Source organism: Microcoleus sp. S13_C5 (genome assembly GCF_036700845.1).
Taxonomy (GTDB): Bacteria; Cyanobacteriota; Cyanobacteriia; order Cyanobacteriales; family Microcoleaceae; genus Microcoleus.
The window spans coordinates 1-49,937 of record NZ_JAUBPR010000041.1; the positions used below are offsets into that span (position 1 = coordinate 1).

At 46.5% G+C, this 49,937-nt stretch carries 38 protein-coding genes and 1 other RNA gene; 25 read left to right on the forward strand and 14 right to left on the reverse strand.

Annotated features, from left to right (window positions below):
* From QUA04_RS13310 to QUA04_RS13325, 4 genes are all read right to left on the reverse strand, one after another.
* Window positions 1-3,413, reverse strand: a 3,413-nt coding sequence (locus tag QUA04_RS13310; RefSeq protein ID WP_333257787.1) for a DUF4347 domain-containing protein, incomplete at its 3' end; no start/stop codon positions are given.
* Between the two features lie 775 nt (window positions 3,414-4,188).
* Complete coding sequence (locus QUA04_RS13315; protein ID WP_333257789.1) at window positions 4,189-6,300, reverse strand: prolyl oligopeptidase family serine peptidase; 2,112 nt, start codon at window positions 6,298-6,300, stop codon at window positions 4,189-4,191.
* A 374-nt stretch (window positions 6,301-6,674) separates the two neighbouring features.
* Window positions 6,675-7,268: a recombination mediator RecR gene (gene recR, locus QUA04_RS13320; protein ID WP_006634457.1), complete on the reverse strand. Its 594-nt coding sequence runs from the start codon at window positions 7,266-7,268 to the stop codon at window positions 6,675-6,677.
* A 152-nt stretch (window positions 7,269-7,420) separates the two neighbouring features.
* Window positions 7,421-7,789 (reverse strand): translation initiation factor, encoded by a 369-nt coding sequence (locus QUA04_RS13325; protein WP_333257792.1) that lies wholly within the window; start codon window positions 7,787-7,789, stop codon window positions 7,421-7,423.
* Window positions 7,790-8,029: 240 nt separating this feature from the next.
* Between QUA04_RS13325 and trpB the strand changes: the two genes are divergently transcribed.
* From trpB to QUA04_RS13340, 3 genes are all read left to right on the forward strand, one after another.
* On the forward strand, window positions 8,030-9,268 hold the full coding sequence (gene trpB / locus QUA04_RS13330; RefSeq protein WP_333257793.1) for a tryptophan synthase subunit beta: 1,239 nt from the start codon (window positions 8,030-8,032) through the stop codon (window positions 9,266-9,268).
* 300 nt (window positions 9,269-9,568) lie between these two features.
* Window positions 9,569-9,979 (forward strand): CAP domain-containing protein, encoded by a 411-nt coding sequence (locus tag QUA04_RS13335; RefSeq protein WP_333257794.1) that lies wholly within the window; start codon window positions 9,569-9,571, stop codon window positions 9,977-9,979.
* 90 nt (window positions 9,980-10,069) lie between these two features.
* Window positions 10,070-10,702 (forward strand): ribonuclease D, encoded by a 633-nt coding sequence (locus QUA04_RS13340; RefSeq protein ID WP_333257796.1) that lies wholly within the window; start codon window positions 10,070-10,072, stop codon window positions 10,700-10,702.
* 262 nt (window positions 10,703-10,964) lie between these two features.
* On the opposite strand, the gene QUA04_RS13345 is transcribed toward QUA04_RS13340, so the two are convergent.
* A complete protein-coding gene (locus QUA04_RS13345) occupies window positions 10,965-12,053 on the reverse strand; it encodes a hypothetical protein (protein ID WP_333257797.1) in 1,089 nt (362 codons plus the stop codon).
* Window positions 12,054-12,657: 604 nt separating this feature from the next.
* Window positions 12,658-13,785, reverse strand: a complete 1,128-nt coding sequence (locus tag QUA04_RS13350; RefSeq protein WP_333257799.1) for a HetZ-related protein 2 — start codon at window positions 13,783-13,785, stop codon at window positions 12,658-12,660.
* 136 nt (window positions 13,786-13,921) lie between these two features.
* On the opposite strand from QUA04_RS13350, the gene glyS reads away from it, so the two are divergent.
* Both glyS and murD read left to right on the forward strand, forming a co-directional pair.
* A complete protein-coding gene (glyS, locus tag QUA04_RS13355; protein ID WP_333257801.1) occupies window positions 13,922-16,138 on the forward strand; it encodes a glycine--tRNA ligase subunit beta in 2,217 nt (738 codons plus the stop codon).
* 517 nt (window positions 16,139-16,655) lie between these two features.
* Entirely contained in the window at window positions 16,656-18,008 is a 1,353-nt protein-coding gene (murD, locus tag QUA04_RS13360) for a UDP-N-acetylmuramoyl-L-alanine--D-glutamate ligase (RefSeq protein ID WP_333257803.1), read from the forward strand.
* Window positions 18,009-18,081: 73 nt separating this feature from the next.
* Here murD and QUA04_RS13365 read toward each other — a convergent pair whose 3' ends face one another.
* From QUA04_RS13365 to QUA04_RS13380, 4 genes are all read right to left on the reverse strand, one after another.
* Window positions 18,082-18,255, reverse strand: coding sequence for a hypothetical protein (locus QUA04_RS13365; RefSeq protein WP_333257804.1), 174 nt, complete (start codon window positions 18,253-18,255; stop codon window positions 18,082-18,084).
* Window positions 18,256-18,301: 46 nt separating this feature from the next.
* Window positions 18,302-18,670, reverse strand: a complete 369-nt coding sequence (locus QUA04_RS13370; RefSeq protein WP_333257806.1) for a hypothetical protein — start codon at window positions 18,668-18,670, stop codon at window positions 18,302-18,304.
* Window positions 18,639-18,821, reverse strand: a complete 183-nt coding sequence (locus QUA04_RS13375; RefSeq protein ID WP_333257808.1) for a hypothetical protein — start codon at window positions 18,819-18,821, stop codon at window positions 18,639-18,641. Before QUA04_RS13375 ends, QUA04_RS13370 begins: the two co-directional genes overlap by 32 nt.
* A 90-nt stretch (window positions 18,822-18,911) precedes the next feature.
* Window positions 18,912-19,322, reverse strand: a complete 411-nt coding sequence (locus tag QUA04_RS13380; protein WP_333257810.1) for an MAPEG family protein — start codon at window positions 19,320-19,322, stop codon at window positions 18,912-18,914.
* Between the two features lie 31 nt (window positions 19,323-19,353).
* Between QUA04_RS13380 and QUA04_RS13385 the strand changes: the two genes are divergently transcribed.
* The 5 genes from QUA04_RS13385 (at window position 19,354) to QUA04_RS13405 (ending at window position 23,807) form a co-directional block, all read left to right on the forward strand.
* Window positions 19,354-19,527, forward strand: coding sequence for a hypothetical protein (locus QUA04_RS13385; RefSeq protein ID WP_333257812.1), 174 nt, complete (start codon window positions 19,354-19,356; stop codon window positions 19,525-19,527).
* Window positions 19,528-19,814: 287 nt separating this feature from the next.
* Window positions 19,815-20,753 carry a DUF389 domain-containing protein gene (locus tag QUA04_RS13390; RefSeq protein WP_333257814.1) on the forward strand — a complete coding sequence of 313 codons (939 nt, stop codon included), beginning with the start codon at window positions 19,815-19,817 and terminating at the stop codon, window positions 20,751-20,753.
* 19 nt (window positions 20,754-20,772) lie between these two features.
* Window positions 20,773-22,350, forward strand: a complete 1,578-nt coding sequence (locus tag QUA04_RS13395; protein ID WP_333257815.1) for a Na+/H+ antiporter — start codon at window positions 20,773-20,775, stop codon at window positions 22,348-22,350.
* 242 nt (window positions 22,351-22,592) lie between these two features.
* Window positions 22,593-23,372 (forward strand): class I SAM-dependent methyltransferase, encoded by a 780-nt coding sequence (locus QUA04_RS13400; protein ID WP_333257817.1) that lies wholly within the window; start codon window positions 22,593-22,595, stop codon window positions 23,370-23,372.
* A 99-nt stretch (window positions 23,373-23,471) separates the two neighbouring features.
* Window positions 23,472-23,807 carry a cupin domain-containing protein gene (locus QUA04_RS13405; protein ID WP_333257819.1) on the forward strand — a complete coding sequence of 112 codons (336 nt, stop codon included), beginning with the start codon at window positions 23,472-23,474 and terminating at the stop codon, window positions 23,805-23,807.
* A 170-nt stretch (window positions 23,808-23,977) separates the two neighbouring features.
* On the opposite strand, the gene QUA04_RS13410 is transcribed toward QUA04_RS13405, so the two are convergent.
* Complete coding sequence (locus tag QUA04_RS13410) at window positions 23,978-24,679, reverse strand: Crp/Fnr family transcriptional regulator (protein WP_333257821.1); 702 nt, start codon at window positions 24,677-24,679, stop codon at window positions 23,978-23,980.
* Window positions 24,680-24,724: 45 nt separating this feature from the next.
* On the opposite strand from QUA04_RS13410, the gene QUA04_RS13415 reads away from it, so the two are divergent.
* The 5 genes from QUA04_RS13415 to QUA04_RS13435 all read left to right on the forward strand — a co-directional run bounded on the left by QUA04_RS13415 (window position 24,725) and on the right by QUA04_RS13435 (window position 30,009).
* Complete coding sequence (locus QUA04_RS13415) at window positions 24,725-25,243, forward strand: CdiA C-terminal domain-containing protein (protein ID WP_333257822.1); 519 nt, start codon at window positions 24,725-24,727, stop codon at window positions 25,241-25,243.
* Window positions 25,218-26,249, forward strand: coding sequence for a thiazole synthase (locus tag QUA04_RS13420; protein WP_333257824.1), 1,032 nt, complete (start codon window positions 25,218-25,220; stop codon window positions 26,247-26,249). Before QUA04_RS13415 ends, QUA04_RS13420 begins: the two co-directional genes overlap by 26 nt.
* 69 nt (window positions 26,250-26,318) lie before the next feature.
* Entirely contained in the window at window positions 26,319-26,486 is a 168-nt protein-coding gene (psb34, locus tag QUA04_RS13425; RefSeq protein ID WP_106333461.1) for a photosystem II assembly protein Psb34, read from the forward strand.
* A 430-nt stretch (window positions 26,487-26,916) separates the two neighbouring features.
* Complete coding sequence (locus QUA04_RS13430; protein ID WP_333257826.1) at window positions 26,917-29,211, forward strand: tetratricopeptide repeat protein; 2,295 nt, start codon at window positions 26,917-26,919, stop codon at window positions 29,209-29,211.
* 105 nt (window positions 29,212-29,316) lie between these two features.
* On the forward strand, window positions 29,317-30,009 hold the full coding sequence (locus QUA04_RS13435) for a response regulator transcription factor (protein WP_333036365.1): 693 nt from the start codon (window positions 29,317-29,319) through the stop codon (window positions 30,007-30,009).
* Window positions 30,010-30,119: 110 nt separating this feature from the next.
* Here QUA04_RS13435 and hemG read toward each other — a convergent pair whose 3' ends face one another.
* Complete coding sequence (gene hemG / locus QUA04_RS13440; RefSeq protein WP_333257828.1) at window positions 30,120-31,580, reverse strand: protoporphyrinogen oxidase; 1,461 nt, start codon at window positions 31,578-31,580, stop codon at window positions 30,120-30,122.
* Between the two features lie 35 nt (window positions 31,581-31,615).
* Here hemG and QUA04_RS13445 point away from each other — a divergent pair, with 35 nt between their 5' ends.
* From QUA04_RS13445 to QUA04_RS13470, 6 genes are all read left to right on the forward strand, one after another.
* Window positions 31,616-31,753, forward strand: coding sequence for a hypothetical protein (locus QUA04_RS13445; RefSeq protein ID WP_333257830.1), 138 nt, complete (start codon window positions 31,616-31,618; stop codon window positions 31,751-31,753).
* 577 nt (window positions 31,754-32,330) lie between these two features.
* On the forward strand, window positions 32,331-36,566 hold the full coding sequence (locus QUA04_RS13450) for a PAS domain-containing protein (protein WP_333257831.1): 4,236 nt from the start codon (window positions 32,331-32,333) through the stop codon (window positions 36,564-36,566).
* Between the two features lie 76 nt (window positions 36,567-36,642).
* The gene (corA, locus tag QUA04_RS13455; protein ID WP_333257833.1) at window positions 36,643-37,821 is read left to right on the forward strand and encodes a magnesium/cobalt transporter CorA; all 1,179 of its coding nucleotides are present in this window, start codon (window positions 36,643-36,645) and stop codon (window positions 37,819-37,821) included.
* 316 nt (window positions 37,822-38,137) lie between these two features.
* Window positions 38,138-38,559: RNase P RNA component class A (gene rnpB, locus QUA04_RS13460), an RNA gene on the forward strand.
* Between the two features lie 241 nt (window positions 38,560-38,800).
* Window positions 38,801-39,505 (forward strand): ribonuclease III, encoded by a 705-nt coding sequence (gene rnc / locus QUA04_RS13465; protein WP_333257835.1) that lies wholly within the window; start codon window positions 38,801-38,803, stop codon window positions 39,503-39,505.
* Window positions 39,506-39,786: 281 nt separating this feature from the next.
* Entirely contained in the window at window positions 39,787-41,004 is a 1,218-nt protein-coding gene (locus QUA04_RS13470; protein WP_333257837.1) for a Gfo/Idh/MocA family oxidoreductase, read from the forward strand.
* A 37-nt stretch (window positions 41,005-41,041) separates the two neighbouring features.
* Here the strand turns inward: QUA04_RS13470 and QUA04_RS13475 are convergent, their stop codons facing one another.
* Window positions 41,042-43,081 (reverse strand): sensor histidine kinase, encoded by a 2,040-nt coding sequence (locus QUA04_RS13475; protein WP_333257838.1) that lies wholly within the window; start codon window positions 43,079-43,081, stop codon window positions 41,042-41,044.
* Window positions 43,082-43,745: 664 nt separating this feature from the next.
* Here QUA04_RS13475 and QUA04_RS13480 point away from each other — a divergent pair.
* The 3 genes from QUA04_RS13480 (at window position 43,746) to QUA04_RS13490 (ending at window position 45,521) form a co-directional block, all read left to right on the forward strand.
* A complete protein-coding gene (locus QUA04_RS13480) occupies window positions 43,746-44,405 on the forward strand; it encodes a class I SAM-dependent methyltransferase (protein WP_333257840.1) in 660 nt (219 codons plus the stop codon).
* A 104-nt stretch (window positions 44,406-44,509) separates the two neighbouring features.
* Complete coding sequence (locus QUA04_RS13485; protein WP_333257842.1) at window positions 44,510-44,785, forward strand: hypothetical protein; 276 nt, start codon at window positions 44,510-44,512, stop codon at window positions 44,783-44,785.
* Window positions 44,786-45,263: 478 nt separating this feature from the next.
* Complete coding sequence (locus tag QUA04_RS13490; RefSeq protein ID WP_050813024.1) at window positions 45,264-45,521, forward strand: DUF2811 domain-containing protein; 258 nt, start codon at window positions 45,264-45,266, stop codon at window positions 45,519-45,521.
* A 331-nt stretch (window positions 45,522-45,852) separates the two neighbouring features.
* On the opposite strand, the gene groL is transcribed toward QUA04_RS13490, so the two are convergent.
* On the reverse strand, window positions 45,853-47,547 hold the full coding sequence (groL, locus tag QUA04_RS13495; RefSeq protein ID WP_333257844.1) for a chaperonin GroEL: 1,695 nt from the start codon (window positions 47,545-47,547) through the stop codon (window positions 45,853-45,855).
* Between the two features lie 533 nt (window positions 47,548-48,080).
* Here groL and QUA04_RS13500 point away from each other — a divergent pair.
* Window positions 48,081-49,829: an ABC transporter ATP-binding protein gene (locus QUA04_RS13500; RefSeq protein ID WP_333257845.1), complete on the forward strand. Its 1,749-nt coding sequence runs from the start codon at window positions 48,081-48,083 to the stop codon at window positions 49,827-49,829.
* The last annotated feature ends 108 nt before the right edge of the window (window positions 49,830-49,937 follow it).

Consider the following 49,937-nt stretch of genomic DNA (forward strand, 5'->3'; position numbering starts at 1 on the left):
GAGGGCAGGGTGTTGATGGTGTAAGAGGCGATCGACCCGTCGGGGTCGCTTCCTCCCAATCCTGTGACTAACTGGCTACTGTTGGGCCCGAGGCGGGAGTTGGCATTCTTGGCTAATGGCGGTAGGTTGCCAGTTGGAGTTGTGGGAGTTGGTGTGGGAGTTGGTGTGGGAGTTGGAGTTGTGGGAGTTGGTGTGGGAGTTGGAGTTGTGGGAGTTGGTGTGGGAGTTGGAGTTGTGGGAGTTGGTGTGGGAGTCGGTGTTGTGGGAGTCGGTGTTGTGGGAGTCGGTGTTGTGGGAGTCGGTGTTGTGGGAGTTGGTGTTGTGGGAGTCGGTGTTGTGGGAGTTGGTGTTGTGGGAGTCGGTGTTGTGGGAGTTGGTGTTGTGGGAGTTGGTGTTGTGGGAGTTGGTGTTGTGGGAGTTGGTGTTGTGGGAGTTGGTGCTATCAGTCCATCCACAGTAGCGGTAGCAGGAAGACTGATAGCACCGCTGTTGTCTGTGGCGCTGTAGGTGAAATTGCTTCCTGTAAAGGTGCCCGTCGTTTGGAAAAATAGTTGCTGCAACTCTGCTGGAGTCAGGACTTGGCCTGGTCTGACTGGTACGCCGCCGTTGGCTGGATCTCCTAAAAACAGGACTGCTTGGTCTGGTGATGGCAGGCTGTTGATGGTGTAAGAGACGATCGGTCCTTCGAGATCGCTTCCTCCCAATCCTGTGACTAACTGGCTGCTGTTGGGCCCGAGGCGGGAGTTGGCATTGTTGGCAAATGGCGGTTGGTTGGGAGTCGGAGTTGGTGCGGGTGTCAGAGTGGTTGTGACTTTAGCAGCACTACCGTCATTGTTCTCAAGAATTGGGTCATAGGTACTGGAGGTACTTCTGGCGGTGTTGCTGACGCTGACCTCTGGGGGTGCGATGAAACTAACTGTGTTGGTAATCGCAGCAGGAGGACCGCTGGCTAAGCTGGGAACAGATGAGAAGGTGACAATGCCAGTAATTGGATCGTAAGTACCGCTGGATTGACTAACTATTGTTAAACCGGGAACAATGCTATCAGTAATTATGACGTTTTCGGCTGTGCTCGGGCCGTTGTTGACTGTGGAAATTGTGTAACTGACTGTCCTACCCACAGTTTCGGTAGTAGTCCCGGTTTTGGTGGTAACGACATCGGCACTAGGTGTCAGAGTTGTGGTGACTTTAGCCAGCGGATCAGTACCGTTGTTGTTTTCAGGAAAAGGATCTGGGGTAGGTGAGGTACTTCTGGCGGTGTTGCTGACGCTGCCGGATGCAGATGCAGGTGCGATGAAGCGGACTGTGTTAATGGCAGGAACACCGGAAGGCAAGCTGGGAATCGCTGGGAAGGTGACAATCCCAGTATCTGCATTGTAAACACCCTCGTTGGATAGACTAACTATATTTAAACCGGGAACAATGCTGTCGGTAACGGTGACGTTTGCGGCTGTGCTTGGGCCGTTGTTGACTGTCGAAATTGTGTAACTGACTGTCCTACCCACTGTTTCGGTAATAGGCCCGATTTTGGTGGTAACAACATCGGCAAGAGCAGCAACAATTGTAGTTGAGACTTGAGAGATGGGTTGGGAACTATTGTTGTTAGCTAGATTTGGGTCGAAAGTGCTGGATGTGCTATAGGCAGTGTTAGTTAAGGGAGCGGTGACTGTTGGGGAAACTGTGGCGGTGATGGTGCGGGTTTGGCTAGCACCGTTAGCCAGAGTCGGAATCGCCGGCCAGATGACCGTCCTCGTTACGGTATTGTATCTGGCGAGGTCGGAGGCGCTGACGAAACTTAAGCCCTCTGGGAGCGGATCTTGAATCAGGACGCTTTCGGCGCTGTCTGGCCCGTTATTTGTGGAGGTAATCGTATAGGTAATGGTGCTATTGGGTATGGCATATATCGGGCCTTTTTTAACAATGGAAACGTCGGCTACGAGTGTAGGCGGATCTATACTTTGGACGATGACGTTGTTAACTTCGTGAATGTTTGTGTTGCCTCCTGTCGAAGCAGCAAAGCCAAATTTAAAAGTACGTGGCACTTCTCCGTTTACGATTGCCAAATTTGGTATATCGAGCAGTGTTTCGCCCGCATCAAATGTGCCGTTGCTGTTCAAGTCGAAGGCAACTGTAAGACGGTTAGGAAATGTTGGTGAATTCGCGGGAAATAATGTAACTTGAACGGTTCTTTTAGCCTCAGCGCGAATGCTTGTATCTTTATTATCTATCCCACCGGGAACGACTCTGCTAGTTAAAAAATTATAAGATGTGCTTTCGCTGCCTCTAAGTCCTACTGCATCCTCTAGCTTCCCTCCCAGCGCAGCCGGATTTGTATTTACACGCCCTCCCACTCCTGTTTGACTAGCAGAATAATTGCCAAACTCGTCTAATCCGACACCTAAATAACCTCCTGAAATACCAAGTGAAGCGGGGCTATTATTATTCTGAGCATAGCCGAGAGAGCCACCATAGCCTCCCGCTTCTGTTGGCGTAGCTCTTCCGTCAATGAGGAAAAAACTAATGCCATCGGCACCAAGGGGGGTATTATCCCCTGGTGGTCGTTGTGGAAAAAGGACAGTACCTCTGTTATAGGCAAAGTAATCAAAGGTAACTCTCAGACCCTCAGTGGCCGAGATGGGGTTGTTGTAGATTACAAAAGCTGCTTGTTGAAAGGCGTTTGATGTTAATCTCAAAGTACCTTGTCCCTCTAGATCGCCAGTCCCTAAAGCAGGAATAACACCGCTGGTGTTGGCTGTACTACCTGCGGTTAAGCCTGGGTTAGCTGAAAGGGTGTTGCCAACTCCATATATCCAAGGCCCGATTACTGTTGAATTTTTAAATTCTTCAGCAGCTAAGGTAGCCAGGACTGATGTGTAGCTTTCTAGGACTTTTTTTTCAAAGGCTAATTCGGTATTTATTTGTCTTGTGGTAATTTCTAATTCCCAGTTGCCACCTAATGCTGCACTCCCTGTTAAATTATTGGAAGCGGCAATATTTGCCCCGGTTAATTCGCTGAGTTTTTGTATGAATTTAATGCCGGATTCGCCGGCTGCTATGTTACAGCCGTAAAGCAGAATGCTGCCAGATTCGCTAAGGGCTTTTCCCCACTGCTGCAATTGGTGGCTGTAGGTTTCTAGATTATTAATATTAAGTTCTGTTGAGCCGATTTCTACTGCTGCTTCTCGACCGTGAGAAACTATGTGCAGGCTGGTGATGCTGCTGCGTTGACCCAGAATTTCCGTGATTTGCTCGATTCCATCCCGGGTTCTATCGAGCAAGATTACTTCTGTACCGCATTTCACTCCTCTGAGCAACTCTTGGTAGTTTTCTACTTTTGAATCCACAATCGCTAGATTTTTTCGGCTAGCTGTCTCTGCTTTATAGCTGGCTTGTCTCAAGATTTTAGTTTCCATATTGGTAGATTTGCGTGTTTGTGCCGCTGACAAATTTGACAGATTTGGGATGGTTTTCATTTTGGGTTAATTGGGTTGCTAAATCTAAGCTACCCCTTTTCATAGATGACGATAAACTTTCAACTATAAAGTTTTAAAATTTATTGTTTTATTAAACCTAATAGTTACCTCTATTTGTTATTTGTGATGTTAGTCAATCATTAGACAGAATTTACTGCGATCGCCCTTGGATGTCCTGATGCGGCCGATAGCTGCAACTCCTAACATGAATAAGGGGTAACAGCCTTTGTATTAGTCAAGATGCTTTATTTTTGGGATAAATGATATCAGGTCTAACGTTACTTATATGGTAAATGACTTACGGATTTATCAGCATAAGGGGTCACACCCCTCAGGATAGTTTTCTGAGTCTGGTGACATCGAGGCTGGCTCAGACAGCTTGAACCGTAAATATACTGAAAATATTAATTTCCTACTAAAAACTGGCAGAGTTTGACTTTGAGGTGCGATCGCTATTGAAAGTTGAGAGTACCCTATTTCTAGAGATTTATACTTATACTAATTTGGTGTGCAGTAAGATCACAGCCATGTAATAATAGCAACTTAACGCTACAAAAGTTAACAAATAAAGTTGACAAATTATATATGTTAATATCAGGATTGCGGTGACAAAAAAGAACGATCGCACTTAAATTCAAAAAGAACGATCGCCCTTTACACCCTCTTTTTATTTAAATCATGAAACTGCGTTGATCGCACGCCCTAACGCGGCTTGCTAAGCGTCAATATCGAGTTCGCGCACTAAAAAAGCCCATTCATCAGCCAATTCTTCAATCACTTTAGCGGTCGGTTTGCCACCCCCGTGTCCCGCTTTAGTTTCAATGCGAATTAACACTGGTTTTTCTCCGGCGTGGGTTTCTTGCAAAGCAGAAGCAAATTTGAAACTGTGGGCCGGAACCACGCGATCGTCGTGATCGGCAGTTGTAATCATTGTCGCCGGATAAGCCGTTCCCGGTTTGAGGTTGTGCAAGGGAGAATAGCCGTAAATTGTCGGAAATTCCTCGGCATTATCGGGAGAACCGTATTCCGAAGTCCAGGCCCAACCAATGGTAAACTTGTGGAAGCGCAGCATATCCATAACCCCGACTGCCGGCAGCGCTGCGCCGAACAATTCCGGCCGCTGAGTCATGCAAGCCCCTACTAATAAACCGCCGTTGCTACCGCCTGCGATCGCCAATTTTGCCGGTTTGGTGTATTTGTTTTCGATCAACCATTCAGCGCCAGCTATAAAGTCGTCAAACACGTTTTGCTTGTTCAACTTTGTCCCTGCTTGGTGCCATGCTTCGCCGTACTCGCCGCCGCCCCGCAAACAGGCGATCGCATAAACTCCACCCATTTCCAGCCACACGACATTGCTAACAGAAAAACTTGGGGTTAGCGACACGCCAAAACCACCGTAGCCGTAAAGGTAGGTGGGGTTATTGCCATCCAACTGCAAGCCTTTTTTGTGGGTAATAAACATGGGTACTTGCGTACCGTCTTTGCTCGGGTAAAATACTTGTTTTGTCTCGTAATCGTCGGGATTAAAATCGACCTTTGGCTGCCGATAAATTGTACTTTCACCTGTCACCATATTGTAGCGGTAAATAGTGTTTGGTGTAGTGAAACTCGTGTAAGCATAAAAAGTTTCGGTGTCGTGTCGCTTGCCGCCGAATCCTCCGGCTGAACCGATTCCGGGCAAGGCAACTTCTCGCACGAAAGAGCCGTCTAAGTTGAAAATTTTAATCTGGGTGTAGGCGTCTTTCAAGTAGGAAGCGACAAATTGATTGTTCAGGAGGCCTATGCCTTCGAGAGTTTCTGCTGCTTCGGGGATAATTTCTGTAAGCCCCCCCTCCCTGGGCGACGGGGGGGTTTCGTCACAAGCGAGGGATGAGGGAGGTGGGTTGTTTGTGTCGATCGCAATTACGCGGCCCAACGGTGCATTCAAGTCGGTTTGAAACCAGAAAATAGAGCCCTCATTGTCGATAAAACTGTACTCAGCCTCGAATTCGTTAATTAGTTCTACAACGGTTGATTCCGGTGCAGTTAAATCCTTGTAAAAAATCAAGTTTTTGGTTTCAGTTCCCTGCCAAACTGAGATAATCAAGTATTTGCCATCTTCGGTGACGCCGCCACTAAATCCCCACTCTTTTTGGTCTGGTCGCTCGTAGATTAATACGTCTTCAGATTGCGGCGTGCCGATTTGGTGGTAAAACAGTTTTTGGTAATAGTTAACGTCTTCGTGCTTGCTTTTTTCGTTGGGTTCGTCGTAGCGGCTGTAAAAAAAGCCTTTACCGTCATGAGTCCAGGATGCTCCTGAAAATTTAATCCACTTTAAATGGTCTGATAAATCTTCGCCGGTTGCCACATCGCGGACTTTCCATTCTTGCCAGTCGGAACCGGAATGAGACAAACCGTAGGCCATGTGTTTGCCGTCTTCGCTGATAGCTATGCCACCCAAAGCAACGGTTCCGTCTTCTGAGAGAGTGTTGGGGTCAATTAATACTTTGGGTTCGCCGTCGAGGGATGTCAAAGTGTAGAGTACGGATTGATTTTGCAGGCCGTCATTCTTGTAGTAGAAATAGCGAGATCCTTCTTTGAAAGGTATGCCGTATTTCTCGTAATCCCAAAGTTGAGTCAGGCGCTGTTTGATTTTTTCCCGCGCCGGAATTTCGTAGAGGTAGCCGAAAGTGACTGCGTTTTGGGCTTCCACCCAAGCTTGGGTTTCCTCTGAGTCGGGATTTTCCAGCCATCTGTAGGGGTCGGGTACTTTGACACCGTGGTAGTCGTCTGTTTGGTCGATTTTGCGGGTTGTGGGGTAGGTGAAAGGTCGATCGAATTGGGTCATGATTTTTTACTCTCGGTAACTTTGTCCAGTTTACCCTTTCGCGGCAGTGACGACAGGGAACAACGACACCAAACACCAAATATCAAATACCAAATACCCGACAGGTTTCAACCTGTTGCTACACAGACAAAACCCGCCGACGCGGGTTTCATATCTTACAAATTACTCATTGCCAGCCTCCACGAAGCAATCGTAGAAGCTTAGGATATAATAACTATCCTCGCATCAATTGTGAACTCTTCCTCCTCTCTATCTCTTCCTACCCTACCCTTCGGGAACCCCTGCGGGGAACGGGAACGGCTTCGCCGAACGTGTCCTTCGCGTCTTCACGGTTCGTTTCTCTTATTTTTAAATCAGCCATCACCCGTTTTCAACTAATCCAACTCTCTCCTTCCTTCCAAAGCACGAGCCAATGTAACTTCATCGGCATATTCCAAATCTCCCCCCATCGGCAAACCAAAAGCTATGCGCGTCACTAGGGTAAAAGGTTTTAATAAGTGACCGATATAAAGAGTAGTAGTTTCGCCTTCAACGCTCGGACTAATAGCAATAATTACTTCCTTAATCTTTTGCTGACTGACGCGCCGCACTAACGGTTGAATGTTCAATTGTTCCGGGCCAATTCCATCCATCGGTGAGATAACGCCACCAACAACGTGATATTTACCCATATATTCCCGCGTTTTTTCTAAAGCGATTACATCGCGGGATTCTGACACTACACAAAGGGTATGACTGTCGCGGTTTGTATTGCGGCAAATTTCGCAAACAGGGTCAGCAGATAAGTGAAAGCATACTTGACAGAAACCTACTTGCTGTTTGGCATCAATCAAAGATTTAGCTAGGGCTTGCACTTCTTCTTCCGGTCGTTTCAAAATATGTAAAGCTAAACGCTGGGCTGTTTTTGGGCCGACTCCGGGCAAGCGCTGCAATTGTTCGATTAAACGAGCTAAAGGTCGAGTGTACATTAAAAATTGGCGGTAATTGGTAATATCATTTCTGGTTGATTCGCGACAATATAATTTGCGCGATGTAGGGGCGGGTTTTACCAACCATCTATGTTTTAAACTAAGTATATCATAAACTCGTCCCGCCCATACACTGATGACTATTGACTAATTTACCCTCCACTAATTTTAGCTTTGTAGCCTAAATTTGTGATAATTTCTAGCAGCTTTTGCTTGTGTTCGCCTTGAATTTCGATTTCATTATCTTTGACTGTGCCGCCAGTACCGCATTGGGCTTTTAGCTGCTTGGCTAAAGTTGCTAATGTTTCGGGTTTTTCCTGAAAGCCGCTGATGACTGTAACTGTTTTGCCGCCGCGTCCTTTTCGGGATGCTTCGATTTTGAGATTTTGTTGATTGGGGGGAACTTCGGCAACTCCCCGTTGGAGGGCGGCCGAGTTGTCAACGTTGCCAAATTCGGAGTAAACTATTCGTTTGCCCTCGGTTGTTTTGCTGTCAGAATCTTTGCGTTTGGATGCTGCCATAGGTTAAGATGCTTGAACTTTTTTTACTGGTATTTCTAGTTTTAGCGGATTGGGGTATGGTTGCGATCGCTCGGAATGCGCTCTATCTTCTACTTATTGTATTAGCCCGTCAAGCGTTCAAGGAATTATAATGAAATTTGTTCGATCGCCTCAAGTCCACAACCGATTTGGTACGATCGACACCAAGCCTCTAGCTTACCCGCGAATCTAAAAAATCTAAAATCTAAAATCTAAAATCAAATGACTGTCACCCCCCTGCATCTCACTTCCGAAACCAGCGCCCAACGCCCCGACTCCCTCGGCAGATTCGGCAAATTCGGCGGCAAATACGTCCCCGAAACCCTGATGCCGGCTTTATTTGAACTAGAAGCGGCTTTCCACAAATACCGCAGCGAACCGGAATTTCAACAGCAACTCCAACAATTGCTCAAAGATTATGTCGGCCGCCCCAGCCCTTTGTATTTTGCCGAACGCCTCACCGAACACTACGCTAAAGCAGACGGAACTGGCCCGCAAATTTACCTCAAACGCGAAGATTTAAACCACACTGGTGCTCACAAAATTAACAACGCTTTAGCTCAAGCATTGCTGGCAAAACGTATGGGCAAAAAGCGCGTAATTGCTGAAACTGGTGCCGGTCAACACGGCGTTGCTACTGCCACAGTTTGCGCTCGTTTCGGTATAGAATGCGTTGTCTACATGGGCGTTCATGACATGGAAAGACAGGCTTTAAATGTGTTTAGAATGCGCTTGATGGGAGCCGAAGTGCGGCCGGTGGCTGCGGGTACGGGAACGCTCAAAGATGCGACTTCCGAAGCGATTCGCGACTGGGTGACAAATGTCGAAACAACTCATTACATTCTCGGTTCCGTAGCGGGCCCGCATCCTTACCCGATGATGGTACGCGATTTCCATGCGGTAATCGGTGAAGAAACGCGGGCTCAGTGTCAGGAAAAGTGGGGTGGTTTGCCGGATATTTTATTAGCTTGCGTCGGCGGCGGTTCTAATGCAATGGGTCTTTTCCACGAGTTTGTCGGGGAAGAAACTGTCAGATTGATTGGTATTGAAGCGGCGGGCGAAGGTGTGGAAACTGATAAGCACGCTGCTACTTTGACTAAGGGAAGTGTGGGAGTTCTGCACGGGGCGATGAGTTATTTGCTGCAAGATAATGAAGGTCAAGTAATCGAGCCACATTCGATTAGTGCGGGTTTGGATTATCCGGGCGTAGGGCCGGAACACAGTTATTTGAAGGATGCGGGCAGGGCTGAATATTATAGCGTAACTGATGCAGAAGCGCTGGGAGCATTTCAGCGGCTTTCGCAGTTGGAGGGGATTATTCCGGCTTTGGAAACTGCTCACGCGATCGCCTATTTAGAGACTCTCTGCCCGCAGCTAACAGGCAATCCCCGCATTGTGCTTAACTGTTCCGGACGGGGCGACAAAGACGTGAACACTGTAGCAAAGGTTCTGAATATCTAGGTTAGCGGAATGTGGGGCGATCGCTCTGTAGGAATTAGTAACAACTGAGATATTGCACCATTCTCAATAACCCTTCTATGGGCGGGCTCTCCTGTCCCTCCTACAAGAAAATGCACTTTTTGTGAAAGAGGTCGTTGGGCATTTTAAGCGAGAATGGTGCAACATAGGAGTAACAATTAACTTTATTTCTCATTTGATTTCATGTCCAAAGGTTTGATTTTGATGTGCTTGGGATTGTTGACCATCATGCTGCCAAAGTGTGGCACGTTCATTATTTCGCGAGCGCAGCCGGAAACTTCCATGAATACTAATGTTGCTTCGAGCTCTATTACTAACTTAGAAAAAGCGGTTAACCAACAGATCAATCAATACCGAGCATCTAAAAAGTTGCCACCGCTGAGTATCGATCCGCGAATCAGTCAGATAGCAAGAATTCACAGCGAAAATATGGCTAGCGGTAAAGTACGTTTCAGCCACGATGGATTTGAAGGGCGGGCGAAGGCAATTACTCTTCCTTATCAAAGTGTAGCTGAAAACGTTGCTTACAATTTCGGCTTCAGCGACCCGGTACGCAATGCTGTTGAAGGTTGGATTAAAAGTGAGGGCCACCGCAAGAATATAGAAGGTCAGTTTAATGTGACCGGTATTGGGGTTGCGAAAAATGCCAAAGGCGAGTATTATCTTACTCAGCTTTTTGTTCGCAGCCGGTAATTTGAAGCAAGAAAGAAGAAGCAAGAGGGAAGAAGGAAGAGGGCAGTCAACAGTTAACAGTCAACAGTCAACAGTCAAAAATTACTAATAATGGAATTTGCAGATTTTCAAGTGTGCGATGGTGATATTCCCGATTCTCTCTTATCTTATTATTTGACTGCTTCGGCGATCGCGGTTGATACGGAAACAATGGGCTTGCTACCGTGGCGCGATCGCTTGTGTTTGGTTCAGTTGTGCGATCCGCAAGGTAAAGTTGCAGTGGTGCGGATTGCCAAAGGCCAGACAGCAGCACCGAATTTAAAGAAGTTAATGGAAGCCGAAAATATTGAGAAGGTATTTCACTTTGCGCGCTTCGATCTGGCAACCATGCGTTACAATTTAAGTATTGACATTGCACCTGTTTTCTGCACCAAAATAGCGAGCAAACTTGCGAGAACTTACACCAACAAACACGGACTTAAAGATTTAATCCAAGAATTGGAAAACGTAGAACTCAACAAAACTTCTCAAAGTTCTGACTGGGGAAATTCCGAGCATCTTTCAGACGACCAACTCAGCTACGCTGCTAACGATGTCCGTTATTTGCTGAGCGCTAAACAAAAGTTGACTGCTATGTTGCAGCGAGAAGAACGCTGGGAAATTGCACAGCAATGTTTTCAGTGTTTGCCCGTTTTTGTGAGTTTGGATTTATTGCAGTACAAGGATGTTTTCGAGCACGGCTAATACCATTTTAGATTTTAAATTTTAGATTGGGAATGACTGATGACTACCAGGGTTTAGAACACGGGCCTACAATTGCATTTTTTTTTGGAACTGGTATAATATTCTGTCACCTCGCAGAACAGCCATCAAATTGGTTTGTAGTGAAGACTTGAGTTATCATAAAACTCGCTTGGACTAAAGTCCTCACTACAAACATAATTATTATTATTTGACCGGACTTGATGTGAGTTAAAAAAAATTCAAAACAGTCATCTATGGCTGATTAAGGCTGATCGGGATTGTGTCCGTGCAGCAAAGCTTCAATTTGGTCGTCAACATTTCTAATTACCTGTTCCAAAGCGGGCAACCCCTCTAAATGCCCAGGAGAAAGCCGAGTTCGATCGCGAATTTGATTCACTTTCCGCTGCAATTCTTCGGCCAGCCGCAGTGCGTCCCGACTCAAAGTAGACAACTGCTGCTGCTGGTAAAACCTCAAAGCTGCCCCCCGCAAAACTTGCAGGGTGGCTTCTTCCTTGCCACCCACCGTCATTACCCGCAAGCGCAACAGCAAATGAGTGTTTTGATATATGCGCTCAACTTCGACTTGTTTGGGCTGTTCCACCGGGCAAACAGGCATATCTGTCAGCCGCTTCAACTCGTCGATGACCTCTTGGAAAAGGACGATATCGATACCTTCAAGCATCGATTTCAAAACGCCATCTTGACTCCAAAGAATGCGACCTTGGGACTGGTGCCGCTCAAAAAACAGGCGGCCGATACCCTCTCGCAGCACTCTACCGAGCAATTCTTGCAGCAGTTGGGGCGCGGGCAAAGTTGCCAAAACTTCCACTTGGCTTGACAAGTGCAAGGCCTCGACATTCAAAACCGATAGCTGTGTCGGTGTCGGGGGAACCTCAGCGCCAGCAGGTTTAAACTGCTCAGGATCGGGCATCGAGGGTTCTGGCACAGACAGCAGCGTTTCTGCATTGGGGCCTGGAGTTGCTGATGCGGGATTTTTGGGTGTTGGGGCTGCTTCGGCGGTTGTTGGGGCTGCTTCGGCGGTTGTCTGGCTGGGTTCTCGAAGCTGGCTCCCGTGCAGCAAGTAAGCTGAGAGCATCGAGCGCTGAGTTTCCGAGGCAATTGCCTCTGTTGTGACTGAGCAATTCATGTAAGCTAAAATCCGCTGCACGTAGTCCAAGGCGGAGTCATCTTTGGCATCGACTACGCCCAATTTAAACAGATTACCTTCTAGAGATAAAGGCAAAACTTGATAGTAAAGGCAAGCTTCAAAGGGGACAACTGTATCGATTAGGTGAAATATTCGATCGGAGTCCATTGTAGCTGCCGAGTCTGTTGAAGATGTATGTACCATTAGCTGCTTTGTAGTTGGAAGCGCGATCGAGCGCGACGCACCAACCTGATGCGATAAAATTAAACGCTGCAACTTCCCTGACGGAGGAATTGGCCTAATAACCGGAAGCTTTTATTAAAGAAAAATCCTTAGTCCCAGAATTTTCTTCCTTCTGTATTGCAGCCTTAAATTCTACCAAAAGATTGAGATCTAGATGATGACTAGCGCAGTCTAGACCCACTATCATCGATCGCCCAAGACAGATTCCCGTGGCTAGCAACAATAGAATTATGTCAGGAATACGCTAGTATTACAGATGCACCACAACCGATGATTTACGGGCAACCGCTGAATTTAGGATTGGTTAAAAAATCCTGAAAAGTCGATCGTGCTGCTAGTATCTTAACTCAGAGAGTTGACTGTGATCGTTTTGGAGCGCGATCGTCACGGCAGCGCTACAACCTCCCGATTAATCTAACCTGATTTGATACAAGGGGCATCGCGCGGTTTTCCACGGAGAAACTCGCAGTAATCTGTGGCTGTTCGGGAATTGATTTGTAGCGCGGATTCTGAAAAATGCTACCGCCCATTAACAATTAGCAATTGCCCGCCACCCATTACCAATCTACTCGTTGCGGAGCGATTGAGCTGCTAAATAGAGTTTGCTCCACTCGCCGATGACTTGATTGGTTTTCAGCTTTAATTCAGAGGCGATCGTCTCTACACTTTTCCCTGCTTTCAACGATTCTACCAACTGCCGCTGCACCGGCGTGAGGTTTTGTAAATATTGCTGCCACTGAGCCGGAGTCAAGCCCAAACTGTGTTCTTTGAGCGAAGTTTCCAGCCAGTTGGCGACTAATTCCGGTGCTTGTTTGACCGCAAAAACCCGAATCGCGTGGTAACTGACTTTTTCTCGCAAGCGGTAAATTTGCTTGATAGGAACCTTCAAATCCTCGGCAATTGCCTCTTGGGAACGACCTTGCAGGTAAAGCTGCAGCCACCGGGAAGCTAGCGGATCGACTTCAGCGGCCAAGTAATTCTCAAATTCTTGTTGGACAATCTGCCGCTGAGTTTGCTGCTCTTCCCAAGCTTGATTTTCTCGATACTCGGACATCGCCTGTTCGTCTAGCAGGCTGAGCGGTTCGTCTGTATCGTCGGGTAGAACCTGTTCCGACACCAGCCGCACCCAGTCTCCCGCAGGCACTTGCGTCAACCCGCCCCGCTGGGCACGCCGCAGGTAGTTGACAAAACGGTACACCAGCAGCGGCTGGTTGCGGATCGGCCGCAAGCAGTATTCTTCTGTGCTCGCTAGCAGCAAAGCATTTCGCAGGCGTCTGTCTGAGGTGCATTCGGCAATCCAGGCGACTTGCTGCTGCAGGTAGCGATCAGAATTGAGCATTTCCTGAATCACTTCTTGTAGTACCTCCACCGCACTCCGCTGTCTGTCGCGACTCAGGGAAACCCACGCTTGGATTTTTTGCCGGAGCACAACTAAACCGCCGAGTCGCCCGATCAAGTTGCGGTAAGCTTTTTCTGGCGGTACTCCCAGATACCGAGAAATCAAAATTCGATATAAAAAGTCGATCGCCCCAGAGGCGACAGACAATTGAGTTGGGCTAAGAGTGTCAAATCTTTCGGGCTTGTCTCCCAACAGCCACCGGACAACACTCTCGCGGGTGCTAGAATTTTCGTCCGGGCAATCTTGTTCAAGTCGTGACTTCCAATCTTGTGCCAGTCTTTCCGCCAAGGTCATGAGCTGTTGAGCTATTTGTCTTTCACCCCCGATTTTACGTGGTATCCTGGATTTTTGAGTATTTTTCAGATATACGATCACGCGATCGGATAAATTACCTTAAATTACCCTAAACAAAATTCCATTACGGTGCGATATGCCTAACTTTTTATTAGAACTCGGTACAGAAGAATTGCCCGCATCTTTTGTCTCAGGCAGCGCCCAGCAGTGGCAACGACTTGTACCTGCAACGCTGGCAGAAGAATCCTTGACAAATGACTCTATTAATGTATACGCTACTCCGAGGCGTTTGGCCGTTCTCGTGAAAGGACTGCCAGTTCAGCAATTAGATAGAGAAGAAGAGGTAAAAGGGCCGCCGGCGAGTTCGGCTTTTAAAGATGGCAAACCGACGAAAGCAGCCGAAGGTTTTGCGAAAAAGCAGGGCGTAGAAATTGATGCTTTGGAAGTTCGCGCTACCGATAAAGGCGATTTTGTGTTTGTGCTCAAAAAGATTCCGGGGCGGATGACAGCGGATATTTTGACAGAACTTGTGCCGCAGTGGATTAATAAGTTAGAAGGCAAAAGATTTATGCGGTGGGCCGACGGAGATTTGAAGTTTCCGCGCCCAATTCGATCGCTCGTGGCACTGTTGGATGATACTGTACTGCCAATTACATTGGTGAGCGGTTCGGATACGGTCAAGAGCGATCGAATTTCCCAAGGGCACCGGGTGTTATACACCCCCCCTACACCCCCCCTTGGCAAAGGGGAGACATCGCTTTCTACACCCCCCCTTGGCAAGGGGGGGGCGGGGGGGGTCTCGATTCCGCAAGCCGAGGATTATGTCGAGTGTCTGCGGGCTGCTTGCGTGGAGGTCGATCGAACCCAGCGCAAAAATCAAATTAAAGCACAAGTAGAAGCCGCAGCGACACAACAAGGCGGTTACGCCGACATTACCGAAGATTTGTTAGAAGAAGTCACTGACTTAGTAGAATGGCCGAACGCAGTTGTCGGCAAATTTGACGAGGACTTTTTGATATTGCCGCCGGAAGTAATCACCACAATTATTGTGACAAACCAGCGGTATTTCCCCATCCTCAAAAGCCCCGGTTATCCCGAACTTCGGCCCTATTTCATTACAATTTCCAACGGAGATCCGGCTAAAGCAGCGATTATTGCCGCAGGTAACGAGCGAGTAGTGCGGGCGAGATTGGCAGACGGTCAGTTTTTCTACAAAGCAGACTTGGTAAAGCCTCTAGAAGATTATTTGCCAAAGTTGGAAAAAGTTACTTTCCAGGAAGATTTGGGGACAGTGCGCGCCAAGGTCGATCGTCTGTGCAAGATTGCCAGCCTCATCGCCAATCAACTGCAAATCACAGGCGAAGAACAAACTTACATAGCAAGAGCAGCCTTACTTTGCAAAGCAGACCTCGTAACCCAAATGGTTTACGAACTTCCCGAAATGCAAGGAATCATGGGGCAGAAATACGCCTTAGCAAGTGGCGAATCGGAAGAAGTAGCCACAGCGATTTTTGAACATTATTTGCCCAAAGGCGCGGGCGACAATTTGCCGCAAACTCTCACAGGTCAAGTTGTCGCAATAGCAGACAAATTAGATACATTAGTCAGCATCTTTGGTTTGGGAATGTTGCCGACTGGTTCATCCGATCCCTTCGCTTTGCGCCGCGCAGCCAATGCAATAATTAACATTATTTGGGCGGCTCAGTTGCCAGTCAACTTGCACAAGTTGCTCGCAGAAGTTGTTGCCGAATTTACCGCAGCACGCCCAGAAACACCGGCGGAGTTGCTATCGCAGTTATACGAGTTTTTCTTACAAAGAATTAGGACTTTGTTGGAAGAAGAAAAAAATGTAGATTACGATTTGGTAAATGCAGTTTTGGGAGAAAACGACCCAGAATATACTGAACGAGCATTGAGAGATTTGTTGGACGCACTGGAAAGAGCGCTTTTTTTGCAAGAAATCCGCAATAACCAGACTTTGGATCTAATTTACGAAACAGTCAATCGTTCAACTCGTTTGGCGGCTCAAGGATCTTTGGATAAAATAGAATTGGAACCAAAAGCGGCGGTGAAACCGGAGTTATTTCAAAAGTCGTCTGAACAAGCTTTTTACGATGCAGTAGTGCAGTTAGTGCCGCAAACGCTGCTATCCAAACAAACTCGGAATTACCAGCAGTTAGTAGATAGTTTGACGGAAATTGCTCCAACTGTCAGCAGTTTTTTCGACGGGCCAGAAAGCGTTTTGGTGATGGATTCTGACCCGGAAATTAAGCGAAATCGGTTGAATTTACTGGGGCTGTTGCGGAATCACGCGCGGGTGTTGGCTGACTTTGGGGCGATCGTCAAAAGTTAAAATTGACAAGATTTGAGTCCGCCGGGGATGGAAAACCTCCGCTTCAGTCCGCCGGGGGTTGAAACCCCCGTCTCAAAGCGAAAGTCCTCGCTATGAGGACTGAAACCCACACATACCAAACTTTTCAGTCCGCCGGAGGTTGAAACCCCCGTCTCAAAGCGAAAGTCCTCGCTATGAGGACTGAAACCCACACATACCAAACTTTGCAGTCAGTTTTAACTGGCTTTAGTTCTTAGACAGGGGTTTTCAACCCCTGGCGCGCTTGGGGAAAACGAGCGGGCCTGCAGGCAAAACAACTTGAGAAACGTACTTCTTAAAAATCTGGATCGGCATAACATTAAAGTTTACGAATAAAACGAGTAAATCTATTAGGATTGTTGCCGAAGTGGGCGATTATCAGCAGAGCTCGATCGCTCTCTTAAAAAATAAGCAAAATGGCCAATAGTCAACAACCAATTCAAGGTTAAGATATAAACTTATAAAACCAGGGAAGTTCGCTCCATCACACACACAAATTATGCCGATAGCTCATATCATTGGACTAGGAAAATCAGGAATTGCCGCCGCAAGACTGCTAAAACGCGAAGGATGGGAAGTAACGCTGAGCGATCGCTCATCTTCCCCAAATTTGCTCGAACAGCAACAGGAATTCGCTAACGAAGGAATTCATGTGGAGTTAGGTAAATCTTTTGAACCAGTCGAATCTATAGAATTAATAGTAGTAAGTCCGGGCGTTCCCTGGGACAGTCCAGCATTAGTGCGCGCCAGAGAGTTAGGCATTGAAACAATCGGAGAAATGGCTCTCGCGTGGCGTTACCTCAAATCTCCTTGGGTGGGAATTACCGGGACTAACGGCAAAACTACTACTACTGCTTTAATTGCTGCTATTTTTGAAGAGGCCGGGCTTTACGCTCCCGCTTGCGGCAATATTGGGTATGCTGCGTGCGAATTAGCTTTAGCAGAAAAACAGCCGGATTGGGTAATCGCAGAAATCAGCAGCTATCAGATAGAATCCTCGCCGTTTGTAGCGCCGCGCATCGGAGTTTTGACGACTTTGACACCGGATCACCTCAGCCGACACAAAACTTTAGAAAATTACTACAACATTAAAGCGCATTTGCTGAAAAAGTCTGAATTGCAAGTAATTAACGGCGACGATCCTTGTTTGTGGCAACAAGGAGTTGACGTTTGGCCGGATGCGTGTTGGACGAGTGTCAAAGGTGAAAAAGAACTGTTGGGCGATCGCACTTTTGGAGCATACATCGAAAACGGTTGGGTAATAGCTCAAAGTGAGAAAATTCTGCCTGCTAATTCTTTGCGGATGGTGGGAGAACACAATTTGCAGAATTTGTTAATGGCGGTGGCTGCGGCTAATTTGGCGGGGATAGATAAAAGTGCGATCGCCCGGGCGATCGCTAAATTCCCCGGAGTTTCGCACCGCCTCGAACACATCTGCACTTGGGAAGGCATAGATTTCATCAACGACAGCAAAGCTACTAATTATGACGCCGCCCAAGTCGGGTTGGCTTCTGTAAGCGCACCGGCGATTTTAATTGCGGGCGGCGACGCCAAAGAAGGGGACGATCGCGCATGGATTGATACAATCAAGGCGAAAGCTGCTGGGGTGTTGCTAATTGGGGATGCGGCAGGTATTTTTGCCGATCGGCTCGAACAAGCAAATTACAACGCTTGGGAAATTGTCGAAACAATGGAACGAGCCATCCCGCGAGCAGCAGAATTAGGCAAACAGAACAACGCTAAAGTAGTGCTGCTTTCCCCAGCCTGTGCTAGCTTCGATCAATACCAAAACTTCGAGCAACGGGGCGATCATTTCCGCCAATTATGCCTCGAATCGCTGGCTAAAAAGTAGGGCTAGAGATAGATTGTACGCGATATCGGAGCCGGACACGGCATTGCCGTGTCCGGCTCCGGGATCTGCGACTTTATAGATGTGCAAGCCCTCCAACTGTCTTCCAAATATCCTTAATTCTAGCCTGCTGTTTCCATTCTAGCTCATCAAAAACTAGCATCATTTCCTCATGAGTGTAATCAATAATAATCGCCGCCAATTGAGCGGCAGTTTCCGCTTCCAGCATGGCTAGTTTCAATTGGGTCATTGCTTGTTTATCCATCAACGCTAAAACTTTGATTTCAACCTCACTTTTATTTTAATTTTTGCCTGCAAATCTCTTTTAATTTTGCCTTAAAACTGGCAAGCTGAGCAGCATTTACTCTGTCTAAATTGCGCGAGGATATTCTAACTTCTTGACTGCAAAGCTGAGAGCGCAATTTTTCATCAATCTCCAAAATCTTGCCTTCGGAAGCGACATTTTTTTGCAACAAAGTTGCGATTTCCCTTTCCAGTTGGCGATTTCCTTGCTGAAAGAAATCTTGAGAGTTAGAACGAAACAAACCGCTATTGACTTGCTGAATTTGGTTAGGTGTCAGCAATTGAGCCGATACAGCAGCCGGAAATCCCAAAGATGCTGCTAGCCACCAGCTAGAAATTATCTGTTTGAGAATGCTGTTCATCACTGTCTCGAGGAGTTATTACCTCAGTTGGTTTCTCGTTTTCTGACTCGCTTGCTAATTCATCTTCTCGTTCAAGTTTTTCTTGCCACTCGACAAGCTGCTGAAAAAGTTGCGGGTTAATTTCAAATACGGGTTTGTTGGTTTCTGACATATTTACTCCTAACATTTATTACATTTAACTGGTTCCCAGGCAGAGCCTGGAAACCAGTAGAAAAACAATTATGTCGATCCGAAGCTACGATCAAACCTTCAGCAGCGACATAATTATGCCTGTTAAGGAACCACCAAGTAAAGCTAAAGTAGCTAATGTACTAATGCCAAATCCTGCAGCTCTTTTTTCGGCAGCTTGATAGTAACCCCAAGCAAACAAAATGCGTCCAATTATCCAAACTACGCCGATACCCGCCCCCCAAATTGGGCTGATAAATTGCGAGAACAGCCACAACGATGGCAAAAATATAATCATTTGCTCTAAGGTATTTTGCTGAACTCGCAACACTCGCTCAAAGTCTGGGTTTCCTGTCACCTGCGGGGGAGAAATTTTGTATTTGAATCTAGCTCTGCCGACGTTGATGGTAACAACGAAGTAGAGAATTAATGCTGAAACAGTAATTAGACTAGGCCAAAGTGTCGCGTTTGCTTCTGCGAGCATAATTCGGTATTATTGGGGTGGAGTAGATATCTTGATTATAAATCAATTATTGCCGATCGCGTTATTCACTGCCATCCCGTCATTCAAGGCAGGGGATTTGATTCAACTGGTGGGTATTAGTGGCGAGGCAATTGCTTTAGAACTCCGGGACATCCTCGAAAACTTGCTGGCTGGGATTTTGATTCTTTTGCCTGCACCTGCATAGGGATACAAGCCCCCGACTTGCCGTGAGCCACCGCAAATTTTAGACTATTGTTCAAGCTCCCCGATTCATCAGTGGAGTAAATCTAAAATCTAAAATCTAAAATCTAAAATTTGTGGAGTAAATCTAAAATCTAAAATCTAAAATCTAAAATCGACTGACTGCACCTGCACAGGGATACAATCCCTCGACTTAAGGAGATTATTTTGCTCAACAATATTCGAGACCGTCTTAAATATTTCACCAGGAGCAGGATTCCTCGAGAGCATTTAAAGAAAATACGAGTTGACTTGTTGGAAGAATCAACCCTAGATATTGACTATCTAGTCTTAATTCTCGGCTCCTGTATAATCGCTACCTTTGGACTGCTTGCCAACAGTGCGGCCGTCATCATCGGTGCTATGATCATCGCGCCTCTGATGTTGCCAATCCGAGGGTTAGCATTTGGAGCGGTAGAAGGTAACGTTCTCCTCTTCCGCAAAGGTTTAATTGCATTAGCAGTCGGGACGCTGCTAGCAATTTTTCTAGCTTATTTTTTGGGCGCTTTGGTACAACTTCCCGACTTTGGGAGCGAAGTTCTAGCTCGTTCTAAACCTACATTACTAGACTTAGGAATTGCGATCGCCGCTGGGGGAATCAGCGGCTATGCGAAAGTTCAGCCCAAAGTTTCTGCTACTCTGGCGGGAACTGCGATCGCCGTGGCTCTCATGCCGCCAATTTGTGTTATAGGTTTAGGCTTGTCTCAAGCTAATTGGTCCCTCAGTTTGGGAGCCAGCCTCCTGTATCTTACTAATTTGCTGGGAATTACTCTTTCCTGTATGCTGACCTCTTTAATGGCCGGCTACACCCCCCTGCATCGCGCCGGTAAAGCCCTCTTGTGGGCGCTAGCATTGACGGCTATACTTGTGATTCCTCTGGGCGTGAGTTTTGCGGAATTGATCGAGCAAGCGCAACTCGAAGCCAGTCTGAAGCGGGCGTTGCTAAACCGAACTATCACTTTTCAACGGGTGGAACTGATTAAAACTGATACTAACTGGTTGACTAAACCGCCGGAAGTGCGTCTGAATGTTCGCAGCAGCGAAGCTTTGACACCCAAACAGGTGCAGCTTTTAGAAGCATTTGTCGAAAAAGAAATGGGTCAACCATTTACCCTAATTTTTCAAGTCAGTCAAGTGGAAGAAGTGCGGCGCTCGACGCTGAATAAGTCTCGCTCGAAACCGAAGCCTTAACTATTTTATTCCTAATTATATGACCCCAGAAACTCTAATTAACGAAGCGACTATCGAGGGCAATCTGAAGAAATTTCTTTTAGTGCTATTAGTTTCCTTAAGTGTGGCGATTCTGCCGCAACTATGGGGCTGGTTGCGCCAAATTCCCTACACGCTGCTTTTAGTAATTGTCGGGTTGGGTTTGGCTTTTATAGATGTGCGATTGGTGTCGCTCTCGCCCGAACTGATTCTGTTGATTTTTTTGCCGCCTCTTTTGTTTGAAGCTGCTTGGAATCTCGAATGGTCTAAACTCAAGCGGGATTTAGTGCCGATCGCTCTTTATGCGGTTTTGGGTGTTGTTATTTCCGTTGCTGGCGTGGCTTTTGCTCTCAACCAAATAGCTGGAGTTTCTTTAGGAATCGCCCTTTTGGTAGGAGCTAGTATATCTGCTACAGATCCTGTTTCAGTTATTGCATTGTTCCGGGAACTGGGAGTTGAAAAACGCCTAGCTTTGCTGGTGGAGGGAGAGAGTTTATTTAATGATGGCATTGCTGTTGTTGCCTTTAGTTTTTTGGTGGGATTTTCTTTAGGGACGGATGAAGTTGGCATCCCATTTCTGGTGGGGCGTTTCTTAGCTTTTGTGGGAATTGGGATTACTGTCGGGAGTGCGATCGGTTTTGGGATATCCTATCTCACCCAACGGTTTGATTTACCTTTGGTGGAGCAATCGTTAACCTTAGTTTCCGCCTACGGCACTTATATAATTGTGGAGGATTTAGGCGGTTCTGGGGTGATTGGTGTGGTGGTGATGGGCTTGATATTTGGAAATTTCGGCTCTCGTATCGGTATGCAACCCAGTACCAGACTGGCGGTAACACAATTTTGGGATTTTGTGGCGTTTTTTGTAAATTCGATCATGTTTCTGCTGATTGGCGATCGGATTAGTTTTGCTGGTTTGCAAGCGAATTTAGGAGTGATTGGCATAACTGTGGCGGCGATGTTTGTGACACGAGCGATCGCTATTTTTGGTTTAGGATGGTTGAGCAATAGGTTGGCAAAATCTGAAATTTCATTAGCCGATAGAACTGTGATTTGGTGGGGAGGATTGCGGGGTTCTGTATCGATTGCTTTAGCTTTGAGCGTGCCGGAGGTTTTCCCAGAGCGGGACAAAATTATTGGGATCGTGTTTGGCGTAGTTTTATTTACGCTGCTAGTACAAGGTTTAACCACCAAGGCGCTGCTGGAAAAATTGGGGTTGTTGAGCAACCAGGAGTTGCGCCAGCAGTATCAGGAGGCGATCGCCCAACGTGTTGCTCTCAACCGGGTTGTCAAGTATCTATCTGAAGTATCGGGCGATCGTAAAATCGAGCCTAAGTTTTCCAATCATCTCGTGAGTCAGCTTCAAGAAAAATTAAACTTGCTGCAAGCAGAAATCAATCGAATGTACGATCGATCTCCTGAACTGCAGGAGATGACTATCGACAAACTCCAAGGGGATTTGCAGGCAATAGAGGCTGATACTTATGCTGAATTTGTGCGAGCGGGTCAATTGAAGGAGGTGCCTGTTTCTGTGTTGCGGCAATGTTTTAAAGAGCGCAATGAGAAAATTGTTTCTTAAAGCGAATTCGGTTGCAGGATTAACAGAAATAAGTTCTACTACAACGAGTACGGGTTTTGTGCTTTCGACTGAAAGCATTGTTGGCAATCAAAAACAGTCCGAATTGTTGAGGGGCGGACATGGTATAATTCCTGATATTGTAGGGTGCGTCAGCTTAGGATAATTTGAATATGAGCTAGATCATAGAAAGATTTGGGAGAATTTGGCAAACTGAGAGTAAGGTTAAATAGGAGGTCAATTTAATGACCAATACTGCTCTCAATTTGAAGACTGCACCCGGACATGAAGTTCTGGCCGCGGCGGGTAAGAAAATGTTGAGGCCGGGGGGGAAACTTGCTACGGAACAGTTATTTGAATGGGCCGATTTTCAGCCTGGGGAGACTGTTTTGGAGTTGGCTGCTAGTTTTGGATATAGTTCGATCGCCCTTGCTAAACGTTTTGGCGTAAAAGTAGTGGGAGTTGAGAAAAATCCCGAGAGTGTGGCCCGCGCTCGTGCTAATGTTGCAGCAGCCGGTTTGAGCGAGCGAGTGGAAATTGTGGAAGGAGATATTTTTCACTTGGATCGGATTTCGCAACAGTTTGATTGGGTGTTGGCTGAAGCTATCCTGACAATGCAGTCGCCGTCAGGGAAAGCTAAAATTGTATCGGGAATTTGCGATCGTTTAAAACCAGGCGGCAAGTTTCTCTCTCACGAACTTTTAGCTAGAAACCGAGAATCTGAAATTCACAAAGCTTTATCAGAAGTGATTCGGGTTAATTCAACGCCTTTGTCTGAGTCTGGCTGGATTGCTGTTTGCCAAAACGCTGGTTTGCAAGTAGAAAAGTGTCAAACCGGGGCGATGGGGCTCCTCAACTTGTCGCGAATGCTGCAAGATGAAGGGTTTGTGGGTACTGTGCGGATTTTGTGGAATATATTAAGTCGATCGCAAATTCGCGATCGTATCTTAGCAATGCGTCGAGTTTTCCAGCATTACCAACAGGATTTAGGCTACATCGTTATCTCTGCAAAAAAGCCATCTTAACCGAGTCAATCAATTTTCGATTTTCGATTTTCGATTGAAGAAAGTGAAGCCTCTGATAAATTCAAGGCTTGTGACCAAAATAATTAATTGTCAAAAACTATGACTACTACTCTTTTACCGCTACAATCCTCAGCTATCCAACTCCGAGACACAATTGAATATCCCGCCGCCGGAGTGTCGAGCAAAGTTTTAATCAAAGACAATAATTGTCAGTACAATTTACTTTGTCTGGCTGCAGGTAGCGAAGTTGCAGAACACTTTTCGCCGCGCAATGCTACAGTTAATGTCATCGAAGGAAAGGGGATTTTGACTCTAGAAGGCAAAGATATTGTCTTGGAACCGGGGGTGTTTGTTTTTCTGCCCGCCCGCGCTCTCCACGCTTTGAAAGCTGAACAAAATTTGGCATTTATATTGACACTTTCTGAGCCTCATTAATGCCATCATTATTCTGTAGGAGCGAATTTTACCAACCATAATTGCCGCAAATCAATAATCTGATAAACTCGCCCCGATTCACGGGTTGTGGGGGCGGGTTTATATAATAGTGAGTGGCAGTAAAATATTGTTTGTGAAACCCGCCCGTACAAAAATTGGAATTTTAACATTTAGTCTATTTCATCTCCAGAGGCGATATCCTCCAATTTTTCCCAATCCAATACAATAATTTTACCGCCTCGACTGTAGGAGACAAACGGCTTGAGTTTCTTAAATAACCGCACGCATTCTTCGTAGGTAATCCCAATGCTGCGAGCAATTTGATAGTAGGGAAAACGTTTCTCTAAACATACACTATTATCCGCAATCTTCGTACCTTGCTCGACGGCAAAGTAATGAATAAATCGGGCCAGCCGCACGATCGCCCTTTCCGACACCAACCCGTGCACAGTCTCGTGCAGTTGCTGCAACCGCTGGTTGAAAACCGCCAATATTCGCAAAGCAATCTCGGGATTTTCCCGAATAGCTGCTAGCAAAACTTCCCGTTCTGTGGTAAGAACTTGCACATCAGTTTCTGCTGTCACCGTTGCGGGGGCAATGCCGTTGCCTAGCAAAGCAGGTGCGGCAAAAATATCTCCCTGAAATAAAGTGCGGAGAATTGTTTCTTTGCCCGCCGCCGCTGTTTTTGCAACCCGCAGAGAACCGCTCAAAAGAGTGTATAATTTTTCGGGGATGCGATCGCCCTCATACATCACAACTTCTCCCTGTTGATAAGTCCGAATTGCTGTATGTTCTTGCAATCGCTCTAATTCAGTTTGGTTTAAGCTGGTAAATATTCCAATTTTAGCCAGTTGCTCAACAGTTGCTTTCATACCTTTAACTCTACCCGCTCGGAGTCCATTGAGAGTATAGTAACGGTGAATTCAGAATATATCGAAACAAGCAGAGCCATCTACGAAAATGCAGAACCAGAATATCGGCGATATTATTTTGATGAGATAGCTGGCGGATTTGTGCTAATTCACCCACAACATAATCTTAATAATTCGGAAATCTTTCTTGCTGAAGTTTTGGCTAAAATAGGGAAGAGAGTTAGAATGTTGAGCGAGCAAGCAGCAGAAGGTGTGAGAACGCCAGACGCTGAGATTGACGGTGAGATTTGCGAATTTAAGGAGTTGACTGAACAGACTCAAAACATCAGAGACCGAGTGCAAGAAGGCATCAGTAGATCCAAAAAACAAGGTGCATCAGCCGTTGTTTTTCACATCAATCGAGAAAATTATGATGTCGGGAAAATCAACGCTGGCATCAAACAAGCTCTGTTTTGGGATACCGAAAAGCAAATTCAAAAAATATTTTTTGTTTTTAATAGCGAACAAATTCAAATCATCACACGGGAAGAGTGGAACAATGGAAGATCATTTCAGCGAATTTAAAGAGATTGTAGCCCGGGGATTGCAGAACAATATGCCGCGAGATGCTAAATTAATTACTGTAGGGCAAATTTTATATGCTGTTAGCCACGACGATCTAACAATAGAAGAAGGTTGGAAGCTTGAAGAGATGATGGGTGGCCGAACACAGTGGGAAGAGGCACTTGAATACAGCATTTTTGGCTATCCAGTAGACACAGCAACGCCACCTTTAGACAAACCTCTAATTATTGCCGGCAAAACTTTTCATTCTCGCTTGATGACGGGGACGGGAAAATATCGCAGCATCGCAGAAATGCAGCAAAGTGTCAACGCTAGCAGGTGCGAAATTGTTACTGTAGCTGTGCGGCGAGTGCAAACAAATGCTCCCGGTCATGAAGGATTGGCAGAGGCTCTCGATTGGACTAAAATCTGGATGCTGCCAAATACTGCTGGTTGTCAAACTGCGGATGAGGCAATTAGAGTAGCTCGTTTAGGTCGGGAAATGGCGAAACTTCTAGGGCAAGAAGACAATAATTTTGTCAAATTAGAAGTGATTCCTGATGCTAAATATTTGCTGCCAGATCCGATCGGCACTTTGGAAGCCGCAGAACAATTAGTAAAAGAAGGTTTTGCCGTTTTGCCCTACATCAATGCCGATCCCCTGCTGGCAAAACGCCTCGAAGAAGTCGGTTGTGCGACAGTTATGCCTTTAGGTTCGCCCATCGGTTCAGGACAAGGGATCAACAATGCGGCCAACATTCAAATAATTATTGACACGGTAAATGTTCCTGTGGTTGTCGATGCGGGGATCGGGACGCCCAGCGAAGCAGCCCGAGCAATGGAAATGGGAGCCGATGCACTGTTGATTAATTCCGCGATCGCCAATGCCCAAAATTCCCCGGCAATGGCAAAAGCAATGGGAATGGCAGCAGAAGCGGGGCGGATGGCGTACTTAGCAGGCAGAATGCCGATCAAAGATTACGCGATCGCCTCTTCTCCGCAAACAGGCACTGTCACATCCAAATAAATTCCTGAATTTTCCTGGGCGCTTTTTTGGTAGAGTTGTAAACATCAAAAATATTAAGGATTGTGACTGATGCCTTACATCAAAGATGACGATGGACGCCTGAACAACTTTGCTAAAGAGCCGAAGGTGTATGAAGCCGTACCTCCCAACAAAAATCAGCAACGCAACTACATCATCATGGGTATTGCAGCAGCCATGTTAGTCGCCGGTTTGGTGTACGTGGCTGCCTCCGTCTGAAAACTGGCCTGAGACTCAAAGCTGCTTCAAATCGCAATTTTAAATAATCCTTCGAGAAACCATGTTTTCCTTTCCCAAGGAAACATGGTTTTTGTGTTTCAATACAAAGCAGGGAGTTGCGACAATCCTGAAGCGTGCCGAGCGAGCTGGAAAGCTAAATAAGACGAGCATAAATTTGGTGTTTTCCTCTTGGCTGTCGGGTTCAGGGACTTGGGTTGCACTTAATCACACGGGTTAGTCACCCACATAAAATTGCCAATTGAAAATCCACAATCCTTTAGTCATCACTGGTGCGATTGACTGCCTTCGGGGCTTAGTTGTGAGGTATGAGCGATCGAGATTTCAACTCTCAACTCTACAATCTAAAATCTACAATCCAAAATCTAAAACCTAAAACCTAAAATCTAAAATCTAAAATCGGCTGATCCTGATGTCTATTCCTTCCCAAAAAGTTTCTAGCTCGAACAAGCTGATCTACCAACGCTTGAAACAGGCGATCGACCTCAATTTACGCCGTCAAATTTTTATCGCAGCCTGCGACGACTTGTGCTTGCGGGACTGTCTGGCAGCCCGGTTGCAGACAGAATTAGCCGCAGAGAGCGCAGGCTCAGATCCTCGCTCCCCGATCGACTACCCCCGATTTGTCAGTTTGGAACTCGACTTGAGCGAGCCAAATCCTTGGGGCTCGATCGCCGCGTGGCTGACCCAACACCCACCGCCGCAAAACAGAGGCAGCTACAGCCGTTTGCCGGGATTTCAAATTCTCGGGGCAGAACACCTGACCAGGCAGTCAGCAGCCGTGCAGTGGTCGTTCCTGAGCTATTTGAGAGACATCGAAGCAAACCTGCAAATGTGCGAGTCTACTCTATTGCTGTGGGTGTCGCGCCCCTGGCTAAGTTCGATCGAGCAATCGGCCCCAGAATTTTGGCACTGGCGAACCGGAGTATTTGAGTTTGAAGGCGAACCAACTCCAGCTAAGGGAGACTTCGGGCACTTTGATGACTTCGGGAACTCAGGAGACTTGCGAAACTTGCGGGACAGCGGAGACTTTGGCAACAAACTTTTAATATCTTCTTTGTCTGGACAATCCCCAATTCCCGATGAACAATCCCCAATTCCCGATGAACAATCCCCAATTTCCTATCCCCCGTCCCCAGCGCCAGATTCTAAATCCGTCCAACTGACAGAGGACGAACAATCCCCAATTTCCCCTCCCCCGTCCCCAGCGCCAGATTCTAAATCCGTCCAACTGGCAGATTTGGTGCTAGCTGCCGCCTCTGAGGAGTTGGAAGCAGAAAATGATGCCACATCAGAGGAGAATTTTCTGCCGCTGCAAACTCTGCAATACATCGAACTGCTGCAAGAACATCAGTGTTCTTGCGAAGCGTTGGCTTTGGCTTATCACAGTTTGGGGAATTACTACCGCGATCGCATTCTGGGCGGAGATGTTTCAGAGCAAAACCTGACAATCGCCATTCGTGCGATCGAACAAGTGATTGCATATCTCGAAGTTGATACCAACTCGCAGCAAAATCAACCACTAACTGAGGAATGCGCGCGGCTGATTGCCCAATTGACACAAAATTTAACTCAGTACGCCCCGGAGTCCAACAGCCTACCGCCAATTTCCGATTTGCTCAACGATCTCGGTACTCTCTACTGGATGCTGTCGCGCGATCGCACCAATGCCCTCAACACCTCAGATCCGGTATCCAGCCTTGAACGCAGCATCGCCCTCTACCTTGAAGGTTTGAACCGAACAGATGCCGAAACCGTACCCCAAACCCGCGTTAGATTAAACAAAAATTTGGGCATCGCCTCGGCAGATTTAGCCCGCTATCGAGACAAGACAGAGAACTTGCAGCAAGCAGTTGCAGCTTACCAACAAGCGCTGCTGGATCTAGACCCCGCCGTGGAGCCCCAGCAGTACGCTGCTGCTCAGAATAATTTGGCGACAGCATACTGGAATTTAGCCCAAGATGGTGAGCCGATCGTATATCTCAAAAGCGCGATCGCAGCTTACACCCAAGCCCTCTCTTGTTACAGTCCCGAACGAGAACCCCTCAACTATGCCGGAGTGCAAAACAACCTCGGTACCGCCTGCTGGAACCTCGCCCAGCACGAACCCTCAGAACCCCTGCTAGTCAGGGCGATTTCCGCCTACCGTGAAGCATTGAAATATCGCACCCGAGAATTAGTACCCGCAGCAGCCGCCGCCACCTACAACAATCTCGGTACCGCTTATTGGCATTTGGCGAACCAGTTTCAGCAGAAACAGGCGCGGACGGAATCATTGCAACAGGCGATTACCGCCTACGAAGCCGCCCTCGATATCGCCGGAGAGCTCGATCGCACCCAACTCACCTTTGACGCCTTGGCCGCCCGCAACAATCTCGGACTAGCCCACTATCAACTAGCCACCGACCCAGATTTCGCCACTAATAAAGTCGCACAGACAAGCCATCTAGAAGCAGCACTGCACCACCAGTTGCAAGTGTGTGCCGAATGGGGACAACATCTCAATGACAAAGGGTTAACATATGGGGATAAACTCAACTTGCAAGCCGCGGCAAACTCCCAAGCTGCTGATTCCCGGCAAACAGCATTGAGCTATATTGTCAAAACGATTAGAGCTTTCTATAGTGAATGTGGGCTGCCCGGCCAAAATTTAGCCTTATCCAAAGTTCCTGGAGATTTATTGCCTGAAATTTTGCGTAGGTTATAAATAGGGCTATAACTATTAAAAGCTCAATTTTTTCGAGATTTGTATCCAGTTTTCTATTATTATGGCTGAATATTCTTGCCTAATTCTTCAAGCAAACTTGTGGTCATGGCCCCTGTAAAAATCCTTGTGGTTGATGACGACCCGGCAATCCGAAATTTAATTCACCGTTTTTTGAGCCAGCAAGGTTATCAAGTTGAGTCTGGTGAGGACGGTCAGACTGGTCTGGAATTATTTGAGCAACTCAATCCTGACTTAGTAGTTCTAGATGTAAATTTACCTGATACAACTGGCTACAAACTGTGTCAAGAAATGCAAAGACGCACGGGCGTGTTTGTGTTGATGCTGACTGCCCGAACCGATGAAGCTGACAAAATGAAAGGGTTTGCCGAAGGTGCTGACGACTACATTACTAAACCTTTTAGTCTTGTAGAGATTGGAGCTCGCGTTGCAGCAATTTTGAAGCGCAAACGCATTGTTACTCCCGCCGAACAACAAACTCTTACTTTTGGAGAGCTACTAATAGATCCGGTCCGCCGCGAGGTAATTCTCGGTAGTCAGATAGTTGCTTTGACTGCTTTAGAATTCGACCTGCTGTACTGTTTGGCCAGCAAACCCGGTCGCGTATGGAGGCGATCGGAATTGCTGCATGAAGTGTGGGACTACGAGTATGTAGGAGCCGATCGCGTGGTGGATGTCCATATAGGTCAAATTCGCCGCAAAATTGAACCAGATGCCACTCAAATTTCGATGATTCAAACCGTCAGGGGGGTGGGTTACAAGTTTGAACCCACAACCTAGTAACATTCGGCATTGGGCATCGGATATGAAGGCAGAAGGCTGTAGGTGCGGGTTCACCAATATCTCGGATTAACATACTCGATATTTGTAAACCCGCCCTCCCCACACAATCATTCAGATCGAGTATCTGATTGTTTGTTCTGCAAATACTCGCCCACTTCTCGTGCACGATCAAAACCCCTTCGCACGCAATCTCCCAAAGCCACGCCGCCAACGTAGTTGCTGCACAAATACACCCCAGGCAAAGATTTCAAACCTCGATCTATTTGTTGCAGGCGATCGAAATGCCCCAAATTGTATTGAGGAATTGCTCGCTTCCACACATTCACCGCTAAAACTTTGGGCTGTGGCACATCTGGCTTCAGCAAAATCCGAGACAAATCTCGGTGTACCTCCCGAACGATTTGTTCTGAGTCGAGATTGCCAATTTCCGAATCAGTAGCCCCGCCGATGTAACTGCTGAGAGTCTGCCACCCAGCAGGCGCGCGATCGGCAAATAAACTTGATGTCCAAATCGTCCCCAGAGTGCGAATTCCCTGCCCCCTCGGAATTAAATTTCCAAAACCTACTAATTTACCCTTGACATCAGACTGCGGATATGCTAATACAACGCAGGCAACCGTAGGATAAGTAAAAGCTTGTAAAGCGCTGCTAACTTCCGGTTGCAGAGGCTGCAACAAACCGGCTGTAACATAAGCGGGCGTTGTCAAAACCACGGTACGCGCCTCAACTTCCTGCTGTCCGTTGGGCGTCGAGAATACAGCAATGTAAGTTTCGCGTTCTGTACGATCGAGGCGAGTCAAGTGCCAGTTGAGTTTCACTCGATCGCCCAATTGAGCAGCGATCGCCTCTGGCAAAGCCTTCAACCCCTGTTTGAACGAACCCAATTCCCCCGGCCTAGTTTTAGGAACATTCGGGTCTGCAGGCATTTGCTTCGGTCTTTTCCTAGCAGAAAGCAGCGCCCCCGCCATCAGCCCGCCACCCAGATCAGCCATCTTTGCTACCCGGCCGAAAGCCGCCGCCGCGCTAAGTTGTTGCGGATCGCCCGCATAAACCCCAGAAACAAAAGGTTCCACCAACCGCTGCATCACTTCCGTCCCCAGATGACGGCGGAAAAATTGAGAAACAGTTTCCTCGTCACGCTGCTGCGAAAGTCCAGCGCCCATTGCCGGCGCCACAAACCCCAAAGCCCCGAACAACGCCCGCAGTTTCCCTGGAAAACTCAACAACTGAGACTGAATCATCGCCGGTGGAGTCATCGGCACCGGTTGCAGCTTTTTTTGCCAATAAACATAACGAGGCAATTTGCGATCGGCAAAAATCAACTCCTGCTTCAATCCCACATCCACAGCCAACTTCATCAATTCTGGCGTCGGCGAAAAACTGTTCGGGCCCTCCTCCCAGAGAAACCCATCTGCTGTCACAGTGGTGATGTTCCCGCCCACACGTCCCTGACTCTCAGCGACTAAAATTTTCAGCGGCGATGCACTCGTTGCTTCCTTGTGAAGTGCGTGCGCCAAACTCAAACCGCTAATACCTGCACCCACAATCAAGGTATCTAATAGTTCCATATTACATATTAAAAATATCGCAATCTTTATGTTACATGGCTTTGGACGGGTTGCGTTCTTTGCTGCGCGTACTGCCAAACCGCTTTCTGATTACCGAATTGGGAATTGGGAATCGGGAATTGCGAATCGGGAATTGGGAATTGCGAATCGGTAAGCTGTGCGGCATTTCTTAAGCATTTTTATCGCAGGTTGTGGATTAACCTCTGCCCACCTCCCCGTCTCCGGGTCTCTCCATCTCGCTTTTGTCTCCGCTGGGTCTGGTTTAAAAAAAGAGCACCTGCTCTAATTAAGCTATATTCCCAAAAATACTATTTCTTTAAAATTTTTGTATTATAGGGAACAGCGCCGAAAATTGCACCGGGAAACGCAGTAGTAAAGTGCCCAAAAAGATTTGAGTGGGTTAAACTAACTTTAGGAAAATTTTACAGCTTAACCAAGTCAGCACCCCTCTCCGAAGAGATGGGGCTTTATGCCCTAATCAAAAGAGAGAGTTGACCAGCTATCGTCTTAACTGATTACGTTATCAAAAATATGGGTGTAAGCCCAAGCTGCTATGCGATCGCGCGTGAAATATTTGAAACGGTAATTGTTCCGTTGAAAGTAGATCATAAAAGTACCAAGTGACCAAGTAGCCCCCTGTAGCAATAATCAATATTCCAGGCGGTTAAAACTGCCTGATGCGTGTTTCCTCGATCGGTCTTTAGACACGAGGTTTCCACAATACTAAGCTTTTCTCATGAAAAAATACCCATGCAGGAAGTTATCAACTCGTTTCAGTCTTTTTTCTCTAACTCTGTTGATGCTTTCCTAGAGTGCGATCGACAGCAAAATTACCTATCGATCAATCCAGTCGCTGCGGCTTGGATGGGATTAGAGCCGGCTGAAATAGTCAACAAAACTAATCAGGAACTATTAAAATTATATCCCAATAATGCTGCTGTCAAAAATATAATCTCGCAGATTGATTCTTGCCTGCAACAAGTATTTATTACCGGGGAAAAACGGCTGGCAATTCATGAGGTGACGACGGCAGACGGCGGGATTAAAATTTACGAAACTGCTTACACGCCAGCGGTGGATGCCTCTAGCAAGCAGATGCGGGTTTTGGGCGTCGGTAGAGATATCACCAGGCATTACCGCTGGCAGCAGCAGAAAACTCAACAGTTACGCCGATCGAACCATTTACTGTGGTTGAATGCAGCTAACAGTCCCCTGGCAATGGTGGGCTGGGATGAAGATTTTCGGATAGTTCAGTGGTCGAAACGCGCCGAAGAAATCTTTGGCTGGACAGCCGATGATATGATGGGCAAGCAGTTTGGCGATTTAGATTTGGTTTGCGAAGAAGATAGAGAGACTGTAAGTGCGATCGAGATCGAACTAGCCACTGGCAACGGCAATACTTCAATTAACCGCAACTATACTAAAAGCGGACAGGTAATTTGGTGTCGCTGGTTCAACTCAATTATTCGCAGCGGCGACACTTTTACCGTGCTTTCTTTGGTGGAAGATATCACCGATCGCAAACGGTTGGAAACAGAAAAAGCCCAAGCTTCTCGCCTCACAGCAATGGTAGCCGATGTGGGTATTGCCCTCACCAAACACCCTGAAGATATCCTGCTTCCCTGCTGCGAGGCAATGGTGCGAAATCTTGATGTGGCTTCTGCTGAAATTTGGACTTTCACCTCTCAACATAATGTTTGCCAATTGCAAGCGGCATCGGGAATATACAGCCGCACAGACGATCGGGCTAGGTTTATTGAAAGTAAGGTTAACTCGATCGCCAAACAGCAAAAACCGGAATTTGACTGCGGATTTGAACTGAACAATTTTGGACTCCCAGAGGAAGAATCCGCAAAAGCAACAGAGGAGCAAAGTTCCGAAGTAGCAATTATAAACACCAGTCAAAAGCAGACAAATTGCCCTATCCCCAAGCAAATTCTCACCTTCGCCGGCTACCCTTTGATAGTCGAAGAACGGCTGGTGGGAGTAATGGTAATTATCAGTTGCCAGCCGCTGACAGCACCCTTTCAGGAAACTTTAGCATCGGTTGCGGATGTCATTGCTTTAGGCATCGAACGCAAGCGTGCAGAAGCTGAATTAAAATCAGCTAGAGGTTTCCTCAATTCCGTAGTAGAAAACCTGCCGGTGGGAGTTTTTGCTAAAGATGCTTCTTCGCTGAAATTTGTGCTGTGGAATAAAGCGGGAGAAACGATCGCAGGTGTTACTTCTCAAGAGGCGATCGGCAAAAATGACTACGATATTTACCCCAAAGAACAAGCTGATGTTTTTACTGCTCAAGACAGGGAAATATTGACCGGTGAGCACAACCAATCTACTGTTAAAGACATAGCCGAAGAGCCGATTCAAACTCGCCACAAAGGTATGAGAATATTGCACACCCGCAAAGTGCCAATTCTCGACTCCGCAGGCCGCCCTCAGTACGTTTTGGGGATTACTGAAGATATTACCGAACGCAGGCAGGTAGACGAAAGCGTGCGCCTCTACGACCAAATTGTCGAGAATATGCAAATTGGTTTGTACGTCTACCATTTAGAAAATATAGACGATGACAGCACTCTGAGGGCGATCGCCTCCAATCCTGCAGCTACCCTATTTACCGGATTAGAAATGGCGGATGTTTTGGGAATGACAATCGACGAGATTTTTCCCCACCTGCGATCGAAAAACATTCCCCAAGCATTTGCTTCGGTAATTCGCACCCAGAAAGCCGTAGAAGTTGAAGATATTGACTGCGATGAAGGGGGTCGAATAAGTCGCGCTTTTTCTATTAAAGCTTTTCCATTACCCAACAACTGCATCGGTGTTGCTTTTGAAAACATCACTGCTCGCAAGTGCCTAGAACTACAACTGCAGGCGTCTTTGGAAAAAACCGAACGTTCCGAACAACTCCTGCGTACAGTAATAGACAAAACTAGCGACTGGATTTTGGCCAAAGACAAAAATTTTCGCTGTATTTTGGCCAACAGGAGTTTCGCTCAAGCGATCGGCAAAACAGTCGAAGAAATAATTGGCAAATGCGATTTAGAGTTAGGATTTTCCGAAGATCTCGTGTTTGGAAATTCCGCCAAAAATATCCGAGGCTTCCGCACAGACGACTCTGCTGTACTGGCCGGCGAAATCATCCACAATCCCTGCGATCCAGCAACTATTGCTGACGGTTCAGTACATATTTTTGATACCCAAAAACTTCCCCTGCGCGACGCTGAAGGTAATGTATTTGCAGTGCTAGCTTTTGCTCACGATATTACCGAACGACATGAATCGGAAGCAGCTTTGCGTAGGAGTGAATCAAGATTTAGGTCTTTGGTAGCTAATATTCCAGGAGTGGTTTATCGCTGGAAATGCGATTTTTCGACTAATTTTATTAGCGATGCCGTTTACTTATTAACCGGCTACCCTGCGACAGATTTTATTTGGCTTTTGGACAGGAGATGCCGGACTTTTGCTAGCATTATTTACCCGGAAGATTTGGCCAAAGTAGAAGCAGCTATTCGGCAAGGCATAGAAAACAAAGAGTCTTATAACTTGGAATACCGCTTGCTAGCAGCAGACGGCACGGTTAAATGGGTGTGGGATAAGGGTTCTCCTGTGTTTGACGCAGATGGAAACGTTTGCTATTTGGACGGGGTGATTTTTGATATTAGCGATCGGTACTACGCCGAGGAAGCGTTGCGCCAAAAAACTTTAGAGTTAGAAGCAGTTTTTCGCGCTTTGCCTGATTTGTATTTTCGACTAGATGCTGACGGTATAATCGTGGATTATTTGTCAGGAACTTCCTCAAATTTATACGTACCTCCAGAACATTTTATGGGTAAACGAATGACAGACATATTGCCACCCAATGTCGCCTGCCAATTGGCCCAAGCAATCTTTGAAATATCCGAAACAAGAAATTCAATCGACATAGAATATTCGCTTTTACTAGCAGAAGAAGAAAAAACTTATGAAGCCAGACTGTTGCCTTTTAATTCAAATCAGATTATTATTCTAGCCCGCAATATTACCAAGCGCAAACAAGCCGAATCTCAATTAAAACATAAAAATCGCCAGCTAGAGCAAACATTGAAACAATTAGGCAGGACTCAAGCTCAACTAATTCAAGCGGAAAAAATGTCGGGTTTGGGACAGCTAGTCGCGGGAATTGCTCACGAAATCAATAATCCTGTCAGTTTTATTTACGGTAATATCACTTACGCTAGTGAGTATGCAAAAAACTTGCTGGAACTGTGCAGTTTGTACCAAGCATACTACCCGGAACCTGTTGCTGTTATCCAAAATTTGGCAGAAGAAATAGAACTGGAATTCATGAAAGAGGATTTCCCGCACCTGCTGACTTCAATTCAAACCGGAGCCGAGCGAATTCGCCAAATTGTTCTGTCTTTACGCAACTTTTCCCGCCTGGAAGAATCAGATATCAAGCGTGTTGATATCCACGAAGGCATAGACAGCGCTCTTTTAATTTTGCAACACAAAATTAAAGAAAATGGCAGAAATCGCCAGATTGAAATAGTTAAAGAATATGGAATATTGCCGCCGATACAGTGCTACGTGGGACAGTTAAATCAAGTATTTATGAATATTTTAAATAATGCGATTGATGCTTTAGCGGATGTCAGGCATAGGAAGTTGGAAGTGGCCAGTTATTCGGAAGAGGAGGGGCAAGATATTGCTAGTTTACCTTTAAGTTGCGACACATTGCCTTGGATTCGGATTCGCACGGAGGTGTTGGAAAATAATCGGGTTGCGATCGCAATTTCCGATAACGGGTGTGGAATGGCAGAGTCTGTTAAGTGTCGGGTATTTGACCCGTTTTTTACTACTAAACCAGTAGGCAAAGGTACAGGTTTGGGACTGTCTATCTCCTATCAGATTGTGGTGGAAAGACACGGAGGGACGCTGCAGTGCATTTCCGCGCCGGGAGAGGGAACTGAATTTGCGATCGAGATACCAATTCGGCAGAGGTAATGAGTCATTGGTAATTGGTAGTTGCACGAGAAAAATGATAATCTAATTAAAGGTTCTAAAAGTCAGGAATATTAGCATGGTATACAAAAACATACATACTTCTAGTGCAGTTGCAAAATCAATTAAAGATGATGATGATGATGATTCCTACGTTGACTATTTTTATGACGATCCGGGGGCTCCGCCGGGAACTCTCGACTTAGAACCCGATGCGCCGCCTCCAGAGATTGTATTAATTGACTATTGCGAAACAGCCGCTACTCGCGCCAACTTGGCAAATCCTCGAGAAGCTGCTGCGTATTTAAATACAGCCTCTGTTTCTTGGGTTGATGTGTTGGGATTAGGAAACAAAGAAACTTGGCGGCAAATGGGCGAAGTGTTTAATTTGCACCTAATGGCTCAGGAAGATGTAGTTAATGTTCCCCAGCGCCCGAAAGTTGTAGACTATGAAGAACACATTTTAATCATTGCTGGGATGGTGATGCTGCATCCAAAATCAGATACTTTTCATAAAGAACAAGTAAGTTTGATTTTGGGCCAGCATTACCTGTTAACTGTTCAGGAAGAACCCGACTATGATTGTTTTGGTCCCGTGCGCGATCGCATTCGTAAAGGACAAGGAAGTATTCGCAAACACGGAGCAGATTATCTAGCTTATACTCTATTAGATGCGATTATAGATGGATTCTTCCCTGTCTTAGAAGTTTACGGAGAGCGCATTGAAGAATTAGAGGATGAAGTGGTGGTGAATCCCACCCGCAAAACCCTGGAAAAAATCTATAAAATCCGGCGAGAATTGCTGACTCTGCGCCGCGCCATTTGGCCGCAGCGGGATGCAATTAATGTTTTGATTCGAGATAGCAGTGATTTGATTAGTCCAGAGGTGCGAATTTACTTGCGCGACTGTTACGATCACACAGTGCAAGTGATGGATATGGTGGAAACCTATCGAGAGTTGTCTTCTGGTTTGATGGATGTTTACTTGTCTTCGGTTGGTAATAAAATGAATGAAATCATGAAATTGCTGACGGTTATTTCGAGTATCTTTATTCCTCTAACTTTTGTGGCGGGAGTATACGGGATGAATTTCAATACAGAGAAATCGCCCTTGAATATGCCGGAACTAAATTGGTATTTTGGCTATCCGCTGTGTTGGGCGGTGATGGTAGGAATCGCCTCGGCTTTAGTTTACTTTTTCTGGCGGCGCGGGTGGTTTGAAAACTTTTCTACGGTGAAAGATGACTCATTAAAGTAACCGAATTGAAGACTTGAGATTGGGATTAAAAATTGAATAATTTCAAATTGTGTTAGGTAAAAAGGTTTCCTGCCCCTAGTAGAATCCGTGCCATAAATCCTTGCATGATAATTCCCAACTTTTGAGCCCCCTGATTCATCGGTGAGTGATTTTAAGGGGAGTTGCAGGGAAATTTAATTGTTGGGCGGGCTTTCGGGTCCACCGTACAAGAGTTGGAATAAACACAAATGTCCAAATTAAGTGGGCGATAAGTTAAAATATTCAATCTCAAATCTTAAATTGATTGACGAACGATCGCGTACAATAAATCTGGGGGAAAAGTGGGCGCAGGCGGTTGCGGATTAGCGAAAGCTTGTCTGAGGAAAGTCCGGGCTCCCGAAAAACCAAACTTGCTGGGTAACGCCCAGTGCGAGCGATCGTGAGGATAGTGCCACAGAAAGATACCGCCCCCCGATTTGAGATTTGAGATTGAATCAAAAATCAAGCATCGAAAATCGCAAAGTGTTAGGGGGTAAGGGTGCAAAGGTGCGGTAAGAGCGCACCAGCAGCATCGAGAGGTGCTGGCTCGGTAAACCCCAGTTGGGAGCAAGGTCGGAGGGACTATGGTTGGTTTTTTACCAGTTCCGTTTTTTGGTACCGCTTGAGGCGTCTGGTAACAGGCGTCCCAGATAGATAACTGCCCTCGAAAACTGCTTGCAGTTGAGAGAACAGAACCCGGCTTATGTCCGACTTTTTCCCCCCCAAATTTAATTAAAATTACCGCTTGGGAATCAGGTCAACAAATCTTTTCGACCTGTTTGATGTTGGGCCAGGTGCGCCATAAGTACCCGGACGAATATTTAGTTGTTCAAGGAAAAAAATTATTAATATGAATCGGATACCAGTTAAAAAAAAGAATGCAACTTTTGAAAAGCTCCCAACCCGGATAGTCATCCGTCATTCCCAATTCTAAAATCTAAAATCTAAAATCTAAAATGGTATGATTTATCCGGGTCGCCAAAAGCAACTTGAAACATTAATTCAAAAATTGGGACTGACGAAGAATGCTTCGATAAAATGGCATCTCCTGGATTTAGCTTTGACTCATGCGAGCGCGTCAGCTAAAGCAAATTACGAGCAACTAGAGTTTGTCGGGGATGCAGTTGTGCGGCTGGCGGCGTCGGAATTGTTGTTTGAGATTTATCCTGACTGTACAGTGGGGGAATTTGCTGCTATTCGATCGATCTTGGTGAGCGATCGCATTCTTGCTAAAATCGCTGAAAGTTACGGGTTCGATCGCTATTTAATTGTTTCCAGCAGCGCGGCCTCGGATAAAACAGGCGCTGAACCCCGACTGGCCGATGCTTTGGAAGCGGTACTGGCTGCGCTTTATTTGAGTAGCCACAGCTTAGAATTAATTCGCCCTTGGCTAGATTCTCACTTTCAACGCTTAGCGGCGGAAATCCGCAGCGATCCTGCCCGCCAAAACTACAAAGCTGCTCTCCAAGAGTTGACTCAAGGCAAATACAAAACTTTGCCCAAATATAGCGTGCAAGAAACCGGGACAGTGCAGGGCGGCGAGGATCGTTTTACCGCAGAAGTTATGATTCAGGGAAAGTTGGTAGCAGAGGGAAAAGGTCGATCGATCAAAGCGGCGGAACAAGCAGCGGCTCAGGTAGCTTTTAATAAGTTAGTTGACAGTTGACAGTTGACAGTTGACAGTTGACTGTTATTGGTTATTTGTTATTTGTTAGCTGCTAAGCTGTTGTGCATCTAATTTGAAAGTCAATTTTCCTACAATTATTGTGGAACGGGCAGGAGAGCCCGTCTCTAGATTCAATTTAAATGCGTAGCAGCTTACCAATAACCAATAACCAATAACTACTGCCAACAGTCAACAGTCAACAGTAATTTTTTTGAGTTAAAACATAGATAATAATAACAAAATATGCTATAATTGCTGTGCGATTTTTGAAATTATAATCAATGAAAATCGGAATAGCTGTATTGGGTGCGGGCCGCTGGGGAGTTAACCTAATTCGCAACTTTCTGGAACATCGCAACAGCGAAGTTTTAGCGGTGGTAGACCCGAATCGAGATTCATTGGTGGCCGTTCAAAAACAGTTTAATCTTGATGCCTCGGTGATTCTAGCTACCGATTGGTCTCAAGTGCAAGCCTTGCCGGGACTGCAAGCTGTGGCGATCGCTACTCCAGCTTCCACACACTACACCCTCGCAGCAGCAGCGCTGAAACAAGGCTACCACGTCTTAGCAGAAAAACCCCTCGCCCTCAACCTCACTGAAGCAATAGAACTCTGTCAATTAGCCGAAAAACAGCAGCGGCAACTCTTCGTTGACCACACTTATCTGTTTCATCCAGCAGTCGATCGAGGCCAAAGAATTATTCAACAGCATCAACTCGGAAAATTGCGCTACGGTTACGCCCAGCGCACCCATTTTGAACCGGTTCGCCATGATGTTGATGCCCTTTGGGACTTGGCTATTCACGATATCGCTATTTTCAATACTTGGTTGGAACAAACGCCAATTGAAGTAAGGGCGATCGGCACTGTTTTTCCGAAGGAAGAAGGAAGTTCGGCAACGGATTCTGTAACGGATGTAACGGATGTCATGGATGTCACGGATGTAACAACGGATGTCAGGAAGAAGGAAGAAGGAAGAAGAAATAGGGAAGAAGGAATAAATCAAGACGCAGCAGAAATTGAAAATCAATTTGATCCTTCACTGCTGACTACTAATCCTGCAGAAAAACTAGCAGATTTAGTTTGGGTAACGCTCACCTATCCCGATGGATTTCAAGCATTTATTCACCTGTGCTGGCTAAATCCCGACAAACAACGGCGCTTAACAGTTGTTGGCAGTTTGGGCACCTTGATTTTTGATGAAATGTCGCCAGAAACTCCCCTGATTTTGCAGCGTGGCAATTCAAATTGCGGGGGCGAAGAGAATAACTCTTTTGAAAGTGCGATCGCGCTGCAGCCAAAAAGCCTCAGACATCGCGAAGTGTTGAATTTAGAATCAGCAGAACCGTTGCGGCGAGTGTGCGATCGCTTCCTCAACTGCGTGTACACTAATACCCCTTGTCCTACCTCTTCTGGCTCCGCCTCCGTCGAATTAATCCGCATTCTTACCACTTTGAGCAAATCCCTCGAACTCGGCGGACAGCCACTAATACCATTTTAGATTTGAGATTTTAGATGGGGAAAATCACTCATTATTTTTATAATTTCCCTTTTCCGTTATTAATATCCGGGCTGTGAAAATAAAAACTTGACTGCTGATTAACAGGCAAAGAAATCATCACAGTAGTACCTTGATTCACGCCCGCGCTGTGCAGGGTAATGCTTCCCATCATAGATTCCATTATCCTTCGCGAGATAGCCAAGCCCAAACCGTTACCGCCAAACCTGCGAGTTGTAGAACCATCAACCATCACAAAAGGTTGAAACAATTTCTGCTGCTGCTCGGGATCGATTCCAATTCCCGTATCTTTAATTGTCACCACCACCCAATCGCTTTGACCGCTGATTCCCGTCGTACTTTCAGCACTGCCGTTAAAACTACCAGAATTCTTCCTCGATTCTAGCCGCACAGATATATTAATGCTGCCCGACTCTGTAAACTTAACGGCATTGCTCAAAACATTTAAAAACACCTGTTTTAGCTTCTCTGGATCGGCATGAACAATAATCGGATCATGAGGCTCTGGCAAACTTAACTTCAAGCCTTTTTCCTCAACTTGAGTCGCTTGCAAATCAATCGCGTCTTCAAGTACCTGGGTAATATCAACTACTTCTAACATCATGGAGAACGTGCCGGCTTCTATTTTAGCAATATCCAAAATATCATTAATAATATTTAGCAATTGCATAGACGAGTCGTGGGCCTGCTGCAAAAAATTCATTTCTTCCTCTCGGTCATCGCAGTAGCCGTCCCGCACAATTTGAATAAAACCAATAATCCCGTTGAGCGGCGTTCTCAATTCGTGAGAAATATTACCCAAAAATTCATTTTTTAACTGATTGGCAACTTGCGCTTCCTTGGTTGCGACTTGCAATTCTTTTGCCCTGGATCGGAGGCTCTGCACCATGCTGTTTAGTGCTTCTGATAGTTGATTAAATTCCCTAATTTGGAAATCTTGGGGCACTGTCTGGGGCGCTTCCGTATCTACTTTCAGCGCGTAGTCTCTCAGTTTTTCCAAAGGACGCGCCAAGTCGCGAGACAGATATAAAGTCGCGATGATACTAGCAGCAACCAAACCTACAATTAAATTAAATAAAACTTGCTGAATTTCTTCCAAACCTGACAGAGCGTAATCTAAACGAGAGACAGCTAAAATAATCCACTTGCTGTTCTCCTGTGTAGTTGAAGGACTCGGGATAGCGGCGTATCCTGCTAGCAACTCTACACCATTTCTTTCAAAGGAAAATAGGTGGAGAAAAGCTGTTCCGCCGGCGATCGCCCTTCTGACAATACTTTTTAGTCGATCGGCATCTGCCTCTTGGGAGATATTGCGGCCCACGCGGTTGATATTCGGGTGCGCCAAAATCGTTCCATCTTGGTCGATCGCCACCGTATAGCCGGCTAGAGAACCCTTGGGAGCGCTGGTTTGCACAGGCAAGGCTGAGCGCAAACTCAAAGCATAACTCAACTGCAGGGTATTGCCCCGACGGATGTAAACAGGAGCGCTCAACACCAAACTCGCTTGGCTATCGGGGCCTTCTTTACCCGCATCGGGAAAATCCTCAGCCCCCAAAGCCACCTTCTGATCGCTTGCTGTCGCCTGTGGCTGCTGAGGTAAGGACAGACTGATGTAAACGCTCTTGTCGTCGAGCAGCGTTTGTTGCTGCTGTACGGGCGGCCAAAATTTTGCCGGCAACGACTGAATCGGCTGCTGCCCGCAAGTGCTTGCTATCACTTGATTTGTCTTTAAATTAGTCAATTGCAAGCAATCAACCTGCGCTGGCAACCGCTGCCCTAATTGGGCGATAAACTTTTGATAATCCTTCGGATTTACGGACTGCAACATCGAGCTTTCCGAAGCGCCGATCAGATTCGACTTCAGCGATTTCGCCCACTGTTCAATAGTTTCTGCTTTTCTGACTGCACTTTCTGTCAAGTTTTGACGAGCAGTTTCCAGAAGCGTCGAGCGTGCCTTGCGATAGGTAACATACTCCCCCACCAGTAGAACCGGTACGCTGAGCAACAAAATCCGCGACAGTAAAATACGGCGAAAGGAGGATTGACCTAACTTAACCATAGGAAATATCTAAATTAAGGTGCAACACCCAACAGCGACCATTAAAGTGAAATAAACCAGACCGAAAGCATGAATCTGTCTAGGGGGCTCTGCTGACTGGACAACACAGATTCAGAACAACATTTAAACACAATTATAGAAGCCACTGTAATAATCTCGATTCTAAGTGTGTGAACCCAAAGATGCTCAGCAATTTGTTTCGCAAATGCGTGTGATTTCGGTCACACTTCCCTTCTCAATTCTCGGATCGACTGGCACCAGATCGCCCCAGGGCACATTTTTCAGGCTGGAAAAAGCGTCGGGTGGACATACCGCAGTTGCTTGAAGCTAGAATCGCATGGATGCACTCGCCCCAACTTAACAGGCAAAAAGTTCGGTTTCCGGCTAGTGTACACAGAGAATTTTTGCTCAATCGGACTTTTTCTTTCCGAATGCCTTCGAGAGATGGGCCGGAGATGGGCGATGCAAGATTTTGCACCCTGTGAAAGATTTCTTTTGCCATCCGGTTGATGCGGTGACAATAATTCACCAAGCAAACAAAAAGAATGAGATGATCGAGCTGCCGATCGACTCTGACAACCCTAATGTGGGGAACTTTGGCCCAAACAGTGCACCCAGGCTCCGTAAATTCGCGGTCTCGGCAATAATCTCCATAGCTTAATCGATGAAAAAAAACTTTAGCAATTATACGTATTATTACACAAACAACCGTCCGAGATATCATCACGCTTATTTGATATCTCCCCTTTTAGAAATGCTGGCGACACTTCAGCAGACCAGCAAGACAAAACTCCGAGTTTTGGATCTCGGCTGCGGCAATGGCAGCCTCAGTCACGTTATCGCAGAGCACGGCTGCGAAGTTGTCGGCGTTGACACTTCTGCACCCGGAATTGCCATCTCCCGCCAAAGTTTCCCCGAGTGTCAGTTTATCCAAGCAGATATTTACGACCTTCCAGATATCGATCTGCTGAACTCATTTGATGTTGTCTTAGCTATTGAAGTAATCGAACACTTGCTTTATCCTAAAGAACTAGCAAAAACTGCAAAAAGATGTCTCAAGCCGGGAGGAAGACTAATTATTTCCACACCCTACCACGGCTATTTAAAAAATCTTGCTTTAGCTGTTTCTGGCAAACTAGATAAACATTTTACAGTTCTTTGGGATAACGGTCACATTAAATTTTTTTCAGTAGAGACGCTGACCAAGTTATTAACATCTGAAGGATACACCGACATAAAATTTAAATTTGCTGGTCGGTGTCCTTATCTTTGGAAATCAATGTTATGCTCTAGTACGTACTCGCCCGAAGCGGAGAAATCATGAGTTTTGAGTTGTGATTTTTCAGCCCATTAGGTTTTCTGAATAGACAACCAGCCCTCATGAAAAGTAAAAGATAAGTTTTATGGTGAAATAGTGAAAGAAATAAAATGACTGTTGGCGTTTGGATATTAGGCGATCGACTTTGGCAGAACCAAGCTGCTATCAACCGCACAGATGATAAATCTTCCCTACTGGGATTTCCTAGCGCGCCCCCGGGAGAAAGTTCAGTCGATCGGTCGTATGAGCTTTCTCTTAGCCAATCTCGACAAAATGCCGCCGACAGAATTGGCAACCATCCGCCAAAAAGCGGTAGAGTGGCACCGGTGAAGAAGGAAGTTCGGCAACGAAGCAGGCGCTCGAGATTTAACGTATTTAACGGATAAACCTTGAGGGAAAAAGGCATTTGGCAAGAATACACCAATTACCAATGACCCATTAGCAATGACTCCGCTTTGCAATTCTTATTTTTTCCCTGACTTTTCCCTAAACATTCCACAGCGTTTCCACAGGCAAGTCTGAGGTTTTCCACAGATGCGACAAAGTTTTCCACAGAAATTAACGGCACGGTAGCATCTTGCTGCGGAATTGGGGATTTCCTTAACTTGCTGCCTAATTCCTCATAAACCCCCTAACACATAAAGATATGTAACAAACAATGCCCTGAAAAGCTGATTATTTGGTAAACCTTTTTTTATCTAAAGGACTTTGTAATACTTCGCAACATTGACAAACCCACCCCCTCATAGCGCACAATGATGCGACCGACCTAAAAAAAAGCGCTCTGATTTCGGCTGTGCCTGCACCTGTATCCGGCCGAAGGGGGGTTCTGTTTTCAATTTATTAGCGAGACTAAAAAAAATGATGAACCCAACAGTCAGTATTTTTGCTGAAATTCCCGAAACGCTGCACGATTCTCTCAAAACTTACCTAGAAACCCATCCCGAATGGGATCTAGACCGAGTATTTTGCGCGGCGCTGTCGCTGTTTTTGTTGCAGAATGCCGATAGCGGTACGCCTGAAGCTTCGCGCAGTTATCGCCAAGCTGCGAGAGTTTATCTCGAAACTCTGTTTCAATCTCCTCAAGACTTGCACAGCAACAATGTAACTCCCTCGTCTTAAAAGAGAACGAGAGATGGGGGAGATGCGGTTTCTTGGAAGAATCTTAGTTTATCTATCGGGTAAGGCGCCCACTGCATAGGTGTCCACTTAAGCTTAAAATCCATGAGAACTCTCGCTTGTAGCTTAGTCCCGAACCCCATTGCATCTCCCTTAAGAAGGGGGACTTTGATAGCTTCAAGTCCCCCCGGACTATCAGGGGGGCGCCGGGGGGATAAGCTGCCCTAATCGTCAAACAGACGGGTACTACATAAGATGCGCTTGTTGACACCAATGGTGCTTATGGCGCACCCTACAGACTACAGACTAATGGCTGCTGACTAATGGCTGAAGACTACATCATGCCCATGCCGCCCATGCCGCCCATGCCGCCCATGCCACCCATGCCGCCCATGCCGCCCATGCCGCCCATGCCGCCCATGTCGCCCATGTCGCCGCCGCCGGCTTTTTTCTTCTCGGGTTTTTCGACAATCACAGCTTCAGTGGTCAAGACCATACCAGCAATGGAACCGGCATTTTGCAAAGCCGATCGCACCACCTTAGCCGGGTCAATAATCCCGGCGGCAATCATATCTTCGTACACATCGGTAAGAGCGTTGTAACCAACGTTGAACTCGCTCGCCCGCACTCGTTCGATGACGATCGAACCTTCAACGCCGGCATTATCAGCGATTTGACGCAAAGGTGCTTCCAAAGCTTTCTTCACCAAGTCAGCGCCTACTTGTTCTTCGGCGTCTAAAGTATGTGCGATCGCATCTATTTTTGTAATCAGGTGAATTAGGGTCGTGCCACCTCCGGCAACGATACCTTCTTCCACAGCAGCTTTAGTAGCGTTCAGAGCGTCTTCAATACGCAATTTACGGTCTTTGAGCTCGGTTTCGGTAGCTGCGCCGACTTTAATTACAGCGATACCGCCGGCGAGTTTGGCGATGCGTTCGGTCAATTTTTCCTTGTCGTAGTCGGAATCCGTCGCTTCTAGCTGTTTGCGGATTTGCTCGATCCGTTTTAGCACGTCAGCTTTGTGTTCATCGCCAGCAACAATGATCGTGTTTTCTTTGTCGATCGTAATTTTGCGGGCGGTACCGAGCATTTCTAGAGTTGCGGTATCGATGCTGAGTCCGACTTCTTCAGAAATCAATTGACCGCCGGTGAGCACGGCAATATCTTGAAGCATAGCTTTGCGTCGATCGCCAAAACCAGGAGATTTCGTTGCTGCGATGTTCAATACGCCGCGGGCTTTGTTGACTACCAGAGTTGCCAAAGCTTCGCCTTCAATATCTTCGGCGATAATTAGCAGCGGTTGACCTGTGCGGGCGATTTTTTCGAGAACTGGAATTAGTTCTTGAATTGAGCTAATTTTTTTGTCGGTAATCAGGATGCGAGCGTTTTCGTACTCCACTTCCATGCGATCGGTGTTGGTAACGAAATACGGAGAAAGATATCCGCGATCGTACTGCATCCCTTCGACAACTTCCAATTCTGTTGTCAGAGATTTCGACTCTTCTACAGTAATTACGCCGTCTTTCGTGACTTTTTCCATTGCTTGGGCAATCATGGCGCCGACTTCTTCGTCGTTACCAGCGGAGACAGTGGCGACTTGAGCAATGGCGCTTCCTTCGACGGGTTTGGCCAATTTCTCGATTTCCAGCACCAAGTGGGCGATCGTTTTTTCAATACCCCGGCGCAGCGCGACTGGGTTTGCGCCTGCTGCGACATTCTTCAAACCTTCGCGAATGAGGGATTGAGCTAGAACCGTTGCGGTTGTTGTGCCGTCGCCTGCGATATCTTTAGTTTTGGAGGCGACTTCTTGAATTAAGCGAGCGCCGGCATTTTCCAGGGGGTCTTCGAGTTCGATCTCCCTAGCAACGGTGATACCGTCGTTAACGATTTGGGGAGCGCCGTATTTCTTTTCCAATAGGACGTTCCGGCCTTTCGGGCCCAAGGTGATGCGGACAGCATCGGCGAGTTGATTGACGCCGCGTTCTAGTGCCCGCCGAGATTTGTCGCTAAATGCAACTATTTTGGTCATGTTTGTCTCCAATCGCTTACATTAGCAAATTTAGCACTCTCTGAGGCTGAGTGCTAAGTTGATCAATTTTTGATTGTAGCGCGACTCAACGGTGTGGGGGATTGGGGGGACGGATCGGATATTTGGGCGATCGCTCCGGGTGGCTAAGGACAGGGCATTGCCGTGTCCCCACAGATATCGTGTTCCCACAGATATAATGTGGTTTGTTACATATCGATATAATCAGGTTTTGGTTCAGGTCAAAACCTAATTTTGATGGCGCGTTATCCCAAAGCAGAATTTTAATTAAAAATTTCTTAACTTGTGTTTTGGGTCATCTATCTTTCGATATAGCTTCTATTCTTTTTTCAAACTTCTACCTTCTATAGCAACCACGCCCGACGATGATGACGTTCTTAATTGCTGAAACATGAGCTGAAGATTGCGCCTTCCTTATTGCTTCTTCCTTCAGCATCCATCCGTTACATCCGTTACACAATCCGCTGCCGAACCTTCTTCCTTTCCTCAATCAATCTCAAATTACGCACTAACACATGGCTCGTTATTCTCGACTGCAAAAACTCGGCTCTTATATGCGCCCCCACTGGAAACCAACATTTTGGGGCGTTTTTTCACTATTAGTTGTCAATGCTGTGGGCGTTTACATTCCCCTGCTGATTCGGAATTCAGTTGACACTCTCCAAGTGGCGACTAAATTTGACCAAGTTTTTAACTTCGTGGCACTAATTCTGATTCTCGCCTCAATCATGTGGGTGATTCGGATGGCGTCGCGGATTTTGCTGTTTGGCGTCGGGCGTCAAGTAGAATTTGACCTGAAACAGCAAATTTTTAACCATTTATTAACATTAGAACCGTCTTATTTTGCAGCCAATACGGTAGGAGATTTAATTAACCGCGCTACTTCCGATTTGGACAATATTCGGCGCTTGGTGGGGTTTGCGGTACTCAGTTTGGCGAATACAGCTTTTGCCTATGCTTTGACTTTACCGGTGATGCTGGGGATTAATGTAAGGCTGACGCTGTTTGCGATCGCAGTTTATCCTTTAATGCTGGTTTTGGTACAGTTATTTAGCGACAAACTTCGCATCCAACAGTTAGCCGTGCAAGAGGAATTGTCGGCGATGAGCGATTTAATTCAGGAAGATATGAGCGGGATGTCCGTAATTAAAATCTACGCTCAAGAAGAAAACGAACGCCGAGCTTTTCGCAATTCCAACGCGCAGTTGCTATCAGCAAATTTGGAATTAGCAAAAACTAGAAACTTTATTTTTCCGTTGCTGGGCGGTTTGGCAAGCATTAGTTTGTTGGTGCTGCTTTCTGCTGGTGGCGGGGCAATTGCTAATGGTCAAATTAGCATTGGCGATTTTGTGGCGTTGCTGATTTATGTCGAGCGTTTGGTGTTTCCGACGGCGCTGTTGGGTTTCACCATTACTGCTTACCAGCGGGGAGAAGTGAGTGTCGATCGCATCGAATCAATTCTGACTGTGGAACCGCAGATTAAGGATGCTGCCGATGCAGTTGAACTGGCAACTCCAGTCAAAGGCGAAATTGTCGCCCGCCACTTAAATTATACGTATCCCGGCGCTAAGACACCCGCGCTTAAAGATGTTGATTTTACAATAACACCGGGAGAAACTGTCGCAATTGTTGGGGCGATCGGCTCTGGAAAATCAACTTTAGCTAATGCGCTGCCCAGACTGCTGGACATAGATCCGGGTCAGTTATTTGTAGACGGACAGGACATTACCAAAGTAAAATTGACCGAATTGCGCGGGGCGATCGCCTACGTTCCGCAAGAAAGTTTTCTGTTCGGCACTACCATCAAGAATAACATCCGCTACGGAAACCCTTTAGCGGAACAGCCGGAGATTGAAGCCGCGGCAAAACAAGCGCAAATTCATGCCGAAATCCTCAACTTCCCGCAGCAGTACAAAACAGTTGTCGGCGAGCGCGGCATTACTTTATCCGGCGGACAGCGGCAGCGGACGGCACTTGCTCGCGCTTTGTTAGTTGACGCCCCGGTGTTAATTTTGGATGATGCTCTTTCTAGCGTTGACAATCAAACTGCTACCAACATTTTGCAAAACTTGGCAACGGGAACCGATCGCAAAACAGTAATTTTTATCTCGCATCAAATGTCTGCGGCGGCTAGTGCCGATCGCATTTTTGTGATGGATCAAGGAGAAATAGTTCAGAGCGGCACTCACGCTGAATTGGTAGGGCAAACAGGCCTTTATCAGTATTTGTGGAACCAGCAAAAATTAGAAGAATTGCTGCATTGACCAGTGACCGATACTTTGAGTTATCTAGAGTTAAGCTGTTGTGCATTTAAAACGCATATTGGTATAATATAACATAATGATATTCAGAAAAAGTGAATGCCTGCTAAA

Coding starts and splice junctions, on each gene's coding strand:
- QUA04_RS13315 (WP_333257789.1), bottom strand. CDS start 6,300: ATGACCCAATTCGATCGACCTTTCACCTACCCCACAACCCGCAAAATC.
- recR (WP_006634457.1), bottom strand. CDS start 7,268: ATGTACACTCGACCTTTAGCTCGTTTAATCGAACAATTGCAGCGCTTG.
- QUA04_RS13325 (WP_333257792.1), bottom strand. CDS start 7,789: ATGGCAGCATCCAAACGCAAAGATTCTGACAGCAAAACAACCGAGGGC.
- trpB (WP_333257793.1), top strand. CDS start 8,030: ATGACTGTCACCCCCCTGCATCTCACTTCCGAAACCAGCGCCCAACGC.
- QUA04_RS13335 (WP_333257794.1), top strand. CDS start 9,569: ATGAATACTAATGTTGCTTCGAGCTCTATTACTAACTTAGAAAAAGCG.
- QUA04_RS13340 (WP_333257796.1), top strand. CDS start 10,070: ATGGAATTTGCAGATTTTCAAGTGTGCGATGGTGATATTCCCGATTCT.
- QUA04_RS13345 (WP_333257797.1), bottom strand. CDS start 12,053: ATGGTACATACATCTTCAACAGACTCGGCAGCTACAATGGACTCCGAT.
- QUA04_RS13350 (WP_333257799.1), bottom strand. CDS start 13,785: ATGACCTTGGCGGAAAGACTGGCACAAGATTGGAAGTCACGACTTGAA.
- glyS (WP_333257801.1), top strand. CDS start 13,922: ATGCCTAACTTTTTATTAGAACTCGGTACAGAAGAATTGCCCGCATCT.
- murD (WP_333257803.1), top strand. CDS start 16,656: ATGCCGATAGCTCATATCATTGGACTAGGAAAATCAGGAATTGCCGCC.
- QUA04_RS13365 (WP_333257804.1), bottom strand. CDS start 18,255: ATGACCCAATTGAAACTAGCCATGCTGGAAGCGGAAACTGCCGCTCAA.
- QUA04_RS13370 (WP_333257806.1), bottom strand. CDS start 18,670: ATGAACAGCATTCTCAAACAGATAATTTCTAGCTGGTGGCTAGCAGCA.
- QUA04_RS13375 (WP_333257808.1), bottom strand. CDS start 18,821: ATGTCAGAAACCAACAAACCCGTATTTGAAATTAACCCGCAACTTTTT.
- QUA04_RS13380 (WP_333257810.1), bottom strand. CDS start 19,322: ATGCTCGCAGAAGCAAACGCGACACTTTGGCCTAGTCTAATTACTGTT.
- QUA04_RS13395 (WP_333257815.1), top strand. CDS start 20,773: ATGACCCCAGAAACTCTAATTAACGAAGCGACTATCGAGGGCAATCTG.
- QUA04_RS13400 (WP_333257817.1), top strand. CDS start 22,593: ATGACCAATACTGCTCTCAATTTGAAGACTGCACCCGGACATGAAGTT.
- QUA04_RS13405 (WP_333257819.1), top strand. CDS start 23,472: ATGACTACTACTCTTTTACCGCTACAATCCTCAGCTATCCAACTCCGA.
- QUA04_RS13410 (WP_333257821.1), bottom strand. CDS start 24,679: ATGAAAGCAACTGTTGAGCAACTGGCTAAAATTGGAATATTTACCAGC.
- QUA04_RS13420 (WP_333257824.1), top strand. CDS start 25,218: ATGGAAGATCATTTCAGCGAATTTAAAGAGATTGTAGCCCGGGGATTG.
- psb34 (WP_106333461.1), top strand. CDS start 26,319: ATGCCTTACATCAAAGATGACGATGGACGCCTGAACAACTTTGCTAAA.
- QUA04_RS13430 (WP_333257826.1), top strand. CDS start 26,917: ATGTCTATTCCTTCCCAAAAAGTTTCTAGCTCGAACAAGCTGATCTAC.
- QUA04_RS13435 (WP_333036365.1), top strand. CDS start 29,317: ATGGCCCCTGTAAAAATCCTTGTGGTTGATGACGACCCGGCAATCCGA.
- hemG (WP_333257828.1), bottom strand. CDS start 31,580: ATGGAACTATTAGATACCTTGATTGTGGGTGCAGGTATTAGCGGTTTG.
- QUA04_RS13445 (WP_333257830.1), top strand. CDS start 31,616: ATGGCTTTGGACGGGTTGCGTTCTTTGCTGCGCGTACTGCCAAACCGC.
- QUA04_RS13450 (WP_333257831.1), top strand. CDS start 32,331: ATGCAGGAAGTTATCAACTCGTTTCAGTCTTTTTTCTCTAACTCTGTT.
- corA (WP_333257833.1), top strand. CDS start 36,643: ATGGTATACAAAAACATACATACTTCTAGTGCAGTTGCAAAATCAATT.
- rnc (WP_333257835.1), top strand. CDS start 38,801: ATGATTTATCCGGGTCGCCAAAAGCAACTTGAAACATTAATTCAAAAA.
- QUA04_RS13470 (WP_333257837.1), top strand. CDS start 39,787: ATGAAAATCGGAATAGCTGTATTGGGTGCGGGCCGCTGGGGAGTTAAC.
- QUA04_RS13475 (WP_333257838.1), bottom strand. CDS start 43,081: ATGGTTAAGTTAGGTCAATCCTCCTTTCGCCGTATTTTACTGTCGCGG.
- QUA04_RS13480 (WP_333257840.1), top strand. CDS start 43,746: ATGAAAAAAAACTTTAGCAATTATACGTATTATTACACAAACAACCGT.
- QUA04_RS13485 (WP_333257842.1), top strand. CDS start 44,510: ATGACTGTTGGCGTTTGGATATTAGGCGATCGACTTTGGCAGAACCAA.
- QUA04_RS13490 (WP_050813024.1), top strand. CDS start 45,264: ATGAACCCAACAGTCAGTATTTTTGCTGAAATTCCCGAAACGCTGCAC.
- groL (WP_333257844.1), bottom strand. CDS start 47,547: ATGACCAAAATAGTTGCATTTAGCGACAAATCTCGGCGGGCACTAGAA.
- QUA04_RS13500 (WP_333257845.1), top strand. CDS start 48,081: ATGGCTCGTTATTCTCGACTGCAAAAACTCGGCTCTTATATGCGCCCC.